The sequence below is a fragment of the Listeria sp. ILCC796 genome (genome assembly GCF_900186175.1).
GTDB lineage: Bacteria > Bacillota > Bacilli > Lactobacillales > Listeriaceae > Listeria > Listeria goaensis.
The window spans coordinates 57,672-113,795 of sequence record NZ_FYBV01000012.1; the positions used below are offsets into that span (position 1 = coordinate 57,672).

The 56,124-nt window shown below is 40.1% G+C and carries 49 protein-coding genes and 1 tRNA gene (1 of these 50 cut by a window edge); 31 read left to right on the forward strand and 19 right to left on the reverse strand.

The window, feature by feature from the left end; all coding sequences use genetic code 11:
* On the reverse strand, nucleotides 1-742 hold the 5' portion of the coding sequence (locus CFS04_RS11785; protein ID WP_088810886.1) for a MurR/RpiR family transcriptional regulator. It extends 11 nt beyond the left edge of the window; 742 of the gene's 753 nt are visible here — the first part of the coding sequence; it begins with the start codon at nucleotides 740-742; its stop codon lies off the left edge, out of view.
* 132 nt (nucleotides 743-874) lie between these two features.
* On the opposite strand from CFS04_RS11785, the gene CFS04_RS11790 reads away from it, so the two are divergent.
* The 4 genes from CFS04_RS11790 (at nucleotide 875) to CFS04_RS11805 (ending at nucleotide 8,341) form a co-directional block, all read left to right on the forward strand.
* Nucleotides 875-2,860, forward strand: a complete 1,986-nt coding sequence (locus CFS04_RS11790) for a fructose-specific PTS transporter subunit EIIC (protein ID WP_088810887.1) — start codon at nucleotides 875-877, stop codon at nucleotides 2,858-2,860.
* A gap of 75 nt (nucleotides 2,861-2,935) precedes the next feature.
* Entirely contained in the window at nucleotides 2,936-5,533 is a 2,598-nt protein-coding gene (locus CFS04_RS11795; protein ID WP_088810888.1) for a glycoside hydrolase family 38 C-terminal domain-containing protein, read from the forward strand.
* Nucleotides 5,526-7,214, forward strand: a complete 1,689-nt coding sequence (locus tag CFS04_RS11800) for a sugar phosphorylase (RefSeq protein ID WP_369821528.1) — start codon at nucleotides 5,526-5,528, stop codon at nucleotides 7,212-7,214. The genes CFS04_RS11795 and CFS04_RS11800 overlap by 8 nt, the downstream gene beginning before the upstream one ends.
* Nucleotides 7,211-8,341, forward strand: coding sequence for a glycerate kinase (locus CFS04_RS11805; protein WP_088810889.1), 1,131 nt, complete (start codon nucleotides 7,211-7,213; stop codon nucleotides 8,339-8,341). The genes CFS04_RS11800 and CFS04_RS11805 overlap by 4 nt, the downstream gene beginning before the upstream one ends.
* A 437-nt stretch (nucleotides 8,342-8,778) precedes the next feature.
* Here CFS04_RS11805 and CFS04_RS11810 read toward each other — a convergent pair whose 3' ends face one another.
* Genes CFS04_RS11810 through CFS04_RS11820 form a run of 3 tightly spaced genes read right to left on the reverse strand, consistent with a single transcriptional unit; the run spans nucleotide 8,779 to nucleotide 11,811 of the window.
* Nucleotides 8,779-9,609, reverse strand: coding sequence for a carbohydrate ABC transporter permease (locus tag CFS04_RS11810; RefSeq protein WP_088810890.1), 831 nt, complete (start codon nucleotides 9,607-9,609; stop codon nucleotides 8,779-8,781).
* A gap of 17 nt (nucleotides 9,610-9,626) precedes the next feature.
* A complete protein-coding gene (locus CFS04_RS11815; RefSeq protein ID WP_088810891.1) occupies nucleotides 9,627-10,514 on the reverse strand; it encodes a carbohydrate ABC transporter permease in 888 nt (295 codons plus the stop codon).
* A gap of 49 nt (nucleotides 10,515-10,563) precedes the next feature.
* Complete coding sequence (locus CFS04_RS11820; RefSeq protein ID WP_088810892.1) at nucleotides 10,564-11,811, reverse strand: sugar ABC transporter substrate-binding protein; 1,248 nt, start codon at nucleotides 11,809-11,811, stop codon at nucleotides 10,564-10,566.
* A 342-nt stretch (nucleotides 11,812-12,153) separates the two neighbouring features.
* Between CFS04_RS11820 and CFS04_RS11825 the strand changes: the two genes are divergently transcribed.
* The 11 genes from CFS04_RS11825 to CFS04_RS13065 all read left to right on the forward strand — a co-directional run bounded on the left by CFS04_RS11825 (nucleotide 12,154) and on the right by CFS04_RS13065 (nucleotide 27,539).
* Nucleotides 12,154-14,310 (forward strand): glycoside hydrolase family 3 N-terminal domain-containing protein, encoded by a 2,157-nt coding sequence (locus CFS04_RS11825; protein WP_088810893.1) that lies wholly within the window; start codon nucleotides 12,154-12,156, stop codon nucleotides 14,308-14,310.
* The gene (locus CFS04_RS11830; protein ID WP_179946392.1) at nucleotides 14,307-17,513 is read left to right on the forward strand and encodes a GH36-type glycosyl hydrolase domain-containing protein; all 3,207 of its coding nucleotides are present in this window, start codon (nucleotides 14,307-14,309) and stop codon (nucleotides 17,511-17,513) included. The genes CFS04_RS11825 and CFS04_RS11830 overlap by 4 nt, the downstream gene beginning before the upstream one ends.
* 46 nt (nucleotides 17,514-17,559) lie before the next feature.
* The gene (locus CFS04_RS11835) at nucleotides 17,560-18,519 is read left to right on the forward strand and encodes a LacI family DNA-binding transcriptional regulator (RefSeq protein WP_088810894.1); all 960 of its coding nucleotides are present in this window, start codon (nucleotides 17,560-17,562) and stop codon (nucleotides 18,517-18,519) included.
* 138 nt (nucleotides 18,520-18,657) lie between these two features.
* Entirely contained in the window at nucleotides 18,658-19,773 is a 1,116-nt protein-coding gene (locus CFS04_RS11840) for a DEAD/DEAH box helicase (RefSeq protein WP_088810895.1), read from the forward strand.
* An 80-nt stretch (nucleotides 19,774-19,853) separates the two neighbouring features.
* Nucleotides 19,854-22,532: a sigma 54-interacting transcriptional regulator gene (locus CFS04_RS11845; protein WP_088810896.1), complete on the forward strand. Its 2,679-nt coding sequence runs from the start codon at nucleotides 19,854-19,856 to the stop codon at nucleotides 22,530-22,532.
* A gap of 149 nt (nucleotides 22,533-22,681) precedes the next feature.
* Nucleotides 22,682-22,996 (forward strand): PTS sugar transporter subunit IIB, encoded by a 315-nt coding sequence (locus CFS04_RS11850; protein WP_088810897.1) that lies wholly within the window; start codon nucleotides 22,682-22,684, stop codon nucleotides 22,994-22,996.
* Nucleotides 22,997-23,015: 19 nt separating this feature from the next.
* Nucleotides 23,016-23,318, forward strand: coding sequence for a PTS lactose/cellobiose transporter subunit IIA (locus CFS04_RS11855; RefSeq protein WP_088810898.1), 303 nt, complete (start codon nucleotides 23,016-23,018; stop codon nucleotides 23,316-23,318).
* A 21-nt stretch (nucleotides 23,319-23,339) separates the two neighbouring features.
* A complete protein-coding gene (locus CFS04_RS11860; RefSeq protein WP_088810899.1) occupies nucleotides 23,340-24,422 on the forward strand; it encodes a DUF871 domain-containing protein in 1,083 nt (360 codons plus the stop codon).
* Nucleotides 24,423-24,800: 378 nt separating this feature from the next.
* Nucleotides 24,801-26,393 carry a hypothetical protein gene (locus CFS04_RS11865; RefSeq protein WP_088810900.1) on the forward strand — a complete coding sequence of 531 codons (1,593 nt, stop codon included), beginning with the start codon at nucleotides 24,801-24,803 and terminating at the stop codon, nucleotides 26,391-26,393.
* Nucleotides 26,394-26,404: 11 nt separating this feature from the next.
* Nucleotides 26,405-27,154, forward strand: a complete 750-nt coding sequence (locus tag CFS04_RS11870) for a hypothetical protein (protein WP_088810901.1) — start codon at nucleotides 26,405-26,407, stop codon at nucleotides 27,152-27,154.
* Between the two features lie 175 nt (nucleotides 27,155-27,329).
* Entirely contained in the window at nucleotides 27,330-27,539 is a 210-nt protein-coding gene (locus tag CFS04_RS13065; RefSeq protein ID WP_205408914.1) for a hypothetical protein, read from the forward strand.
* A gap of 296 nt (nucleotides 27,540-27,835) precedes the next feature.
* Here the strand turns inward: CFS04_RS13065 and CFS04_RS11880 are convergent.
* From CFS04_RS11880 to CFS04_RS11900, 5 genes are all read right to left on the reverse strand, one after another.
* Nucleotides 27,836-27,909, reverse strand: a tRNA-Arg gene (locus CFS04_RS11880).
* 201 nt (nucleotides 27,910-28,110) lie between these two features.
* The gene (gene mreBH, locus CFS04_RS11885) at nucleotides 28,111-29,118 is read right to left on the reverse strand and encodes a rod-share determining protein MreBH (RefSeq protein ID WP_088810902.1); all 1,008 of its coding nucleotides are present in this window, start codon (nucleotides 29,116-29,118) and stop codon (nucleotides 28,111-28,113) included.
* Between the two features lie 217 nt (nucleotides 29,119-29,335).
* Nucleotides 29,336-30,589 (reverse strand): MFS transporter, encoded by a 1,254-nt coding sequence (locus tag CFS04_RS11890; RefSeq protein WP_088810903.1) that lies wholly within the window; start codon nucleotides 30,587-30,589, stop codon nucleotides 29,336-29,338.
* Between the two features lie 97 nt (nucleotides 30,590-30,686).
* Nucleotides 30,687-31,919: an aminopeptidase gene (locus tag CFS04_RS11895; protein ID WP_088810904.1), complete on the reverse strand. Its 1,233-nt coding sequence runs from the start codon at nucleotides 31,917-31,919 to the stop codon at nucleotides 30,687-30,689.
* A gap of 112 nt (nucleotides 31,920-32,031) precedes the next feature.
* Nucleotides 32,032-32,271 carry a lipopolysaccharide assembly LapA domain-containing protein gene (locus CFS04_RS11900; protein WP_088810905.1) on the reverse strand — a complete coding sequence of 80 codons (240 nt, stop codon included), beginning with the start codon at nucleotides 32,269-32,271 and terminating at the stop codon, nucleotides 32,032-32,034.
* Between the two features lie 153 nt (nucleotides 32,272-32,424).
* Between CFS04_RS11900 and CFS04_RS11905 the strand changes: the two genes are divergently transcribed.
* The gene (locus CFS04_RS11905; protein WP_088810906.1) at nucleotides 32,425-32,793 is read left to right on the forward strand and encodes a hypothetical protein; all 369 of its coding nucleotides are present in this window, start codon (nucleotides 32,425-32,427) and stop codon (nucleotides 32,791-32,793) included.
* 61 nt (nucleotides 32,794-32,854) lie between these two features.
* Here the strand turns inward: CFS04_RS11905 and CFS04_RS11910 are convergent, their stop codons facing one another.
* Nucleotides 32,855-33,301 carry a flavodoxin gene (locus CFS04_RS11910; RefSeq protein WP_088810907.1) on the reverse strand — a complete coding sequence of 149 codons (447 nt, stop codon included), beginning with the start codon at nucleotides 33,299-33,301 and terminating at the stop codon, nucleotides 32,855-32,857.
* A gap of 203 nt (nucleotides 33,302-33,504) precedes the next feature.
* On the opposite strand from CFS04_RS11910, the gene map reads away from it, so the two are divergent.
* Nucleotides 33,505-34,263, forward strand: a complete 759-nt coding sequence (map, locus tag CFS04_RS11915; protein ID WP_088810935.1) for a type I methionyl aminopeptidase — start codon at nucleotides 33,505-33,507, stop codon at nucleotides 34,261-34,263.
* A 53-nt stretch (nucleotides 34,264-34,316) separates the two neighbouring features.
* Entirely contained in the window at nucleotides 34,317-35,126 is an 810-nt protein-coding gene (locus CFS04_RS11920) for an aminoglycoside N(3)-acetyltransferase (protein ID WP_088810908.1), read from the forward strand.
* On the opposite strand, the gene CFS04_RS11925 is transcribed toward CFS04_RS11920, so the two are convergent.
* On the reverse strand, nucleotides 35,106-35,327 hold the full coding sequence (locus tag CFS04_RS11925) for a DUF1128 family protein (protein ID WP_088810909.1): 222 nt from the start codon (nucleotides 35,325-35,327) through the stop codon (nucleotides 35,106-35,108). The two genes, CFS04_RS11920 and CFS04_RS11925, sit on opposite strands and share 21 nt — an antisense overlap.
* Nucleotides 35,328-35,433: 106 nt before the next feature.
* Here CFS04_RS11925 and CFS04_RS11930 point away from each other — a divergent pair, with 106 nt between their 5' ends.
* The gene (locus CFS04_RS11930; RefSeq protein WP_088810910.1) at nucleotides 35,434-36,291 is read left to right on the forward strand and encodes a YihY/virulence factor BrkB family protein; all 858 of its coding nucleotides are present in this window, start codon (nucleotides 35,434-35,436) and stop codon (nucleotides 36,289-36,291) included.
* 33 nt (nucleotides 36,292-36,324) lie between these two features.
* Here CFS04_RS11930 and CFS04_RS11935 read toward each other — a convergent pair whose 3' ends face one another.
* The gene (locus CFS04_RS11935) at nucleotides 36,325-36,969 is read right to left on the reverse strand and encodes a deoxynucleoside kinase (protein ID WP_088810911.1); all 645 of its coding nucleotides are present in this window, start codon (nucleotides 36,967-36,969) and stop codon (nucleotides 36,325-36,327) included.
* 133 nt (nucleotides 36,970-37,102) lie between these two features.
* Here CFS04_RS11935 and rlmD point away from each other — a divergent pair, with 133 nt between their 5' ends.
* Nucleotides 37,103-38,503: a 23S rRNA (uracil(1939)-C(5))-methyltransferase RlmD gene (rlmD, locus tag CFS04_RS11940; RefSeq protein ID WP_088810936.1), complete on the forward strand. Its 1,401-nt coding sequence runs from the start codon at nucleotides 37,103-37,105 to the stop codon at nucleotides 38,501-38,503.
* Between the two features lie 80 nt (nucleotides 38,504-38,583).
* Nucleotides 38,584-38,901 carry a phage repressor protein gene (locus CFS04_RS11945; RefSeq protein WP_088810912.1) on the forward strand — a complete coding sequence of 106 codons (318 nt, stop codon included), beginning with the start codon at nucleotides 38,584-38,586 and terminating at the stop codon, nucleotides 38,899-38,901.
* 16 nt (nucleotides 38,902-38,917) lie between these two features.
* On the opposite strand, the gene CFS04_RS11950 is transcribed toward CFS04_RS11945, so the two are convergent.
* From CFS04_RS11950 to CFS04_RS11960, 3 genes are all read right to left on the reverse strand, one after another.
* Complete coding sequence (locus tag CFS04_RS11950) at nucleotides 38,918-40,369, reverse strand: sodium:solute symporter (protein ID WP_088810913.1); 1,452 nt, start codon at nucleotides 40,367-40,369, stop codon at nucleotides 38,918-38,920.
* Complete coding sequence (locus CFS04_RS11955) at nucleotides 40,366-40,557, reverse strand: DUF3311 domain-containing protein (RefSeq protein WP_088810914.1); 192 nt, start codon at nucleotides 40,555-40,557, stop codon at nucleotides 40,366-40,368. Before CFS04_RS11955 ends, CFS04_RS11950 begins: the two co-directional genes overlap by 4 nt.
* A gap of 220 nt (nucleotides 40,558-40,777) precedes the next feature.
* The gene (locus tag CFS04_RS11960) at nucleotides 40,778-41,521 is read right to left on the reverse strand and encodes a MerR family transcriptional regulator (protein WP_088810915.1); all 744 of its coding nucleotides are present in this window, start codon (nucleotides 41,519-41,521) and stop codon (nucleotides 40,778-40,780) included.
* Between the two features lie 182 nt (nucleotides 41,522-41,703).
* Here CFS04_RS11960 and CFS04_RS11965 point away from each other — a divergent pair, with 182 nt between their 5' ends.
* The gene (locus tag CFS04_RS11965) at nucleotides 41,704-42,381 is read left to right on the forward strand and encodes a VanZ family protein (RefSeq protein WP_088810916.1); all 678 of its coding nucleotides are present in this window, start codon (nucleotides 41,704-41,706) and stop codon (nucleotides 42,379-42,381) included.
* Between the two features lie 27 nt (nucleotides 42,382-42,408).
* On the forward strand, nucleotides 42,409-44,991 hold the full coding sequence (gene mprF / locus CFS04_RS11970; RefSeq protein WP_088810917.1) for a bifunctional lysylphosphatidylglycerol flippase/synthetase MprF: 2,583 nt from the start codon (nucleotides 42,409-42,411) through the stop codon (nucleotides 44,989-44,991).
* Nucleotides 44,992-45,011: 20 nt separating this feature from the next.
* Here the strand turns inward: mprF and CFS04_RS11975 are convergent, their stop codons facing one another.
* Nucleotides 45,012-45,926 carry a TIGR01777 family oxidoreductase gene (locus CFS04_RS11975; RefSeq protein WP_088810918.1) on the reverse strand — a complete coding sequence of 305 codons (915 nt, stop codon included), beginning with the start codon at nucleotides 45,924-45,926 and terminating at the stop codon, nucleotides 45,012-45,014.
* Nucleotides 45,927-46,007: 81 nt separating this feature from the next.
* On the opposite strand from CFS04_RS11975, the gene recX reads away from it, so the two are divergent.
* The 3 genes from recX to CFS04_RS11990 are packed head-to-tail and all read left to right on the forward strand — an operon-like array spanning nucleotide 46,008 to nucleotide 47,518.
* Nucleotides 46,008-46,823 carry a recombination regulator RecX gene (gene recX, locus CFS04_RS11980; RefSeq protein WP_088810919.1) on the forward strand — a complete coding sequence of 272 codons (816 nt, stop codon included), beginning with the start codon at nucleotides 46,008-46,010 and terminating at the stop codon, nucleotides 46,821-46,823.
* Complete coding sequence (locus CFS04_RS11985; RefSeq protein WP_088810920.1) at nucleotides 46,820-47,044, forward strand: YfhJ family protein; 225 nt, start codon at nucleotides 46,820-46,822, stop codon at nucleotides 47,042-47,044. The genes recX and CFS04_RS11985 overlap by 4 nt, the downstream gene beginning before the upstream one ends.
* A gap of 12 nt (nucleotides 47,045-47,056) precedes the next feature.
* Complete coding sequence (locus tag CFS04_RS11990) at nucleotides 47,057-47,518, forward strand: dUTPase (protein WP_088810921.1); 462 nt, start codon at nucleotides 47,057-47,059, stop codon at nucleotides 47,516-47,518.
* 60 nt (nucleotides 47,519-47,578) lie between these two features.
* Here CFS04_RS11990 and CFS04_RS11995 read toward each other — a convergent pair whose 3' ends face one another.
* Nucleotides 47,579-48,559: a metal-dependent hydrolase gene (locus CFS04_RS11995; RefSeq protein WP_088810922.1), complete on the reverse strand. Its 981-nt coding sequence runs from the start codon at nucleotides 48,557-48,559 to the stop codon at nucleotides 47,579-47,581.
* A 249-nt stretch (nucleotides 48,560-48,808) separates the two neighbouring features.
* Between CFS04_RS11995 and mutY the strand changes: the two genes are divergently transcribed.
* The 3 genes from mutY to CFS04_RS12010 all read left to right on the forward strand — a co-directional run bounded on the left by mutY (nucleotide 48,809) and on the right by CFS04_RS12010 (nucleotide 51,339).
* Nucleotides 48,809-49,897: an A/G-specific adenine glycosylase gene (gene mutY, locus CFS04_RS12000; RefSeq protein ID WP_088810937.1), complete on the forward strand. Its 1,089-nt coding sequence runs from the start codon at nucleotides 48,809-48,811 to the stop codon at nucleotides 49,895-49,897.
* Entirely contained in the window at nucleotides 49,894-50,640 is a 747-nt protein-coding gene (fabL, locus tag CFS04_RS12005) for an enoyl-[acyl-carrier-protein] reductase FabL (RefSeq protein WP_088810923.1), read from the forward strand. The genes mutY and fabL overlap by 4 nt, the downstream gene beginning before the upstream one ends.
* Before the next feature lie 171 nt (nucleotides 50,641-50,811).
* Nucleotides 50,812-51,339, forward strand: coding sequence for a DUF402 domain-containing protein (locus tag CFS04_RS12010; protein WP_088810924.1), 528 nt, complete (start codon nucleotides 50,812-50,814; stop codon nucleotides 51,337-51,339).
* A gap of 194 nt (nucleotides 51,340-51,533) precedes the next feature.
* Here CFS04_RS12010 and CFS04_RS12015 read toward each other — a convergent pair whose 3' ends face one another.
* Complete coding sequence (locus CFS04_RS12015; protein ID WP_088810925.1) at nucleotides 51,534-52,613, reverse strand: aromatic acid exporter family protein; 1,080 nt, start codon at nucleotides 52,611-52,613, stop codon at nucleotides 51,534-51,536.
* 83 nt (nucleotides 52,614-52,696) lie between these two features.
* Nucleotides 52,697-53,995 (reverse strand): glutamate-1-semialdehyde 2,1-aminomutase, encoded by a 1,299-nt coding sequence (locus tag CFS04_RS12020; RefSeq protein ID WP_088810926.1) that lies wholly within the window; start codon nucleotides 53,993-53,995, stop codon nucleotides 52,697-52,699.
* Nucleotides 53,996-54,143: 148 nt separating this feature from the next.
* Here CFS04_RS12020 and CFS04_RS12025 point away from each other — a divergent pair, with 148 nt between their 5' ends.
* Both CFS04_RS12025 and perR read left to right on the forward strand, forming a co-directional pair.
* Nucleotides 54,144-55,088: an NAD(P)-dependent oxidoreductase gene (locus CFS04_RS12025; RefSeq protein ID WP_088810927.1), complete on the forward strand. Its 945-nt coding sequence runs from the start codon at nucleotides 54,144-54,146 to the stop codon at nucleotides 55,086-55,088.
* Nucleotides 55,089-55,159: 71 nt separating this feature from the next.
* On the forward strand, nucleotides 55,160-55,603 hold the full coding sequence (perR, locus tag CFS04_RS12030; RefSeq protein WP_088810928.1) for a peroxide-responsive transcriptional repressor PerR: 444 nt from the start codon (nucleotides 55,160-55,162) through the stop codon (nucleotides 55,601-55,603).
* Nucleotides 55,604-56,124 lie beyond the last annotated feature (521 nt).

Here is a 56,124-nt window from a genome sequence, read left to right on the forward strand (position 1 = left end):
CATACTTTTTCAAAAACAGTTCAAGAATCAAATCGATTTGAATCATTAAAAACGAGCGTGAAGTAATATCATAGTTATGAAAAGCATTTGTTGGAATTCCCGCACTAATACTACTAAGCACCAAATTATTTAGTGAATTATTCTTTGCATTTGTCATTGAAAGAATCGGACAGCCAGTTTGTTTTACTTTTTTAGCCGAGGCAAGTAAACTACTCGTTTCACCGCTCATACTGATAAAAATAACCAAATCGTTTCGCTTACAAAGTTGTGGAAGTAAATCAAGCATATGCGATTCATATATATACATGGAAGGACGATTCAGTTGGTACAAGTATTTACTCATATATTCAGCAAGAGGTTTGGTTAAGCCTACTCCGACTATAAACAGACTTTCTGCTTCATAAATGTGCTTTGCAAAATAGTCAATCGATTCTAAAGTTAAAGTTTGCAAAGATTGCTCAAAAAAGCGATGATATTGCGCCACTAAATCCTTCTCTTGAATTTGTACCATTTGCGCAAGCAGCTGATTAATTTCGTATTTAAACTGCGAATATCCTTGAAAGCCAAGTCGCTGAGCTAATCGAATAACTGTAGAATTAGAAGAAGCAATTCGTTTTGCTAAATCCGTCAAATTCATCTGATTCACAAGCTCTGGATGGTTATCAAGGTTAAAAAAAACCGACTTTTCAGATTCACTCAATTCATCGAGATGATTTCCGTAGTAAGCCATTAAAACACCCATTTGTCTTCCCCTTCCTGATTCGTTTCACAGCCCTATTGTAACCTATTCTGGATAATTATCCAAATTCTGAATGAAAATGTTTGCATTTTAGTGATATATTATTTTTATCAAAAGAGCAAAGGAGAAAGTTAAATGAATATTGGAGCGCTAATAGCACCGAATTTAGTTCTTGCGAAGCAACACGTTTCCACAAGAGAAGAAGCGTTGTCGAAACTCGCTCGGCTACTTTTTGAAAACGAATACATCGCAAGCATTGACGAATTTTTAGCCGATGTATATAAACGAGAAGAACATTCCGAAACTGGAATGGAAAATGGTTTAGCTATTCCACATGGAAAAAGTAAAGCTGTTAACAAAGCTGGATTTGCAGTCATGACTCTTGATGAACCAATGAAAAAGGGAGCTTGGCCATCTTTAAATCCTGAAAATAAAGTAGATGTAATCTTTCTTTTAGCCATTCCAGAGAGCGAAGCAGGAACGACACATTTAAAATTGTTGGCTGAGCTAAGCAGTCGATTAGTAGATGAAAATTATCTAAATGCAATCAAGGCAGCAAACTCGTCAGAAGAAATTGTAGCTTTATTATCTGAAGAAAAAGAAGAAAAGACTTCCGAAAAGGTGAATTCGGATAAGTTTCTTTTAGCCATTACTTCTTGTGCAACAGGAATCGCGCATACGTATATGGCAGCTGAAACTTTAGAGAAGAAAGCAACTGAAATGGGCATTAAAATCCATGTTGAAAAACAAGGTGCTAACGGTCTAGAAGATAAAATTACGCCTGAAATGGTGAAAAAAGCTTCAGGCATTATTTTTGCAGTCGATACAAAAGTTAAAGAACGTGAACGCTTTGCAGGTCTGCCTTATGTACAAGTGAAAGTAGCGGAACCTTTAAAACGAAGTGAAGAAATTATTAATCAAGCCTTGAATTCTCCCCAAGGAATTGTAGAGGGGACAGTTGAAGAAATATCAACTAATTCTGGCACGGAAAAGAAAGGAATTAAAAATGAAATCATTACGGCTGTAATGACAGGGATTTCATACATGATTCCACTTCTCGTTGCCGCAGGGTTAATGCTAGGAATTGCGAAACTTGTTTGGAGCTTAGCGCTTGGAATGGATCCAGCCGTTATTGGTGAAGCCGCTTACCGTGATACGGGTGGTCTAGTCACCTTCTTGCATTATCTAGATGCATTCGGAAACTTACTCTTCAAATTTATTTATCCAGTATTTGCAATGTTTGCGGCTTATTCCATTGCAGACCGCCTTGGTTTAGTAGCAGGTTTTGCAGGTGGACTTTTTGCAGGCGGGTTACATTACACATTCTGGGGAATTGATGGCGGAATTCCAAGTGGGTTCTTAGGAGCATTAGTCTTAGGTATTGCGGCAGGTTACTTTTCTCGTTTCTTAAACAACAAGATTAAATTAAGTAAAAATTTAAGCGCTATGAAGCCAATGTTCTTGGTTCCAGGCTTATCGGTACTTTTCATCTTTGTACTCAATATGTATTTCGTGGATCCAGTATTTGGAGCTTTAAATAAATGGATTGCCGATGTGATTACAAATATGAGTGGGGCAGGAGAGATTGGTCTATCAGCAGTTATTGCAGCTGCAACAGCATTCGACTTAGGTGGACCAGTCAATAAAGCAGCCGGTGCAATTGCAATCGGTTTAGCAGCAGATGGCATTTTTCCACTAACTGCCCGTGTACTTGCAATTGTCATTCCGCCACTTGGACTTGGCTTATCTACGATGATCGATCGATTTGTTGTTGGACGACGTGTGTATTCACAAGAGCTACGTGTTGTTGGAGGCACTTCATTCCTACTAGGATTTCTAGCCATTTCAGAAGGTGCAATTCCGTTTATGCTAAGAAATCCGCTGATTACGATTCCTATCAATGTGATTGGGGCTATCGTAGGTTCCTGTACAGCAGTTGCCTTAGGCGCAGTGCAGTGGCTACCACTCCCAGCAGTTTGGGGCTGGCCACTTGTTGAGCATTTACCAGCTTATTTAATTGGCTTGCTTGCAGGGGTTCTTGTAATAGCGTTTGGAAACATCTTTGTAAGATACGCGATTATTAAACGCAAAGAAGCTAAAGGTAAGAAAGTTGATATGTAAAAATCAGAAATGGGGCAAATATTTGTTTGTCCCATTCTCTTTAGAAATAAAAAATTTAGAATAGGTGATTGATCCGTGAAAAGGCAAGTTTTTGTTGTACCACATAGTCATTGGGATCGTGAGTGGTACTTTTCAATAGAAGATTCCAATACATTATTAAGTGAAAATCTTTCCCAGTTGTTGCACTTTTTGGAGAGGCAACCTGAATTTAAAACATATACCTTTGATGGACAGATGTCTGTTGTTGAGGATTATCTTAAATATACGCCTGAAGATGGCCAGCGTATCAAAAAACTTGTTCAAGAAAATAGGCTACATGTAGGCCCTTGGTACACACAAGGGGATACTTTACTTGTTCAAACCGAATCGACCATTCGTAATTTATTAATTGGAAAATTAGGAGCTGAAGCGCTGGGACATTCGATGGATATTGGTTATTTGCCAGATGTTTTTGGGCAAAATGCTTATTTACCAAGCATATTTAGACGATTTGGCCTGTCCTATAGCGTGCTACAAAGAGGTGTGTATAACGAACAAGTTAGCGAAGATTTAAATTTCAACTGGATTGCACCAAATGGAGAGGGGATTAAAACCAATAATCTCTTTTTTGGATATGGTCCGGGAAAATTCTTATCAAATGAAGAGGACTATGTAGAAAAAACATTGCTTCCGATTTTAGAGGCGCTAGAAGCTAAGAATCCAGCGCACGTGCCTTTGTTACTACCAGCTGGGGGAGATCAGGTTTTTGTTCGAAAACACTTCCCACAAGTGGTTGAAGAACTCAATAAACGGGATTGGCATTATGAATTTATTTTGTCAGATTATGAAAGTTTTATGGAAAAAGCATGGGAGCGCCCGCACGCTACTGAAATTTCTGGGGAACTAATTGCTTGTCAAAAATCACGTATTCATAATACAATACGTTCGCAAAGAGTGGATATTAAAATTTTAAACGCAAAAGTAGAAGAAAAACTGTATCAACAGTTGGAACCTTTGGCAGTGCTTAGCAAGGATCTTGGTGGAAATTATCCGCAAAACTGGATTAATCATTGTCTAAAACTTCTTTTTGACGTGCATGCGCATGATTCGATTGGCGGGTGTAACTCAGATGAAACTAATCGGGAAATTATGAATCGTTTATTTAAAGTAGAACGAATTATTGACGATCAGATTAATATTTTGAAAAAGCAAATTAGCAGGGCTGTCTTGGGAGAAGAATCGGGTGTACTTGCATTCCATTTAAGTCCTAAAAGTGTAGAAAAGCAAGTGGACTTCGTTGTGTTTACTCACTCAAAGCAAGTTCGACTAACAGATATTGTAGGAAATATTTTAAACCAAGTGATTCGCAAACAAGAATATATTTCTGGCGGAACCCAGGTGAAGGTGACGGCGGACGGCGAAGTGCAAGTTGAACTTCCGGGGTATTACCGTACGGAAATTACAGCAAGAGTCCATTTTGAAGGATTTGGCTATCGTAAGCTGCAGCTTGATGAAACCTCTGCTGAAGTGTTAGCGTTAACGGAAGCAACAAGTATCCGTAATGAATTTTATGAGATTTGTGTTGCTGGCGGACAAATTGAATTAAGAAGAGCAGATGGAACGGTTCGAAAAAACTTTTTTGATTTTGAAAATTGCGCGGATGGTGGGGATTCTTATGATTTTTCACCTATCGAAGGAAACGAAGCCAATTTTTCAAACGGATTTCATATTCTCGAAGTGAAAGAGTCAGCAGAAGAAAGTCAGATGGTTGTAGAAACGGAAGTGGCAGTGGCAAAAAATCTTGAGCAGGCGAATGCATTAACCGAACAGATGAAAATCCAGACAACGATTCGTCTCACGAAGAACTCTGATTTAATTCATTTAGCGCACAAGCTTGATAATCAAACTAAAGATCACCGAATTCGAATGCGGTTTGCCAGTGAAAATAAAGCGGGTATGAGTTTCGCAGATCAAGGCTATAGTTTGCTAGAACGTCAAAATAATAACCCTTATTTATCAAATTGGAAAGAACTTGGGTTTGCGGAATCCCCGCAAGCAATTTATCCGCTTGAACGTTTGGTTGTAACGCCAGATGAGGCAGGACACTTGGCGGTTTATCCAAAAGGATTAAAAGAATATGAGGCAACAAATCAACACCTTTTTATCACTCTATTTAGAAGTGTTGGCCTACTTGGACGCGATGACCTTGCTTGGCGGCCGGGGCGAGCGTCTGGAATTAATAATAAAGTGGTGGAAACGCCTGATGCTCAGATGCAAGGTGAATGGATATTTGAACTGAGTTGCCGTTTTACGGCAGGAGAGCCAGAACCCGTTCATTTATATGGGAGCGCAGAAGAAGTTTCTCGTAATGTACTGAGCTATCAATTACAAAATTTGAATAGCTTTGAAGAGCGTCTAGATCGTTTTGAATTACCGCAACCTGAAAACTTACAAGGTTTACCAGTAGAAAAAACCATGCTTACCGTGCCGAATGATATTTTTGTAAGTAGTATGAAAAAAGCAGAAAAAAGCAACCAAATCATTTTGCGGGTATTTAATCCACAAGAAAAACCAATTATATTACCAGAAACACTTCGCAAGAGTTGCACATTAGATGAAAAAGCGGATAAAAGCGTAATAGAAATTGGCGGAAAAGATTTTGCAAGTCTAGTCTTGAATCAAGTAGGTGAATAAATTGGAAATCAAACAAGCAATTTCAGAAAAAATAAACCAAATATATCGTGATAAAGCAGATGCAGTGATGGCGGAGCTTGAACCCGTCATTCAAAAATTTGAACAACTTTCCTTTCCTAAACATGAAGTTATCGGGGAAAACAATGTCTATTTGATTACTTACGGTGATAGTATTCAGTCTGCAGGCAAGGCACCTTTACTTGCGCTTAAAGAAACGCTTGATGAAGTGGCGCGAGAAACTATTTCGGATGTACATTTACTCCCCATGTTTCCTTATACGTCAGATGATGGATTTTCCGTGACCGACTATTATCAAATCAATCCTTCACTTGGAGACTGGTCGGATATTCATCATCTCGGACAAGATTATCGGTTAATGTTTGATTTTGTTGCAAATCACATGTCAAAATCAAGCGACTGGTTCAAAAGATTTTTAGCAGAAGATCCAGAATTTCGAGAAGCCTTTATAAAAGAAAATCCTAATTTTGATGTTTCAAACGTTGTAAGGCCTCGGACATCACCACTCTTCCATACCTATGAAGGAAAAAATGGTTCTGTTTCAGCATGGTCAACCTTTAGCGAAGACCAAGTCGATGTGAACATTCAAGACGGAAAAATGCTCGCGCGGCTGACAGATGTTATTTTAACCTATGCACGAGAAGGGGCTTCTTCCATTCGACTGGATGCAATTGGTTTTTTGTGGAAAAAATCGGGAACAAGCTCGATTCATTTAACGGAAACGCACGAATTAATTCAGCTTTGGCGAATTTTGTTGGAATATTTCGCACCCAACACCCAAATCATCACTGAAACGAATGTACCGCATGAAGAAAATATCAGCTACTTTGGCAACAAACGGAATGAAGCACAGATGGTTTACCAGTTTCCGCTTCCGCCGCTTGTCTTACATGCTTTTACAAAAAACAGCAGCGAAATTCTAAGCGGTTGGGCTAAAAATATTGATCGTGTTTCAAGTACATCGACCTATTTTAATTTTCTAGCCTCTCATGACGGAATTGGAATGCGCCCAACAGAAGGCATTTTACCTGAAGAAGAACGTGGATTTTTAGTCGAAAAAGTGCTGGCAAATGGCGGAAAGGTATCTTATAAATCGAATCTAGATGGTAGTGAGACAGTTTATGAGCTAAACATTAATTATTCAGAAGCATTACGGAATGAGGGAGAAGATGATGAACAGACAACTCAGAAAATGATAGCGGCACATCATATTTTACTCTCGATGGTCGGTGTCCCAGCCATTTACTACCATTCTCTTTTTGGTTCTAAAAATGATTTTAAAGGTGTGAATGAATCTGGTATTAATCGGCGTATCAACCGTGAAAAATTGGATAAAGAAGTTTTGCTTAACGAGTTAGAAACGAATCATTATCGCAAGACGATTTTTAACGGCATTTCTAAGTTAATCAAAACTCGAAAAAACTACGAGCAATTTAGCCCTTATGCGAGCCAAAGTGTGTTAGATTATGGAGCAAAAATCTTTGCGTTAAAACGAAATCTTGGAGATGGACAAAAGAGTATTCTGGCTTTTACAAACGTAAGTAATGAAACTGTATCAATCGAAGGCGTAAGTGGATTTGACATTATTAACGAAGCTCTCGTTACAAATACGCTCTCTCTTAACGCTTACGGATTTGCATGGATTGAGGTTGAAGAAAAATGAAAATCGCAATCGCGGTGGATTCCTTTAAAGGAAGTCTAACAAGTTTAGAAGCTGGAGAAGCCATTCAAAAAGGAATTCATCAAATCGATGCTTCAACAGACATCCAAGTTTATGAAGTTTCAGACGGCGGTGAAGGGAGCATGAGTGCCTTAAAACATGGCCTAGAGCACGTGGAAAGTGTGACGATGATAGCGACAGATACACTGAACCGGGCAAGAGAAGTCAGCTACCTCATCACAACTTGGGAAAATAAAAAAACAGCTATCATCGAAAGTGCATCGATTATCGGAATTGAAGCCATCAAACCAAGCGAAGAAACGACAAAACAAGGGAGTAGTTTTGGTGTTGGCGAAATGATTCTAGATGCCAAAGCAAGGAATTGTAAGCAAATCGTTATCTTTTTAGGCGGAACAGCAACATCAGACGGCGGATTAGGCTTGCTTACTGCTCTTACAAAAGGAAATAAACATGAAGGAAACTTACTTTTGCAAGAGGCGAAATTTGATATTGATTTACACGCGCTAAAAGAAACCTTCGCAGAACTTGAAATCTTCATTGGAAGTGATGTGAGTAATCCTTTCTCAGGTGAGCTTGGTTTTGCACATGTGTTTGCACCACAAAAAGGAGCAAGTTTGGAGCAAGTGAAGCGACTAGATGCACGGGCAAAAGACTGGGCAAACTTTATTTTTGAACAAGTAGGAACAGATTTAAATGAGCTAGCAGGAACAGGAGCGGCTGGGGGGATAGCAGGAAGTCTGGTCTGTATTGGTGGGAAAATCGAATCTGGATTTGATCTAATTGCAGCAATGACCAACTTAGAAGCTGCTCTAAAAACAGCAGATTTAATCTATACTGGAGAAGGCAGTATAGATCAACAATCCGCACAAGGAAAATTACCAATGAAAATTGCTGAAATTGCTCGGAAATATGCAATTCCAGTGATTGGGCTTGCTGGTAGGAGAAGCGCAAACTTAGGTGATTTGGAAGCACTCCTTCTGGGCGTTTTTTCAATTCAACAAGAGCCGATTTCTTTAGACTCGGCCTTGAAAAAAGAAGTGGCAGCTAAGAATCTCGCTTTGACAGCTAGAGAAAGTTATCAGCTATTTAAATACATTCCTAAAAATTAAAAGAAGCCTGAAGCGCTCATTGGAAAGTTTTGTGTAGTGAAAATTTGCTACGAAGATAAAAATAAGATAACTGAAGTAGGGGTGGCAGTATTTATAAGACCATCCCTAGCAATTGTTTGAGTTCTAAACGGACGGAAAGCTGAAGAGACAACTTATCTCTCGGCTTTTTTTATAGGCCGATGTAAGGTGTAAATTCTAACTTAATCAAAAAAATGGGTAGAAAATCTTTTTAGAGGTTGCAACATTTATATTTTACGAAAGCTAATCCCAAAACATAATAAGTTTCTATAGTAATAAGATTGTATCATCGTCAATATATCAAATTAAAATTGGCTGGCCGAAGTCAGATAGAATACTGTCTTCAGACCAGCCAAAAAATTTAATTACATGTGCTCTAACTTTTGGATTGTAGCACCGTTTTTTGTCTTTTTAATTCATCATTTCATTCCTGAAACATTGAAGCCTTTTAAAATATATTTCTGGAACATCATGAAAATCAAGATAACGGGGATAACCATGAAGGTAGAACCTGCCATTTGCAAAGCGTAATTACTGCTATATTGCCCTTTTAGTAGTTGCAAGCCAACGGAAAGTGTATAGTACTTCTCGTCGTTGGCAATAATGAGTGGCCATAGGAATGAGTTCCAGCCTGCGATAAATGTCAAAATCCCTTGAACAGCTAATACTGGGCGCGAAATCGGGATGATAATTCGCCAAAAGATATAAAATTCACTGGCTCCGTCTAGTCGTGCCGCTTCAAGCAAGTCATCGGAAATGGTGGACATAAATTGCCGGAATAGGAAAATCCCAAAGGCGCCAACTAGGCCGGGGAGGATAATACCTGTCATTGTATTGGTGAGTCCCATCGCATTTAAAATTAAGTAGACCGGAATCATAGTTACTTGTCCGGGAATCATCATTGTAGCTAACACTAAATAAAATAGTTTGTTTTTCCCTTTAAATTTAAATTTAGCAAAACCATAGCCGGCCATTGCGTTGAAAAATAGGCCAATGAAAGAGAATAGCACGATAATAAGTGTATTTTTTAAATACACACTGAAGTTCATTTCAACAAACAACATTTTGAAATTTTCCCAAGTGAATGTTTCAGGCCAAATGGTTGGAGGAATTTTTAAAATTTCTGCATCCGTTTTAAAGGAGGAGAGAACCATCCAAATGAACGGCAAAATCATAAAAAATCCGCCAATCGTTAAAATAAGAATAACAATTAGTTTTGACATGCGAGATTTCTCTGTATATGGATTCATTTTTTTCTCCTCTCAAATTACATCGTATTATTTTTTCTTTGTAAACGGAATTGAATCAGAGTCACGATAATAATCGCGATAAACAGAATAAATGACCCAGCCGCCGCGTAACCGAATTTACTAAATTGGAAACCGTTTTGGTAGATGAAAAGGGCAACTGAATTTGTACTGTCTAGCGGCCCGCCTTTTGTCATAACAAACGGCTCTTCGAAGAATTGCAACCAGCCAATTAATGTTGTTACACTGACAAAGAAAATCGCAAAACTAAGAAGCGGTACGGTAATTTTAAAGAGCTGTTGGAAATTGCCGGCACCATCTAGTTGCGCTGCTTCGTAGTATTCTTTTGGAATACCTTGCAGGGCCGCTAAAAAAATGATCATATTGACACCAATGGCCCGCCATACAGCAAGAATAATTAAAGAGATTTTAGCAATCGTAGGATCTTGTAACCACGGAACTGGCGGCAAGTCAATGAGCGACAGCAAGTAGTTAAAAAGCCCAAATTGCGGGTTGTATAAATAGCTCCAAACAACGGCCACCGCGACAACGTTTGTGATGGAAGGTGTGTAAAAGATTAAGCGGAAAAATTGGAAAATCTTCGCTTGCGAAAAGTTAATCATAATCGCAATAGCAAGCGAACAAACGATGACAAGTGGAACACCGACAATAACATAAAATAGTGTGTTTCCAATGGATTTCAAGAAAACCGGATCCTGTAAAATATTGATATAGTTTTCAAATCCGATAAAATTAATTTTCGAAAAGTCCGCCAGTCCCGTTAAGTTGATGTCGGTGAAGCTAATAACAAAAGCGACGACAATCGGTATAAGGGAAAAAAGAATAAGTAAAATTAGCGCTGGCGAAATAAAGAAATAGGGTGTATGACGATTTAAAAACTGTTTCATGGCGCTCCTTTCTTATGAAAAAACGGGGCAAAGTGCGCCCCGCGGTATTTTATTTCTTGAGTATATCGATGACTTGCTGATTATATGAGTCCATTTGTTCTTGTGGATCAGCACCGCCGCGATAAATTTGTTCCCAGTTTTTGAGGTACGTTTGTGCAATTTCTTCAAATTCTGGAATAAGTGGCATTGGTTCAGCGTCTTTCATTTGCTCACCAAACACTTGATAGAATTGGTCTTCTTTTAGTGTTTTATCTTCCCATGCTGCTTTACTTGCTGGCATTGAGTTTGTGTCTTTGAGCCATTTCAACTGAATATCTGGTTGGCTCATAAATTCCATAAATTTAAGTGCTTCTTTTTGTTTCTTAGAATATTTGAAGACAGTCAAGTTCGCGCCACCTAGGCTGGAGATGTTATTTTCCTTTTTAGGAAGAACAGCAGTTGCCCATTTTCCTTCGATATCAGGAATCGTTGTTTTAATGGTGTTAACCATCCACGGTCCACTGATGAACATCGGTACAATTCCGTCTCCACCAAATGTTTGGGCAGCATCCATGCCTAAATCAGTGTCAGGAGCAGAACCATTTTTTACGAAGGAATCTAAATATTTCACTGCATCTACAAATTCTTTTTGATTAAAAACGGGTTTTGTATTGTCATCTGTAAGAAGCTCAGAGCCGTTTTGACGACCGAACATAAAGCCTAGTGTTTGTTCGTTCGCGTCAACGTTAAGGCCATACATGTCTTTGCCACGTTTAGAAAGTTTTAAAGCAGCGTCGGAAAGCTCATCCCATGTTTTAGGGGCTTCGTTGTAGCCTACTTTTTTAAGTAAGTCGGTACGGTAGAATAAGACGCGCGTTTCTGCGTACCACGGAACACCGTAGTATTTGCCGTCAAATTCGGTTGTTTTTACTGAACCCGGGAAAAATTTGTCGGGATTCATGTTTTCACTCGCTTTAACTTCCTTCGAAATATCTTGAATAGCGCCAGCTTCTACAAATTCAGGCATCCAAGTCGTTCCCATTTGCAGAACATCTGGACCTTCTTTTGATGCGACAGCAGTTAGTAATTTGTCATGTGCATTTGCCCAAGGAATAACTTGTACTTTGACATCAATGCCACTTTCTTTCGTAAAGTCTTTGGCTAAGTCTTTCAGGGATTTTGCTTCATCACCCATTGCCCATACTGTTAAAGTATCTTTATCGCTAGACTCACTCCCACTTCCTGAACCACAAGCTGCTAACACTAAACTTAAGGATAAAACTAAAACAGACAAAACAATACTCATTTTCTTCTTCATTATTTTTACCTCCGTTTTTTATGACGCATTTTCACAAACTTGAAATTTTATAGAAACGTTTCGATAGGGTTATTATAATATGAAATGTAATCGGTTTCAACTATTTTTTTCTAAAAAAATCAAAAAAGGTATTTAAATGGCTCTATATAACGTTTTTTTGATATTGCGTTTGCCATGCTAATCAAATTCGGTTTTCGCCCATTTAATAGTAAGAAAAGTGATAATCGATGATAAAATCTTGTGAAACAATAAAAATGATTGACTATAAAAAAGAAAGCGCTTATACTGTTGTTATATTTAGATAGAAACGTTTCGATTTCAAAAGAAATTTAGGAGGCCGTTATGGATAAGAATCAGTTGGAAGATTTACTTGGAAAAATGACACTTGATGAAAAAATTAGTCAGATGATGCAACTTTCACCGATATTCTTCAAAGGAACCGAAATGCAGGGCGAAATTACTGGACCGATGGAAGAGCTCAATTTGACGGAAAGCATTATTCAAAATGCGGGTTCGGTTTTAGGGTCGAGCTCGAAAAAAGATATGTTACAAATTCAGGAAGAACATATGAAAACAAATCGCTTAGGAATTCCGCTTGTTTTTATGGCGGACATCATTCATGGGCATAAAACGATTTTTCCTATTCCGCTAGCACTAGGCGCATCTTTTAGTGAAGAGGTGGCAAGTGAAATGGCTCGAGTTTCGGCACTTGAAGCGACAGCAAGTGGGCATCATGTGACATTTTCTCCGATGGTGGATTTAGTTCGGGACCCGCGCTGGGGACGTGTCATGGAATCTACAGGCGAAGATCCACATTTGAATAGTCGCTTAGGTGCGGCGATGGTTCGCGGATACCAAGGCGGAAATTTGCAGGAAGATTACACGCGCTTAGCTGCTTGCGTGAAACATTTCGCGGCATACGGAGCCCCGCAAGGAGGACGTGAATATCATACAGTTGATATGAGTAAACGCGAGTTTTATCAAAATTATTTACCAGCTTATCAGGCGGCGCTTGAAGCGGGTGCGAAAATGGTGATGACGTCTTTCAATGTACTAGAAGGCGTTCCGGCGACTATGAATAAATGGCTAAATCGAGACGTTTTACGGCAAGAACTTGGTTTCTCAGGCGTGCTGATTTCAGATTGGGGCGCAGTGAAAGAAGTTATTAATCACGGGACGGCAGCTGATACGAAAGAAGCCGCAAAAGGCGCGCTCCTAGCGGGTGTTGACCTTGAAATGATGACGGAATGCTTTATTACAAATCTAAAAGAGCTCGTTGAAACGGGCGAGGTCTCGGAGGGGTTATTAGACGAAGCGGTGATGCGTATGCTCGTATTAAAAGAGGAGCTAGGGCTCTTTAAAGATCCTTATCGGGGATTAAAACGGGATTCGCGTAGCGGAGATATTTTGTCTGATGAGAACCGCCAAGTAGCAAGAAATGTCGCGCATGAATCAGCCGTGCTGTTGAAAAACAATGCAAACATTTTACCCCTTGCTTTCAACCAAAAAATCGCGTTGATTGGACCGCTTGCGGATAGTCAAGATGTTTTGGGCGGTTGGGTTGTGTACGGCGAACAGAAAGATGCGGTGTCGATGGCGGACGCCTTCTCGGGCAAATTCAGCGCCACAGAAATTGTGTCCACTGACTACGAGCAAATCTCGGAAAACGTGTTGCAGGAAGCGGAAACGGCAGCCAAAAATGCGGACGTCGTCGTTTTATGTGTTGGCGAAAAAAGCGAGTGGAGTGGTGAGGCGGCAAGTCTTGCGACAATTCGCTTACCGGAGGCGCAATATGAGCTCGCTAAACGTGTTGCAAAGGCAAATTCGGCAGTCGTGACGGTTCTATTCAACGGTCGCCCGCTTGATATCCACGATTTAGTTGACCATTCTGAAGCGGTTTTAGATGTCTTTTTCCCAGGAACAGAAGCTGGAAATGCCATTTTTGATTTGCTGACGGGAGAAGTAAATCCTTCTGGGAAGCTATCGATGACCATTCCGCAAACAACTGGACAAATTCCAATTTTCTATAATGAGCTGCGCACGGGTCGCCCAAAAACGGCGCAAAACGCGGGTGAGAAATATTTGTCGCAGTATTTGGATATTCCAAATGAACCGCTGTTTCCGTTTGGTTTTGGGTTAAGCTATACGAATTTTGTGCTTAGTGAAATGGAAGTGGCGGACGAAATCGCGCTAGCGGATACGCTTCATGTAAAAGTGACGGTTCAAAATACGGGCGAATGCGCCGGCAGCGAAGTCATTCAAGTATATCTGCAAGATATTACAGCGAGTGTTTCCAGGCCGCTAAAAGAGCTTAAGACGTTTCAAAAAGTGCGCCTAGAACCGGGTGAGAAAACGACACTTTCTTTCGCTTTAACAAAAGAAGATTTTTCGTTTTATTTACCGGATTTGACTGTGGCGCAGGAAGCTGGGCTTCACCGGGTGTTTATTGGAACGAGTAGTGTGGATGTGAAAAGTTTTGAGGTTAGGGTGGTTAGATGATTACAATTGGAAAAGGTCAATTTGAGGCGAAATTTTTTGAAACGGGGCACTTGCATGCGCTTTTGTATGACGGGGTGCTTGTGAATCAAGTATTGCAAAACCCGCTTGAAACGCGGTTAGGACAAATTTTCTTACGGGCGGACGGGAAAAGTTATCCGCTATTAAATGAAGACGCGACGTTTTCCTATCATGCGAGTGCGGTTAGCTATGCGGGTACTTTACCTGTTGGAAGCTATTTGGTAACTTTTCATATCCATGCAGATGGTTGGTTTTATGAGGTGGCAGCGGATATTCAAGGAAGTTATGATTTAATTTATATTCAGGATTTAGGGCTTGCTGATGTTTCGGCTGTTAGAACGAACGAGGCGTACATGGCGCAGTACCTTGATTATAATGTGCTTGATACGGAGCGTGGGAAGGTTATTTTGACGCGGCAAAACCAGCCGCAAGCGGGGAATCAATTTCCGGGCGCTGAATTTGGTGCTTTAAGTAAAATTACACGGTTTGTGACAGACGGATTCGATTTTTACGGGACGGGCGTTAAACTTTCCGAAGCACCGGAAGGACTTCTAGGCGACGGACTTAAAAATCGCAAATGGCAATATGAAATGGCGCTGGTCGGTTTACAAACGGAACTTTTGCAAGGGAAGGAAAAAACGTGTTTTTATGGGCTGCTCACGCGAAATCAAATGGAAGCGACTACATCTGTAACTTCTACCGCGAAACTAAACGCGCTTTTTGATAGTTTGGAAGAAAGCGATTTTCAATTGGGCGAAAAAATGGTGCGACAACACGGGCATGCGGCAGAAATTAGGGGCGAAACGGCATCTGCAAAATGGCTTCAGGCGCACTATCCAGCACGCCTGTTTGAAGAGCAGTCGGCAAACAAGACGCTAAGTTTTTTCACCCCAGAAAAAGCGCATGTTGTTTTAAAGGAAAAAGAACGCCTGGTGGAGCGTGCGCACGGCACGATTTTGCTTGATCAAGTTGACTTGCTCTCGCCGGAAAACACACTGGCGACAACGGTTTATATGGCGGGCGTATTCCAAACGCATGTGACGCTTGGGAACACGAACATGAATAAATTTAGTTCGCATCAGCGAAACGCGCTTAATTTGCTTCAAACGAGTGGCCTCCGAATTTATTTGCGCAAAACTGACGGGCTTCATCTGCTCACGATGCCGAGTGTATTCGAGATGCAGACGAACCGCGCGAAATGGATTTATCTGTTGGCTGATGACACACTTACAGTGGAAACAAAGCTTTCCAGTGGGAGCAAAAAAGTGCTTGTTACGATTCGTTCTGAGCAAAACAAAACGTATGATTTTATCATGACTAATCAAGTTAGCATGGGGCCAAATGAATACGAAAATGAGTTTTCACGGACGGAAACGGACGGCACGCTTATTTACAAGCCAAAAAACAACGTGCGCTATCCCAATTTGGCGTACCATATTTCCGGCAATTTTGACGAAGTAACAGATGAGCGTTTTATTGCGCATGCAGCGATTAACACGGCTGATTTAGATTGCTTTATCTACTCGAAGAAGGAAAGCGCGCATTTTGAAGTTCAAGCTACGTTAGACGGTCGTTTTTTTGCCGAAAAAGAAGCGGATTTTGAGCAGTTTTATGATAAGCTACTTGGACAGTTCAAGCTTTCGCATGACTCCACTTTTGCTGAAAAGTACAATTTGACGGCTTACTGGTATGCGCACCAAATGTTGATTCACTATGCTTCGCCGCACGGTCTTGAACAAGGTAGTGGCGCCGCTTGGGGGACGCGTGATGTGTCGCAAGGGCCATTTGAATTTTTCCTTGCAACGGGACAAAAAGAAGTGCTTCGCAAACTTATTTTGAAAGTGTTTGCGCATCAATACGCCGAAACGGGCGACTGGCCGCAGTGGTTTATGTTCGATGAATACGTCGACATTCAGCAAGAAGAAAGCCACGGAGACGTCATCGTTTGGCCGCTCAAAATGGTCGGCGATTATCTGGCGCTTTCAGGGGATAAAACGATTTTGGAAGAAAGCATTCCGTTTATTTCGGCGAGAACAAAAGGATACACCGACTCGAAAGAAACTTTAAAGGCACACATCGAAAAAGCTGTTGCGACAATTGAAAGTCGCTTTATGAAAGGGACTTCGCTTTCCAATTATGGTGACGGCGACTGGGACGACACTTTGCAGCCGGCAAACAGTGAACTTAAAAAACGGATGGTTTCCAGTTGGACGGTCGCGCTGACGTACCAAGTGATGCAGCATTTGGGGGACGAAATGCCAGAGGGCAAACATTATGCGGAGCTTGCGGATGCAATTAAGCGTGATTTTAACAACTATATGCTTGGCACTACAGATGTCATTCCTGGGTTTGTGTATATGAAAGATGAAAAAACAGCGGAATTTATGATTCATCCGCAAGATAGAGAAACGAAAATTGATTACCGTCTAATTCCGTTAACAAGAAGCGTCATCGCCGAACTTGTGAGCGATGAGCAGCGCAAGAAAAATTTTGATATTATCGAAGAGCATTTGCTCCACCCTGATGGCGTCCGTCTGATGAGCGCACCGGCGCATTACGCGGGTGGTGTGAGCAAGCACTTTAAACGGGCGGAGCAAGCAGCAAACTTTGGTCGTGAGGTCGGTTTGCAATACGTTCACGCACACATTCGCTATATTGAATCGCTTGCGAAAATTGGGGACGGTCGCGCAGTGCACATGCTAGATGTGATTAACCCAATTCAAATTAGTGAGGTTGTACCAAACGCAGCTACGCGTCAAAGCAATACGTACTTTAGTAGTTCAGATGCGGCTTTCCTTGACCGCTACGCCGCGCAAGATGATTTCGCTGCTGTCGAAAAAGGAAGTATTCCCGTGAAAGGCGGCTGGCGCATTTATTCAAGCGGACCTGGCATTTACTTAAACCAATTGATTCGCTCCGTTTTAGGCATTCGCGAAACGGCAAATCATTTTGAGTTTGATCCTGTTTTACCGCGGGATTTAGACGGCCTTAAAGTGACGATGGAACTTTCTGGACGCACGCTAAATCTAACTTTCAAGTTGAGCACGGAAAAAGGGATTACTTTCGCAGGGGAAACGCGGCGTGAGCTTTTGCGTAATCCATACAGAGAGGGCGCTCTTTTTATCCCAAAAGCGGAACTTGAAAAAGGGGAGCATGCACTTGAAATTTTGTTTACCAGCATTTAAGAAAATGTGTATAATATAATAAAATAGCGAAAAGGAAGCGATTTATTTGGTAGGAATTAAAGATATTGCAAAACAAGCTGGCGTTTCCATATCCACCGTTTCCTATGCGCTTAACGGAAGTTCGAAGGTGACGGAGAAGACACGGAAACGCATTCTAGCCATTGCGAATGAGCTAAACTATGTTCCAAACATGGCCGCACGCACTTTGAAAACACGCGAAACAAAAATTATCGGCGCCTATTTGGCGAACTACGGCGGCGCTTTTTACGGACCACTTCTTGATGGACTCACGGAAACGCTGCGCAAATTAGATTATGAACTTATTGCCCTCAGCGGGGAAAAATCGCAGCGTTTTTTACCGGAAAAAATGATTGACGGTGCCATCATATTGGATGCTACGTTTAAAACGGAAGATATTTTAAAATACGCTGATCGCGGCCACAAAATGGTTGTGCTTGACCGCGAACTGACGCACCCTAACATCCGCCAAGTCTTGCTAGATAACAAAGGAGGCGCCACTCTCGCTGTCGATTTCCTAAAAGAAGGGTTTAGCGGCGACTTTTATGTCATCAAAGGACCAAAAGATTCGTTCGACGGCAACGTCCGTTTTGACACCGCTCTCACGGAACTGGCGCGTTTTGATAGCGAAAAAGTCCACGTCATCGAAGGCGATTTTGAAGAAGCTTCTGGTGAGCTTGCCGCCGCCCAAATTGTTCGCGAATGGAAGCATCCCGTTTCGGTGCTTTCGCTAAACGACAACATGGCGATAGGAATGTACCGCTATTTCGCGAAACAAAATTTTGTCATTGGCCGCGATGTTCGCATTATCGGCTTCGATAACCGCGATGTCGGCGCCTATCTAAACCCGCGCCTAGCGACCATCGACTATTCCAAGTACAAATGGGGCGCTGTCGCCGCTGAAAAGCTCGTGAAATTGCTGCAACAAGAAGAAACTGAAAACGAAATCATTTACACGTCGCTCATTCGAGGCGGCTCAGTCGGGTAAATTAAGGTGACAAGCAAAACGTACAGCACGAAATCAGATTGCAATTTGTCATCACTCTAGGGTAAAGCCATATGGTTTTACCTTTTTTTTTATGATATGATGAGCTTACTTAATGAATGAAAAAAGAGGAGATTTAATATGCAAAAAATTTGGCAGGAAAAATGGTTGGAACATGCATACGGTGAACCGACAGATATTCAAAACGCAATTTATGAGCCGCTTCAAAACGGGGACGATGTGATTGCGATTTCTCCGACCGGGACCGGAAAAACGGTTGCCTACACGCTACCAATTCTCGAAAAAATAGAAGCAAAACCACATACGCAGTGGCTCGTTTTGGCCCCAAGCCATGAACTTGTCATGCAAATTTCAGATACCATTAAAACGTGGGTGAAAGACGGTATCACTGTGCTCCCGATTATCGGCGGGGCGAACGTCAAACGTCAAATTGAAAAACTAAAAAAGAAACCGCAAATCATTGTGGCATCGCCTGGGCGCGCACTCGAACTCATCAAGCTAAAGAAAATTAAGATGCATGAAGTCAAGACGATTACGCTTGATGAGGCCGACCAATTGCTGCTGGCAGAAAATTTTAAAGCGACCATGGAGATTTTAGCTAGTAGTATGCGCGACAGACAACTGGTCCTCGTTTCGGCAACGAAACTAGATGATTCCGAACAATTTTTTAGACAAACCGAAAAAAAACCACTGTTCATTGAAGCGACACCAGTTGAGCGTGCGAATGAGAATGTGACCCACCTTTATATGGAAGTCGAAAATCGTGATAAGGCCACGCTCATACGCAGACTCGAACACGTTCCGGGCATGCGCGCGCTTGTATTTGTTCGCGATAAACCGAGAATGGATATTCTGTTAGAAAAACTCGCGTATGACGGGGTGAAGGCAGCTGGAATTCATGGCGACATACGCCGAGATGTGCGTAAAAAAACATTGCAAGCCTTCAAAAAAGCGGAATTAAATTTCCTTATCGTGACCGACGTCGCAGCCCGCGGCCTAGACATCCCAGATCTCCCGTACGTCATTCATTATGATCTTCCGAAAACAGAAAAAGAATATGTGCATCGTTCGGGACGAACAGGTCGAATGGGAAAAGCCGGAACGGTTATTAGTTTCGTCAATGAAAGAGAAACAAGAACGCTCAAGCAATATTTAACAGGCATAAATCAAACGGGAGAGCTTGTTCGTTTCTATAAAGGAAAACTTATGTCTGGTGCAGCACCGAAGAAAAAGTAAACGTCTTTTTTAACAACTTGAAAGGCGCTTACAAAAACGAGTATAATAAAGATGAATGAGTTTTTAAAGGAGCGAAGGGCATGTCGAGTAGAAAAGATGAAGTATTACAACACTTAAATGCGATGAATCAAAAAGTTTCAGCTGGAGATGTAGCAAATGCGCTAGGTATGGACCGGGCTAACGCCAGCAGGTACTTGAATGACCTATTTAAAGAAAACAAAATTGAAAAACTACCTGGGAAACCAGTTTTTTATCAAGCTTTAAAGATAGAAAGTGAAGTTGATGCTACCTCGAATGAAACAAGCGCTTTTGATCGTTTAATTGGTTCTAGTGACAGTTTAAAGGTTAGTATTCAACAAGCTAAAGCAGCGATTCTATATCCACCGCACGGTCTTCATACGCTTATTTTAGGGAAAACGGGTACTGGGAAATCGCTTTTTGCGGAATGTATGTATCATTTTGCGAAAGAGTCTACCATGATTTCGAAAACCGCTCCATTTGTATCGTTTAACTGCGCTGACTACGCACAAAATCCGCAGCTTTTATTTGGTCAAATTTTTGGCGTTATAAAAGGCGCATATACAGGCGCAGAGGAAACACGTTCGGGTTTGTTAGCAAAAGCAGATGGAGGTGTTCTCTTCCTAGATGAAATTCATCGCTTGCCGCCAGAAGGTCAGGAAATGCTCTTTACTTTTATCGATAAGGGGGAGTATCGTCCGCTTGGTGAAAGTTCAAAAGTGCATACCGCACAGGTGCAAATTATTGGAGCGACAACGGAATCGCCAGATAATTTTCTCCTTGAAACGTTTACTAGACGGATTCCGATGACGATTACGCTACCGGCACTTTCAGAACGCAATTTGGAAGAGCGCTATCAATTGATTGAATTTTTCTTGAAGCAGGAAGCGCGCCGGTTAAACCAGCCGATTCGCGTACATCGCCAAGCTCTAATCGCCTTTTTACTTTATCATGCAAGCGCCAATGTGGGACAATTGCAACGTGACTTAAAATTGGCGTGTGCGAAAGCGTTCTTACATTATAAAACGAAGGCGACAAACTACATTTTAATCGAACAGGACGATTTGCCCATCCATGTTCAAAAAGGTCTACTGCACATGAAAGACGAGCCTGAAAAGCTTAATCGCCTTATTGACGTGAATAAAACGATTTTTAAATTTGCCGATTCGAGCGAGGAAAGTGCGGCCAAATATACGAACGTAAATGATGTCTACCAAGCCATTCAAGATCGTGCTGACGAATTGATTAAAGAGGGGAAAAATCAGACAGAGCTCGAAGCTGCACTTTATGTGGACGTGGACCAATATTTCCACGATTATATGGTGCAACTTCCGACGCAACAAACGGCGAAGGAAATCATTGTCCCAGAAATTTGGCGGCTTACGGAGCGCGTATATGAAGTGGCGACAAACCGCCTAGAACGGCAGTATAATGACAAGATGCGCTTTGCTTTTGCACTTCATTTACAAAGCACAATTGAACGGATTCGCGAACAAAAACATATTATTCACCCCGATTTAAACAATGTTCGCAAAAAATATCCGAAGGAGTTCCAAGTTGCTATTGATATTTCTTCTTTAATTGAGCAGGAACTAGGCATTGAAATCCCATTTGATGAAATTGGCTTCTTAACGATGTTTTTAACAGCAGAAGTGGTTGAATCGATGTTTGTGAGTGAAGCGCAAGTGGAAGTTTTAGTCCTCATGCATGGCCGCTCGACTGCAACGAGCATGGTGGAAACGGTGCAGGAACTTTTAAGCATTGAAAGTGGTACGGCAATCGACATGCCGCTTTCGATGGAAGTGAAGACGATGTATGAAAAAGTTAAAAAACTGGTCGTCAAGTTAGATCCACAAAAAGGTGTGCTAATTCTTTCAGATATGGGCTCGCTCGCTTCGTTTGGGAACATGCTGACAGAAGAGCTCGGTATTCGGACGAAAACGGTGACTATGGCTAGCACGCCGGTTGTGCTTGAGGCAATTCGAAAGGCTTCGCTTGGCAGGGGACTTGAAGACATCTACCAAAGTTGTCAGCAATTGTTTGAAAACAAATATAAAGCACAAATTTTACGGGCGAAACCTGCTAAAAATGTTGTTATTTTTACTTGCTTCACTGGAGAAGGCGTTGCCGAACAGCTTCGGGCTCGTGTGGAACCGCTTATTGACCAAACGAAAGTGGAAATTATTGTTCTGCAATTTCTGCACAAAGAGGCGTTTCGTGAGCGCATTGATCAGTTGATGGAGGAATACAATATTTTAGCAATTATGGGTTCTGTTGAATTCCAGTATCGTGATATTCCATTTTTCAGTGCGCTTGAAGTCTTTTCAGATGGCGGCATCGACATTATCAAACGAATTTTAAATGACGAAGTACCTTATGAAAAATTAATTGCTTCTTTAAACGGAAATTTAACAGCTGTCGAGTCAGCGGAAGAGCTAGTTTATTTCTTGCGGAAAATCATTTCCGAGTTGCAAATTCAACTTAACTTAATTTTAGAACCGGGCGTTGACATCGGCATGATTTTACATTTAGCATTCCTAATTGAACGCATGCGCCTGGGTGCTGTTGACCGTGAGTTCCCAGATTTTAATGAGTTTGCGAAAAATCATTTAGTTGAGATGCAAGTCACCCAGCAAATGATGGAAAATGTGGAGCGCGAGTATAATATTACAGTGCCGCAATCCGAAATTGCTTATCTCACGCAAATGATGCTCGCGAATCGAATTGGTGCGGCAGACTAAAATATGTAGAAGTGTGTAGAAAGCTACACACTTCTACTGATTTTGTGTAAAAGAAAAAGAGGATACAGCAGGCATTTGAAAATAACGAAGTTGGCATGAAACTTGCATTCTAATAGTTTGTTGCTAAATTTCGATTTCGGAGGGTCAAAATGAAAAAAATTATGCTCATTTGTTCGGCAGGAATGTCAAGTAGCCTACTTGTAAAAAGAATGACTGAGGTAAGCTCTGAACGCGGGATTGAAACGGAAGTACTCGCTGTTGCTGAGGCTGATGTTCATAAACATATCCAGAATACGGACGCCGTTTTACTCGCACCGCAAGTTCGTTTTTTAGCTAAAAATTTAAGGAAAAAATTAGATCCACTTGGAATACCGGTTGAGATTATTGACAGCATAGACTTTGGCACCATGGATGGAAACAAAGTATTAGATCAAGCATTTCGAATGATGCAAGCGGATAATTAAAGAAAAGGACGTGTATAAAATGGAATTAGAACAAACTATTATGGGACTTATCGTTTTTGGAGGCAACGCAAAAAGCGATGCTATGCTCGCTATTGATGCAGCAAAAAAAGGTGATTTTGAAAAAGCCGACGAACAAATCAAATTAGCGGAGGAAGCTTTACTCGAAGCACATCATTCGCAAACGGCTTTAATCCAAGGAGAAGCTCGTGGTGAAAAAACAGAAGTGTCGCTTTTACTTGTGCATGCACAAGACCACTTGATGAATGCCATCACGTTTAAAGATTTAGCGAAAGAAATTGTTGAACTATATCGCACGAAATAAGAGAAGAGAGGGTTTTTGACTATGAGAAAATTAGGTATTTCGGTTTTCCCGCAACATGTTGCCTTAGAAGAATCACTACAATATATTGAAACTGCTGCAAAATATGGCTTCAGTCGTATTTTTACATGTTTAATTTCGGCAAACGATAAAGAAGAATTCGCGAAACTCGAAACGATTTGTAAACGCGCGAATGAGCTCGGTTATGAAGTTATTGCCGACGTTGATCCGACTGTTTTTGAATCGCTTAATGTTACTTATCAAGAACTTGACCGTTTTAAAGAAATCGGCTTATCTGGTTTACGCCTTGATTTAGGTTTTTCGGGCGCGGAAGAAGCGGCAATGAGCTTTGATGACAACGATTTAATGATTGAATTAAACATTAGTAACGGCACACGTTATGTTGAAAATATTTTATCTTATAAAGCAAATGTGGCAAACATTATCGGTTGCCATAACTTTTATCCAAGACGCTACACGGCGCTTTCACGCGAGCACTTCTTACGTACGAGCAAGCAATTTAAAGATTTAAACTTAAGAACGGCTGCTTTTGTTTCTTCAAACAGCGGCGAATATGGTCCGTGGTTCGTTGTAGACGGGGGACTTCCAACGCTTGAGGAACATCGCGGCGTGGATATTACTGTTCAAGCGAAAGATTTGTGGAATACCGGTTTAATTGACGATGTTATTGTGGGGAACATGTTCGCATCTGAGGCGGAGCTAAAGGCACTCGGTGAACTGAACCGCAACGAATTACAAATCGCAGTTGAATTTTTACCAGGAACAACTGCTGTTGAAAAAGAAATCGTGTTGACGCAAAAACACTTCAACCGTGGCGACGTTTCCGCTTATGTTATCCGTTCAACGATGACGCGCGTAAACTTTAAAACGCATGATTTCCCAGCTCATGATACGGAAAAACTTGCTTTAGGTGATGTGACAATCGATAACAACGGCTACGAGCGTTACAAAGGCGAAATGCAAATTGCTCTCCGTGATATGGAAAACTCTGGCAACACAAATATCGTGGCCCGTGTCGTTCCAGAAGAATGCTATTTGCTTGAAAATATTCTTCCGTGGCAACATTTTAGATTGGTGGAGAAATAAGATTAAGAAAAAGTGGTCGCGGAAGCGACCATTTTTTAGTAGAATGATTTATACAACCTTAATTGTTTAAAATAAAAGAGTTTAGGACATAAATAAACAAAAATCCAGTGAAATCCATTTCGAAAGATGGGATTATTACTGGATTTTTGTTTACCTATGTTTCTTTTTATAGATGTCCTCGGAGGGAATCGAACCCACGACCTACAGCTTAGGAGTTCTCTATGTATGATTTACTCTCATGATATTATCTCAAAACGAAATACCAAGAAAATAAATAACGAAGATAAATAATTAGTTAAAAAGAAGTAATCACGAATTTTGTTGAGCTATATAACTATTGCAAGTATAATTAAATAAAAATGATGGAGGTGAATAAATGTGGAAATGAGTGATTATATAAATTGGTGGGAGTCGAATAAGGAAACTGGATTAGAAGATGTAAAAGAAACATTTTTAGAACTATTCCCTAAGGCAGATTTCTTACCATCAATTTATCACCCAATTTTATATAAATATCTTAAAAACGACCAAATAAAGCATTGGAATAACGATATATTTTCTTTTTCTAAACATAAAATTGAGGAGCTAGAAAATTGTCTGGGAAAAGATGTTATATTGGCAGCCTTGCAAAGTAACTTCCACTTCCTAGTTTATGCTTATGAATGTATGTTGGATATTGAAGAAAGAATAATGCTCATGAATAGATTTAAGGGCAGTGAGGAACTTAAGGCTAAAATATTCAGCATTAATATATATAATGATTTGTTGAATGCTGGATTTAGTAATGTTTTAAAAATATTTATTGAATTTCAAAGTGTTGTCGAAAAGAAAAATCTTTATCAGAAAACTTTGCGACCTCAAATAGAATGTCTTAATAAAAGAGGTTATTCACAAATAACTGATTTAGCAGATTCAAATATTAGGAATGCAATATCTCATGGTGGTGTAAAAGCCAATGGTTCAAAAATGATATTCTCATATCGTGAAGGTGCGGAACATCTAACACAAGAATCTACAGTATATGAATTTAAAGATTCTTTGCTACAACTCTATGATGGAGTTTCAGCCATAGTATTAAGTTGGATTGGTTATCTATGCGAGGAGAATATAACTTACAATGAGGTGTATCAAAATCCGACAGTTCATGAAGATACTTCGCTATTTTTTGAAAGTCTCTCAATGTCTACCTTATTAACGTCTTGTGACAAAGTATATCAGTTAGACATAAATAATGACACTGGAAAAAGAGAGCACGTAAATATTGAATATACGGGTGTTGATTTAGATATTAACTCACGGGTTTTTCTAGGATTAAATTCAGCAGAAAGAGTATTTCAATTAAGAGGATTGTCTCCGAATGATACTGTCATGGTTTCGTTCCATTCACCGAGAGTTGTTACTTCTTTTTTTACCGTTAAGGGTATTGTGCTTAACGATTTAACAAATGGGACAATAGAATTAGATGAAGCTTGGAAACGTGTGGTTGACGATAAGAACGTGATGATGTTTCCAATTAATGATGAAGATAGAAACGAATTTGAAGATTCGTTTCGTTACTATCCAGACATAGAAACACAAGATTATCGAATAACTGAAATTGAAGATATTAGTCATGAGGATACAAAACGATTTAAGGCTGTTGTGTATCTCAAAAGAGCTAAAAGACTCAACCATGTGAAATCAGCAGTAGCGGAAATTATAAACCAGCTTAAAGTTTTGGAAAACTATGGATTCAGTTCAAATAAAGTAAAACACGGTACTATGGAAGCCGACATTCTTTACATGGTTTTATACAAAAAGGAGTTGCGCCGTGGAAAAGACAGGGCTTTATTTCCTGACAATAATAATTTCATTGCACAAGTTCAGTATGATGTAGAAATGAAATTTTCAATCCGAAATAGTTTTGTAGACCCTCACCTAAAATTAAGACGCGAAAAAAATATAGAGTATAATTGGAATCCGAATTTTTAGGAGGCTATGTCATGGCAATGTATGTATATAAGGATAGTCGAAGAACGATAGAATTTCTTGCAAAAGATGCTTTAAAACAAGATATGGATATACGTTATTATTGTCCAAATCCTAATTGTGATGCACATATGTACCTATGTGGTGTTGATGGATTATCAACTGCTCATTTTAGTGCAAATAGACAAGCGTTTCCTCATATAGAAAAATGTGATTATGGTTCATCTAATGGTTTCAAACCAGATAATTCTGACGAAAATTTATTTGATTTTGAGATGGCACTTGAAGATATGCTGAATCCAACCAACACTACAAAAAAGGACAAACTCTCTAATGCTCACAAGACTGGTGAATCTAATTTGAAACCTTTACGAACTATTCGTCAAATTTATGATATGTGCATAGCCCATTCCTGTACTCAGACATATAACAATAAAGTGATTGGGCAAATGCTTTTAGATGATAGAAGCGAGTATATGTATCCCAAAGGTGTTTTTGGATATAGAATTATTAAATCAAAACCCAAAACAGGTAGGTTTTACAATGCTAACGAAAAAGAAATTCATTTAGTCGTTCCGGGTTCAGAAAAATATGAATTTATTTTGAAAGTTTCAAGTGATGAACTATTTCGCTTTTTTAGAGATATTGTATACAATAATCGAGATAAATTCATAATCGTAGCTGGTGATTGGAAGTCTTCGGGTACATACAATGTTTTTCAAACAAAAGTAACTAGCAAACGGCAAATCAAAATAATAAAATAAATGTTTTTTAGGCAGTGCTATAACGATTATGACTTAGTTATTGCCCTAGACAATGGCAATCCTTTAGAAAGTAGAATCGTTTGTGACAGATTTCAAACACTCTGTGAGCAGAATAACTTTGAGGTAGTAGTATATTCATAGCTTACGTCATTTAAGCCCTGGATATAAGCTGAAAATGACGAATGACGATATTAAATCCGTTCAAGGTGATACAGGTCATGCCGAAGCTGAAATGGTAATGGACGTTTATACTAGAGTGATTGTTGAAGATAGACGGTTGAATGCTGAAAAGCTGGAAGAACAGTTTTATGGTACACTTGAAGAATCAGATCAAAGAACTGCAGAAAAACTCCATCTGAAAATGATGAGTTTCTTAATAACTTGATGAAATTCATGTCTGATGAACAGAGCCGGCAACAGATTCAAGTTATGCTAAGTCTTGCTAACAATTAGTGGGTTGCGATTCCTTGCTAACAAAAAGTGTTAGCAAACAGAGAAAAAGCAAAGAATTTTTAGCTTCAAAAAATGAGAGTTAACAAATTTTCAGCTAACAATTCAAATAAAAATTTATCCATTGTACTTATTAACCAAAAAGAGAATAAATCTGTAATAAATAACATCATGATAGATTACAAAAAAGCCGAAAACCTTATTTTAAAGGCTTTCAGCATTATCTTCTAGCGTCCCCGACTGGAATCGAACCAGCGACGTTTCGCTTAGGAGGCGAACCCTCTATCCTACTGAGGTACGGGGACGTAAGCGTGTATATGGCTAGATATACACTATATTAATAGTTAAATGGCGATTGTTCCAACGCTCGCTTAGGAGGCTGTCGCTCTATCCTACTGAGCTACCAGGACAAAAGCCTAACGAATTAATTTTATCAAACTAAGAGCGACTTTTCAAGGAAATAAAAAGCGCGTGATCCTTATTTTAACAAGGTTCACACGCTTTTTTTATTTTCCAGCTAGCTTATCTAATTTTTCGATATACTCCAGTGATTTTCCTGTGCCAATCGCAACCGATTCCATCGGACTTGGCGCCATATGTACTGGCACATCAATTTGTTTTACAAGCCATTCTTGTAAGCCTTGAATGAGGGCACCGCCACCAGTTAAAACAATGCCGCGGTCAACAATATCGCCACTTAATTCCGCAGGGCATTTTTCAAGCGTCAGGCGAATTGCTTCCAAAACGCGATTTAATAGTTCAGAAATCGCATGTTGGATTTCATTCGAGGAAATTTCCACCACTTTCGGAAGACCAGTGAGTAAATCGCGTCCGCGAACTTCCATTGTTTTTTCCGCATGCGGGATAGGTGCGTAGCCGAGTTCCATTTTGACGCGTTCAGCTGTGGATTCGCCAATTAAAACGTTATAATTTTTCCGAATGTACGCGATGATTTCTTCATCGATATGATCGCCGCCAGTTCGAATCGAGGTACTAGATACAACCCCTCCATAAGAAATAATCGCAATTTCAGTCGTTCCACCACCAATGTCGACAATGGTGTTCGCCAGTGGCTCGTCAACCGGAAGATCGGCTCCAATTGCGGCGGCTACAGGTTCCTCAATTAGAACGACAGAGCGCGCCCCCATGCTGCTAACCGCATCGGTAATCGCGCGACGTTCAACGGAAGTTGCTCCCGTAGGCGTACAAACGATTACTTTTGGTTTCTTAAAGCCTCCGCCTGCTGCGTTAATCCGTCGCATAATTTCCTGAAGAAGGCCGCTAGTAATATCAAAATCTGCAATAACTCCATCTCGCATTGGCCGTATCGCCACGATAGACGCAGGTGTTTTTCCAATCATATTTTTAGCTTCTGTTCCAATCGCTAAAACTTGTTTCGTGTGTGTGTCTAAAGCTACTACAGAAGGTTCGTTTAAAATGATACCTTTTGATTTGCTGTAGACGAGGATGTTCGCCGTACCTAAATCAATCCCAATTGTTGAACTCCCAAACATTTTAACACCTAACTTTCTTTAACAATAAAATACTCGGCACAAAAGGCCTTATGGAACAGTATAAAGCTTTTTCGCGCGTTAAGCACCAGATTTAGCTTCATGATAAGAAATGTTAATCAGAACCTTTTCTTTTTTTGAAGAAAGTAAATTCACCGTAATCTCTGTAATAAAAAAACATGTCGCGACCATCGTTTAAAATGCGATTGCCGCGACACGTTTAATGATGTGCTTTTTCATATTGAATGTACATAACGTAATAAATCAGTCCACTAATGACCGCCAAACTGGCAATAATCGCAAAAGTATAAAAATACCCAATGAATGTCGCAAGCGTAATGGCAAGTGGAGCAATGACTTTCCCGAGCGTATACCGAAGGCCCGCCGCCGAGAAATACATCGCCCGCTTATCTTCCGGTGCTAGTTTGGAAACGAAATTTTGCTGTATACCTACAGTCATCAGTTCAGCAAAACTAAATAAAATGATAGCGAAAATGGCACCAAGTGCGCCTGTTGAAATGGCAAAACACATAATAGCGATGCCGTATAAGAACGAGGAATTCATAAAGACAAATTTTTCCTTGTAACGTGTCATCCAGCGTGTCATAAACACAGTGAGTAACGCAACACAAAAGCCGTTGATGGAAACGACGACGCCAAATAGTTTTTCGCCGCTAAGCGGGATACCAAACAAGCTTGATGCGCCAATGACTTCTTTAATATAAAGCGGGAATAGAAGGTCAAGTTGCATGAAAGATTGCGAAATAATGACGCCAGCTAAAATGTAGAGGAAAAATATTTTATCTTTGAAAATTAATTGGTAATTTTTAATTTGCTCCATTAAAACGGTTAAAATATTTTTGCTCGCTTGTTCCTTTCTTAAGACTGGGTTTAGCGCGAGCGGCGCCGTTTCATGACCAAATTTTTGCAAAAGAAAAAGAAGAACAATATCAAAAAATGTAATCGCGAGTAGCGTCTGAACGGTGAAGCTGTTAAAGACGACCGCCCCAATAATTGGGCCAATCACAACGGCGATGTTAATCATCATGTAGAAAACCGAATAAACATGGCTACGATGTTCTGGCTTCACAACGTCAGCAATCATCGCCTGGCTCGCCGGCTGATAAAACGCCATAAAAATACTCGCAATCGTGAATCCAAAAAAGCTCAGGTACGGTGAGTCAACAAACGAAAGCGCCCCAATGGCAAAGATTAAAAAACCAATTCCTTCACCAACAACGGAAATGCTCATCATCCGTTTTCGTCCGTAAACATCAGCGAAATAGCCACCGAGTAACGCAGTAATAACGGCCAAAAGTTGCGAAACAATCAGGAGCAAGCTCGTTGTTTGCCGCCCAATCGCTTCTGAAAAATATAAAGTCAAAAAAGGGAACACCGTCCAAAAAGAAATATCAAGCAGTGCCTCCCCAAAAAGGCGCACTTTTAAATTAATATCCCATGTAGAAAATCTCATCATATACCTTCTTTCTCTGTTTAAAATAAAAGAAGCCCCTCCCGAAATTGCAAGCAGGAGGGAGCTTTCACGCGGTATATGTTAAACGCAAAGGATTTTAAAATGCCCAGTCGCCATTACGGAATACAGGAATCGTTTCACCTGATTTCGTGATGCCATCAATGTTCATCTTATCTGAACCAATCATAAAGTCAACATGCGTTAAACTCGTGTTAACACCGCGCGCGTCAAGTTCCTCACGACTCATGTTTTCACCGTTTTTAATGTTAAACGCATAAGCGCTTCCGATTGCTAAATGGTTTGAAGCATTTTCATCAAATAGCGTGTTGTAGAATAAAATACCGCTTTGTGAAATCGGGGACGGATCTGGAACGAGCGCCACTTCGCCTAAATAGTGAGAGCCTTCATCTGTATTCACTAAATCTTGTAAAATATCCTGTCCTTTTTCAGCTTCAACGCCTACAATACGACCATCTTCAAAAGTAAGTTTAAAGTTATCGATAACGTTTCCAGAGTAACTTAACGGTTTTGTACTAGAAACGTAACCTTTCACGCTCGTTTTTTCCGCGCAACAGAAAACTTCTTCCGTCGGCATATTTGCCATAAATTCATGCCCTTTTGCATTATAACTACCAGCACCCACCCAAACGTGGTCTTCCGGTAAACCAATATAAAGGTCAGTTCCCGGAGCTGTGTAATGTAATGTTTTAAATTGTTTTTCGTTTAATTCATTTGCTTTAGCATTTAAAGTAGTATCGTGGTTTTTCCAAGTTTCAACGGGATTATCCGTATTGACGCGCGTTGTTTCAAAAATGGTTTCCCAAAGTGTTGGAACTTGTTTTTCGAGTGGTAAATCAGGAAATACTTTCTCTGCCCAGCCAGCAGAAGCAGCCGCCACAACAGTCCAGCTTACAACATTCGCCATTGAGAGTTCACGGAATTCACTAAGTGCTTCTCCCATTGTTTTTTGGTTAGCAGAAATTTTTTCACTTGCTACGTCTTTAAGTAAATCAGGATTTTCTGATACGATGGAAATAAAACAAGCACCTTCTTTAGCGAGTTCAGTTCGTTCTTTCACGCGATGTTCAGGAGCTGTTTCAAAAACGGACAGCGGGGCGCTGTGATAGCGCTCAAGTGTTACCGCTTCATCATTCCAATTTACAATCACATCTAAAGCACCTGCTTCAAATGCATACTTGGTAATTAAACGCGTAAGAGGCGCCGATTCGATGCTAGAAGCAATCACAACTTTTTGATTTGGCTGAACATTCACACCAACTTTAACGATTAGTTCAGCGTATTTGTTTAACTTTTCATTAAATTTTGTCACAATATATCACACCTATCTTTTTCGATAAGATAATAGTAGCTTAAAATTACTGGGAAAGCAACGATTGAGCAAGAAAAAACCTGCACATTTTTATATTGTACAGGTCAATTCATTATTTTTTTCTAAAATAACTAAAACCAAACATGATTAAAGCACCAATTAATGTGGAAAATAAAATCACGAGAACTAAAGGCATTTCAACATGCATGAAAATGAAGTTTACACGAACCTTTTCGGCATTCACAGCTGCAAAAATAATAATAAAAACAACTAAAATTGCACTAACGATTAGTTTAACAGGAACTGGTTTCTTCGTACTGTTTTTTTTAGGTGTTGCTTGATCATTGGCCATCTCGATTCCTCCTTTTCAATTATCATAAGGAATAATCGGAGAAAAAACAAACGATAAGAATAAATTTGACAATATTTCGAACTTTTTATAAAACGTATTTTTTTTGCATAAAAATTGATATAATGTATTTAAAAAAAAGAAGATGGGGAATTTATGAGAATTTTTATTGCGTTATTGTCATTTACAGTTGCTGTTACGGGTTTTATTTTTCAGATAAATACTCAAAACGTTGTGTTGGTCAATATTTTTAGTGTTTCTGCAGAAGAAATGGGACGATTTGGTTACATATGTTCAAGCCTAATGGTTACGGCAAGTATTTTATACTTAGTGGGGAAAAATAACCGTTATTTTAGCTTAACCGCTGTGGCTACTTGGGGAATGCTTGCATTAGTTGGTTTCTTTATTGAACCAGGTTATCAGTCGATTTTATTTATCCGTCCCATTACATGCGCGCTATGCATCATTTTAGCATTATTCGTATTCATTCCATCATTTAAAAATCAAAATCAAAATCAAGATTAAATAAAAGAACTAAGCCAGTCACTGGCTTAGTTCTTTAATTTTGTAGAAAACTATAATTTTCTTAGCCTAAAAGCACGTCCACATATGTTTTAGCATAAGCTTCTGCACGCTCAACGTCCTCTTCGTCAGGGTCTAAATCTACTTTTAGCCCAGCAACAGGGACTGTCGCACCTTGTTCTTTTAAGCGGGTTTCAACAAGGTCTACTGTTAAGCAGAACTCATCATAAAATGTATCGCCCGACCCGAACGATGCACAAACTTTTCCAGAAAAGTCTACATCAGCCATATCCTCATAAAAATCAACAAATTCATCTGGAAGTTGACCATCGTCATACGTGTAACCACCGATAAGCGCTCCGTCGTAGTCAAGTAAATCTTCCGGTTCAACATTGATACACTCTTCGATTTCAACTTCAATATCGTATTTCTCTAATTCTTCACCTAAGATGTCCGCAATTTCTTGAGTGTTTCCAGTCATACTTGCATAAACAATCATCACTTTTGCCATCTTCTAACCACCATTTTCTAAGAATTTTGTGAACAGCTATTCATAATGTAAAAAAATGGATAGCTTGATAAAGTCTTCACCAATAACTCTATTATAAATGTTCGAAAAAATTGTGCAACCTTTTTTATAGAATACTTTATTTTATGCTAGTAGAAGGTTATAATAAAGAATAGTGGAATTTTTTAGGGAGGATGAAAAACGAAATGATCACACTTAAATCACGCCGCGAAATTGACGAAATGAAACGTGCTGGCGATATTTTAGTTGCAACACACCAAGAAATCGCAAAATTAATTCAACCAGGCATTACAACTTGGGATATTGAAGTGTTTACAGAAAAGTTTTTAAAAAGCCAAGGAGCTACTCCGGAACAAAAAGGCTTTGAAGGATATGAGTATGCGACATGTGCAAGCATTAATGATGAAATTTGCCATGGTTTTCCGCGCAAAACCCCTTTAAAAGAAGGCGATATAGTGACGGTTGATATGGTCGTGAATTATCACGGAGCGCTTGCAGATTCAGCTTGGACTTATGCTGTCGGTGAAGTGAGCGACGAAGTGAAGCACTTAATGGAAGTAACGCGCAAATCACTTTATCTTGGAATTGAACAAGCTCAAGTCGGAAATCGAATTGGCGACATCGGTCATGCCATTCAAACGTATGTCGAAAACGAAAAGTTAAGTGTCGTACGTGATTTCATCGGTCACGGTGTTGGCCCAACATTACATGAAAAACCAGAAGTCCCACATTACGGACAACCCGGTAAAGGACCTCGCTTAAAAGAAGGCATGGTAATTACAATTGAACCAATGGTAAATATTGGTGATTGGCGTGCTAAAATGGACGATAATGGCTGGACAGCTCGAACTGTTGATGGCTCACTTTCTGCGCAATATGAACATACGATTGCGATTACAAAAAATGGTCCAGAAATTTTGACTTATCAAGGTGAAAACGACTAAAGACAAAACTGCAACATACACATGTTGCAGTTTTTTAAGAAAGAAGGGATAAAATGGGGGAGAAGCTTACAATACAAAGAACAAAAGTCCCATTCACTAAAGAACGTTTGCTCACTGAATTTAGAGAAGCCGGCTTAAAAGAAGGGGACACGATTATTTTTCACGCCTCCATGTCACAAGCTGGCTGGATTTGTGGCGGTGCTATTACACTTATTGATGCACTGCAAACGGTTATAACGAAAAGTGGAACGATTGTCATGCCTGCTCAAACAGGAGGCTTGTCCGACCCGGAAAATTGGGAAAACCCTCCAGTACCAAAAGAATGGTGGGAAGAAATCAGAGAAACAATGCCAGTCTTTGATCCAAACCGAACACCGAGCTATAAAATGGGTGTTATCGCAGAAACTTTCCGAGCACTTCCAGAAGTGTCAAGGAGCAATCACCCCTTTTATTCCTTCACAGCTTGGGGGAAACACGCGGCAGAAATCCTCGAAAATCACTCTTTAGAACATGGTTTTGGGGAAAATTCTCCTTTAGGGAAGCTGTATCAAATAACAGGTAGTAAAATCGTTTTGTTCGGTGTTGATAATGATTCAAACACATCGCTTCATTTGGCAGAAGAACGGTCAAACAAAGTCGCAAATAAAATGAATAGAGCGACACTGCTTAAAAACAATGCGCGGGTTATCCAAATGTTTGAAGAAAAGAATTACAACAGCGAAGTGTTCTTAAAAATCGGCGAAGTTTTTGAAAAAGAAAAGGGGAGCCACAAAAAAGAAATTGCGCTCGCCCCGTCTAAAATATTCGATTTAAAAGAATTTGTTGATTTTGCGGAAAACTACTTAAATACGAATGAAGCTTAATTCTTCAGCAAATAATTGCATTTCCCTAGGGCTAATCAATTTTTTGCGGTGAATTAACGTATATAAATCGAGCAATCTATCATAATGAATGTTTTCGAGTTTTAAATTTTCAAATACACCGCTGTTTACCATTTTTAGTTTGGAAGTAATCTCTTTTAACATAAAATCCACATTTTCTTGAGAGGGATTTTCTAAATTCATACGGTTTGGCCCCTTTTTATTCGTAATAAAAAGCATTTTATCATAAAATAACATGGTGCGCGAATTTTAAAGGACTAGAAAAAATGGTTGGAAGGAGGAATTTTTTATGCTAAAAATGCTAACGAGGCACCCGCTATATCGTTTTATCCGCATTATTATCGAGCGTTTTGGAAAGAATGATGTTTCTGGAAGTGCCGCACAGCTAGCCTATTATATGCTTTTTTCAATCTTTCCGATGCTTTTAATTGCGGCGACATTACTCGCCTATTTAAATATAGATAAAGATGCTGTTTTTAATTTAATTCAAGAGTTCGCTCCAAAAGAAATTATTAACTTTTTAGAAAGCAATTTAGATTCGTTGCTCTCAAACCGAAACGGTGGGTTGCTATCGATTGGGATTATTGGGACACTTTGGTCAGCTTCAAATGGTATGAATGCTGTCACAAAAGCACTTAACAAAGCATACAGTGTAAGCGACAGACGTAATTATTTCATCAAGCGTTTTGTATCGATGGTTTTTACACTCGCGATGTTAGCAACGGTTGCAATCACGTTAATTTTACTTGTATTCGGTCAACAAATTGGCTTGTTCGTTTTTGACCATCTGCATGTTTCACCTGAGGTCATAGATTTCTGGAATAATATTCGCTGGTTAGTAACAGTCATTGTTATTTTTGTTGTTTTTACATTTTTATATTGGGTTGCACCAGCGAAGCGCAATCATTTGTTTAAAATCTTACCAGGTGCGCTTTTTTCAACAGTCGGATGGTCGCTTACATCAATGGGTTTTGCATTTTACGTCAATAATTTTGGCAACTATTCAGCGACATACGGCAGTATCGGTGTCATCATTATTTTAATGTTATGGTTTTATCTGACAGGCATTATTTTAATGATTGGCGGCGAAATCAATGCGACACTTCTCATTTTAAAACAGAGAAGAGCAGTCGGCGAAATCAATTAAAAAGGACTGGCGATTTTATCGCCAGTCCTTTTTTTATGACCGAATTTCATTTAGCTTAGCGCGAATTAAGTCCATAAAATAAACCGCATCCGCTTCATTGTGGATATCAATTTCGTCAATGTTGACAACAAGCGTGTCACTATGATCGTAAGCGTCAAACCAGTCATCATAACGCGCATGCAAGGTGGTGTAATAGTCCAGCAAGGCGGGATTAAGCTCAATTTGCTCATAAGGACGTCCGCGCAGTTTAATGCGTTTTAAAACCGTTTCTAAACTTCCGCGCAAATAAATGAGCAGATCAGGCGACTTTTTCGGAAGCGTACTAATCTCTTCCATCATGTTGTCCAGTAAATCCAAATACGTATCCATTTCCGGCTCCGAAATATTCCCGTCCTCAAAATTAATTTTCGTGAAAAGCGCATCCTCATAAATGCTGCGATCTAAAACATTATTTTGATCTAAAAGGGCGCGTTTAATGCTACGAAAACGCGTATTTAAAAAATAAATTTGTAGCGCAAAAGCCCAGCGTTTCGGGTCGCTATAAAACATTTCAAGAATACGATTATCTTGAATACTCTCATAAAATGCCTTTGAACCAAGTTCCTTTGCAATCAGCTCCGTATAGCTGCTTTTACCAGCGCCAATCATTCCAGCAAGTACAATCACGTTTTTTTCCATCCTTTCAAAAAGCCTCCTTCGTTCAGTAAAACCAAGGCTGATATGGCTATTGTACCAAATTTTAGCTAAAAACAGCCATGACAAAACTCGCAATTTTTGGTAGTATAAGAAAGAATGAATGGAGGAGAGCATGTTGAGCGAAGCGCAAATCAAGGTCGGACAAGAATTCCCACTCACCATCAAAAAAATGGGAATTAACGGCGAAGGAATCGGATATTTTAAAAGAACTATTATTTTTGTTAAAGGCGCACTGACGGATGAAGAGGTCGTCGTAAAAGTGACTAAAACAGCGCCAAAATACAGTGAAGCCGTGGTGCGTAAAATCAGAAAACCATCACCCAATCGGGTTGTCGCGCCTTGTCCCGTATACGAAGCATGTGGGGGCTGTCAGTTGCAACACGTATCCTATTCGGCGCAACTACAGTTTAAAAAAGATATTTTAATTCAAGCGCTGAAGAAACATACAACGTTCAATACCGACAAAATGAAAATTCGCGATACAATTGGTATGGAAGACCCGTTCCGGTCCCGCAATAAAAGCCAATTTCAAGCGCGAACTAATCAAGACGGCGCTATCGTGACAGGTCTTTTTGGTGCGGATTCACACGAACTTGTGCCAACAAGTGATTGTCTCGTACAAGATGAGCGGACGGTTGAAATCACGAATTCGGTGCGCGATTTGCTTACGAAATACGGGATATCCGCGTATGACGAAGCAACCGGCCGAGGATTCATCCGCACAATTGTTGTCCGCGTGGGCGTTGAAACGGATGAGGTGCAACTTGTTTTTGTGACGACAAGCGAAAAATTTGCGAAAAAACAAGAAATCCTAACAGAAATTAAGGCGTGCCACCCAGAAATTGTATCAATCATGCAAAACATCAATTCTGATAAGACGTCTCTAATTTTTGGAGATAAGACGCTTCTTTTAGATGGAAAGGCAAGCATTGAAGAGGCGCTTAAAGAGCTTCATTTTGATTTATCGGCACGTGCCTTTTTCCAGCTCAATCCGAAGCAAACGAATCGTTTATACGAGGAAGTTTCAGAAGCGCTTACGCTAACTGGCGATGAAAAAATTGTCGATGCGTATTGCGGCGTGGGCACAATTGGGCTTTCGCTCGCTCAAAAAGTACAAGAAGTACGCGGCATGGACGTGGTCCGTGAAGCCGTTTTAGATGCGCAAAACAATGCGGTGAAAAACGGAATTACAAACGCACATTATGTGACTGGAACGGCAGAAGAAGTCTTCCAAAATTGGCGAAGTGAAGGCTACGCGCCTGACGCAATCATTGTTGACCCGCCGCGAACTGGACTTGATGCAAGTTTAACGCAAGCCATTTTAAGCGCTCGTCCGAAGCAACTTGTCTATGTGTCATGCAATCCTTCTACGTTAGCCCGCGACTTAGCTTTATTCGAAAAACGCTATCGCATTCGGTATTTGCAGCCGGTCGACATGTTCCCGATGACAAGCCACGTGGAGTGTGTCGTGAAGCTGTCGCTAAAATCAAATCAAAAGAAAAAAGTAAAAAGCTGATCCCCCGCGGAATCAGCTTTTTTTTGTTTACAAACTGTAGGCTATGTGTTACATTTAGACATGAAAAGGAGGGAGAATCTATGTCCAAGGCAAGCTACATCGCTTCCTTACTTCAAAATGGCCAGTTCATCGAGAAGTACAAAGAAGCGGGTAATTCTATGTTGCCCATCATTAAGTCAAATCAGCCAGTTAGTTTAGAACCGGTGAATGAACACACTTTATTAGAACCGAAAACAATCGTTTTTTGTAAAGTAAAAGGGAACTACTATACGCACCTGATTTCTGCCGTGCGTTCGCGCAATAATGAAATGGAATTTCAAATTTCGAATAACCATGGCTTTGTAAATGGTTGGGTCAAACGTAGAAATATTTTTGGAAAAGTAGTCAAAATTTGGTAATCATGCCAAGTTTTTTTTAATGCCGAAAATTCTCCTTTTTCGTGAATGCGCTAACTATAAAAGTGACGAGAATATTTGCCAGTAGTGGCAGGAAGCCAATGTTAATATCGCTAATTGTGCGCGGCAAGTCAGGGAAAATCGTCGCAAGCGTCATGCTGTAATTGCTGACAAAAATGGTAATTAAAATCCCCGTTGCAATTCCTGAAATGGCGCCGGCCGTTGTCACTGGATTGCGCTTCATCAAACTTGCAAAGAGCGCCGGACAAAGCTGCACAATGAGACTGTAGCCCACTTGAAGAATCGCTGCAAGCGCATTGCCACCTTGGAAAACGAACACGCAAGAAAGGGCGCCAAGAAGCGGCACGAAAAGTTTGGACAGCCTTGCGACACGCGCCTCGTTGTAGCTTCCTTTTAACCCAAAGACAATGTTTTTAGAAAATAAGGTACTCGCTGTCATTAAGAGCATCGAACCCGGCACAAGTGCGGTGAGCATGCCCGCCGCCCCAATGATACCCACGAAAAACGGGTTAAAGCTTTGAATGGCGAGCTGAATGAGTGCAAGATCGCTTTCGTCACCTTGCAAGCCGGGCACTTTAATGACGGCTGTAAATCCGATGAAAATGACAAATAATAGCATGAGCGTGTAAATTGGGCTGATTATCGCATTTTTACGGAAAGTATTTGCGTTTTTTGCGGTAAACGTAGACGCGAAAACTTGCGGCCACATATAAAAACCGAGCACATAAAAGAGAACAGTACTAATAAACCAAGTTACCGTGTAAGTGGTTTCTGGAAATGTTAGCAGTTCTGGCTTAATTGCAGCTACTTGTGTGAAAAGTTCGCCGTAACTGCCAAAATAGTGAAGTGGCAAATAAATTCCCATAAACACAATGACAAATAAAATCATAAAATCTTTTAAAACGGAAATCCAAGCAACGCCGCGAATTCCTGAAAGAACGGAATATAAAATGATGCCGAGCGTTCCGATTATTATCGCAGCATTCATTGGGATTTTTCCATATGATGTGAGCGAAACTATGATGCCAAGCCCTTTTAGCTGAATGACGATAATGGGAATAATCGCGATAACGCCCACGATAGCCACGATAACGCCAAGCCATTTGCTATCATATTTTTTAGCAAAAAAGTCAGACTGTGAAACAAGGCGATGCTCATGCGCATAAGACCAAATAAGCGGAAGTAAGAAATAAGACGAAACATAAGAAAGCGCAATGTAAACCATCACATAAACCGCTGAAATCCCCTTCGAATACGTCCAGCCGCTCCCACCTAAAAACGAGAACGTCGTATACACTTCACCCGCCGTTAAAAGAAAGACAAATACAGTATTAAAGCTTCGGTTCCCGACCGCCCAATTTTCAAGTGTCATTTTTTGTTTTTGCTTCGCGCGAATTGCTAAAATAATCGTTAAAATAAAAAAGGCCGAAATAATAAAAAGCGCCGTCATGATAAATTATCCTCCCCGTTTTGTTCCCATTTATACAAAAGAAACAAAATGATAGAGGACAGAATAACACCCGCCGCAATATAAGCTAAAACAAATGGAATTCCAAAGATAAGTGGGTAAATTCGATTTGCAAATGGAATCCCACCTAAAATAAATAAAAAGGGGATAATGAGCAACCACTTTTTCATATTTTTCCTCCTAAAATTTACTGCATTAATGCCCAAATAATAATCGCATCAAAAGCTAAAAGTCCGAGCACAACTGCCACCGAAATTTTAATGAGCAGTTTTTTATCCGTTGATTTTTTTGCCATATAAAATCCTCCATAAAGTTTACTATACAAAAGATACCATAAAAAGCGTTAAGACACCAAAAATCCCACTTTCAAACTGAAAGTGGGATTTTTTCCTAAAGTGAAGCCATGACAGCATCGCGAAGTCGTTCGGCAGTTCCAGCTCCGCCGCGGTTGTCATAGTAAGCTTTAAAGCGATCGTCGTCCACATACATGTTCACAAGACCAATGTGTGCTTCTTCCGAATAATCTGGCCAAGAGAAGGAGAGCCATTCTTTATGAGCCAAATAGATGTCTTCCTGCAAGGTCGCATCCGTTTTTACGCGTTCCAACAAGTCAAATAGCTTGTCATTTAACGCCTCCATCTTCGCAAAATCATCTTCCGAAAGGTTCATCATTTTCGCATTGCTCGCATCGACCGTTTCGTCGCCGTATTTTTCACGAATTTCATCGCCGTACTTTGCTTCATTTTTTTCAATTAAATCTTTCTTAAATCCTTCAAATTTTTCTTTGTCAGACATGTTCACCATTCCTTCCATGTTTTCAAGCGTTTTCTCGACATTTCGAATCAACGCATCAAGTCGTTCTTTTTTACGAAGGAGTTCCTGCCGGTGACTTTTTAGAGCCTCTTTTGGCTGAAAAGTAGGGTCCGTGACGAGCGCTTTAATTTCAGGAAGAGCCAGATCCATCTCACGATAGAACAAAATTTGTTGTAGCAAATCAAGCTCCCGTTGCCCGTATATTCGGTAGCCACTTGTCGAGAGCCTTGCCGGTTTTAAAAGCCCAATCTCGTCATAATAGCGTAGTGTACGTGCACTTACACCAGCTAGTTTCGCCACCTTTTGAATTGTGTATTCCAATTCCAACCACCTCCGTATTCATATTGTAAACCTTAACGTTACGTCAAGGTCAACTAGATTTTTTAATTAATTTTAGGCTTGCAAAAATGTAAGCTAGAATATACGTGGGAACGCTTTTCAAGAAGGGACCTATCTGCTACACTAGACGTATAGAAAAAATTTGGAAGGCGTGAACCTTTTTAATGCAAGCACGAAATTTAAAATATCTTGTCCTTTGCCTTCCGATTTTATATCTCGGGTACGGGATTACACTAGCGCTCCAATTTGGGAGCAGACCCGAGCTCATTAATTCAGCCGCAAATGGATTGTTTTTACTTATCATTACTTTTATTTTAACAAAAAAAGCTGTTTTAAAGACGAGTATTGATTTTGTTTGGTTTATTGTTTTTATTTTATACGTGTTTGTATTACACCATCTTGTTATGTACATTGCTTTGGGGGATTTTGTTAGCAGTACTTACATAGGGAATTTTTACATTCAAACGGATATGATTAACCTCAAGCCTTTTACAACAATCGAAAATACGGTTAGACAAACTTTACCGACAATGCCGACAATCATTCAAATTGTAGGAAATGCTTTGCTTCTTGCACCACTTTCTTTCTTTTTACTTTATTTTAAAATTTGTAAAAGGGCAAGCATGGCCATTTTAGTTGTATTTCTTACATCTTGTACGGTTGAGCTCGTTCAATTTGCACAAACAACACTGATTACCGGTTTTGATGGTATTATGCTACCAACTGGTCGTTCAACGGATATAGACGATGTGATTTTAAACACCTTAAGTGGTTGTTTGGGCGTTATTGTGATGTATAGCGTACCAACGCTTCGAAAACGAATTGGGAAAAGAAAGCGTTAATTCTTTGACAAGCGAAGGAGAATGGAAATGAAAGAAAAATTACTACAAGCCTATGATTTTTTCCAGAGAAATAGTAAGATTGTCAAAATCGTCTTTGTTTCTCTTATTATGTTATTCGTCATTTACGAGGTCATCAACATTTTAACGACCGTCGATTATAGCTCACTCAAGCAAAATTTAACTTCACAAAGCCCGGAGAGTATTTTTATTATGGTCATTGTCGGGCTAGTTGCCGTAACGCCGATGCTTATTTATGATTTTGTCATCGTCAAACTTTTACCGGGGAAATTTTCAGCGATGCACGTTGTCTCCTCAGGCTGGATTACAAATACATTCACCAATATTGGTGGTTTTGGCGGCGTTTTGGGCGCTTCTTTACGCGCTAGTTTTTACGGGAAAAATGCATCACACAAAGAAATTTTACTTGCGATTTCAAAAATAGCATTATTTTTAGTTTCTGGACTATCCATTTACTGTTTAATTGGCCTTACAACACTGGCCATTCCAAATTTTGCGAATCATTTTATCAGCTACTGGCCGTGGCTTCTTGGCGGCGGACTTTATTTTCCGATTTTATTTACAGTCACCAAATGGAAAAGCAAGTCGCTGTTTGAAGACTTGCCGCTAAAACGTGAGTTGACATTAATTTCTGCATCGCTTTTAGAATGGGGCTTTGCATTTGGTTGTTTTGTCATCATTGGCTTTTTAATGAATGAACCAGTCGATTTGATGAAAGTATTTCCACTTTTCGTCATCGCTTCTGTTATTGGGATTATTTCAATGGTTCCAGGCGGTGTCGGCACATTTGATTTAGTCATGCTTTACGGCCTCGGGCAGCTAGGCGTTTCAGAAGAACTGGCACTCGTGTGGTTGTTGTTTTACCGAATCTTTTACTACATTGTCCCATTTATCGCAGGCTTATTTTTCTTCGTACAAAAAGCCGGCAAACGATTTAACGATTATTTAGAAAATTTACCCTTTCTATTTTTACAAAAACTAGCGCATCGTTTCCTTATTATTTTCGTTTATTTCAGCGGTTTACTGCTCGTTATTTCTTCTGTTGCACCATTTGCGATCTACCACGTCCCATTTTTGTATAAACTCATGCCTTTTGGTTTTCTGTTCATCTCCCAGGTTACAAACGTCGCGTTTGGTTTTCTGCTGCTTGGCCTAGGTCGAGCTATTGAAAGCAAAACGAAAAAAGCCTACATCACAACGATTATCATACTAGGCTGCGCGATTTTCAACACCTTGGCGCGTGTATTTTCCATCAAACAAGCGATTTTCCTTGGCATCATTTTGCTGTGCGTGTATTTAGCGAGAAAAGAATTTTACCGTGAAAAATTTGTGTACACGTGGAGTAAAATCATCATGGATGCGGTCATCTTTATTGCCTGCCTAGCCGGATATGTTATCATCGGTATTTACAATTCGCCGAACATCCAACATAAAAAGCAAATTCCGGAATACTTGGAAATTGCGTCTGAACACGTGTGGGTAACCGGCTTCATCGGCATGCTCATCGCGGTCATCTGCCTAGTAGCCATCTACATTTATTTCTCGCAATCCGAGGAAAAATTTGGCAGCCCTTTTGAAGCCGAAAAAGTGCGCGCCCATTTAGAGAAGTGGGGCGGCAATGAAGTAAGCCACACCATGTTTCTGCGCGACAAATTGCTATTTTGGGCACAAGATGGCGACGTCCTTTTTGGCTTCCGAATTATCGCCGATAAAATGGTGATTATGGGCGAACCTACGGGGGATCCAAATCGGCGTGATGCGGCCATTTTAGAACTGCTTGAGAAAGCGGATTTGTTCGGCTATCGCCCCGTATTTTATGAAGTCCGCGGGGACATGTTGCCATACTTACACGAAATTGGTTTTGACTTTATTAAACTAGGCGAGGAAGGTTACGTTGATGTCACCAACTTCTCTCTTTCTGGGAAAAAGAAAAAGGGGGAGCGCGCTTTAATGAACAAATTTGAACGCGAAGGCTATCAATTTGAGATTCTCGAAGCGCCGTTTAGCTCTGATGTTTGGAATACGCTGCGTAAAATATCCAATGAATGGCTAGACGGTCGTACGGAAAAAGGTTTTTCTCTAGGCTTTTTCGACACCTATTATTTAGAACAAGCGGGGGTTGCGGTTGCTAGAAATGAAGCTGGAAAAATCATCGCCTTTGCGTCCATGATGCCTGCTTATAACGATGAACTTTCCTCGATTGATTTAATGCGCTACGGCAAAGAAGCACCATCAGGTATTATGGATTTCCTCTTCATCAATTTGTTTGAAGATGCGAAAGAAAATGGCTATCAAGTTTTCAATATGGGGATGGCGCCACTCGCCAATGTCGGCGAATCCAAATACGCGTTTCTCGGCGAACGTATGGCGGGACTTGTTTACCGCTACAGTCAAGGTTTCTACGGATTTAAAGGGCTTAGAAACTACAAGGCAAAATACGTCAACGTCTGGGTGCAAAAATTTGTCGCCTACCGAAAACGGAGTTCCATTGCCTTTACAATGTTACAACTCATGCTTCTAGTAGGGAAAAAACGCCAATTATCCCACAATCAAATAATTTTAGAAGTCCCGCTTTCTGAGTTCGAAGAATAATAAAGAGGCGTAGCAAAGCGCTACGCCTCTTCATTTATTAAATCGTCCAAAGCTTCTTCTAGCGTGTTAAATGTGAACTCGAAATGATGGGCGAGTAGTTTATCTGGATACACGCGTTGACTATCTAAAATCATCGCAGCTTTATCCGCAAGTGCGAGTCTAATGGCTCTTTTAGGAACGGGAGTTTTGTACGGACGATGTAATTTCTTCCCAAGTAGCTCGGCGAATTTTTTCTCTTGGACGGGGTGCGGAGCGACCAAATTGATGGCGCCATCTAGTTCTTCCTTTTGAATGATGAAGCGGATAGCAGAGATAACGTCGTCAATGTGGATCCAAGAATACCATTGTTTTCCGCTGCCGAAGCGTCCACCGAAGAAATTTCGGAAGGCTTTTTCGAAAATCGGAAACGCACCGCCGTCTGTTCCTAAAATGAGGCCAAAGCGGGCGAATGCAACACGAATGCCGTATTGTTCGGCTTTTATCGCCGTTTCTTCCCACTCGTGAACAGTGCGTGCTAAAAAGGTACGGCTCATAGGTGTTTCTTCGGAATCGCTATAAATGGCAGTTTTAGAAGAAGGATAGACGCCAATTGCGCTCGCATTAATCCATACTTTTGGTCGGACATTCATTTTGCGAACAATTGCTAGGAGTGCGGCTGTTGCTTCCACGCGACTCGAAACAATGGCGCGTTTTCGTTCTTCCGTGTAGCGCCCGTCGGCTAAACTAACACCAGCTAAATTGATAACCGCATCAAAAACGTGTTCTTTTAAATCAGGAAGCGGGGTTTCATCTGTTAGCCAGTTAATAAAATGGACATTCGCATAATCGGCTTGGTTGCCGCGCGTCAAAATATAAATATCATCCATCGTCTTTTCAAAGTCATGCGTTAAATGGCGCCCGACGAAACCAGTTCCGCCGGCAATTAAAATTTTCATAATCGGCTCACCTCTTTACTTAGTTCTATTCCCACTTTCTTCAAATAAAAACTGTGATACAATGGAAGAGGAGGTTTTTTGATGAAAATAACTGCGATTCAAGCCCAACAAAAAAACAAAGAACGTTACAACATTTTTGTAGATGAAAACTATTTATTCAGTGTAGACGAAGCCGTATTAGTGAAATTTCAACTAAAAAAAGAAATGCCGCTAACCAATGAATTAATAGATAAAATCGTCGAGGAAGATGAAGTCCGTAAAGGCTTAAATAAAGCCATTCAATTTTTAGCGCACCGCGTTCGGTCAGAAAAAGAAGTGCGTGACTATTTGAAAAAACAGGAAATTTCAGAAGCACATATTTCGAGTGTCATTCAAAAATTGGTGGAAATGAACTATTTAGATGACGCCGAGTTCGCGAAACTGTATATTAGAACGCAAATGAAAACGACAACAAAAGGAAAAGGTAAAATTGAACGCGAACTCATTGAAAAAGGCATCACGCGCGAACTCATTGCCGAAACACTTCCGTTTTATACAAGTGATATGCAATTAGAAAACGCGAATAAAGAAGCAGCAAAAATTGCGCGCCGCGGCAAGCGGACATCACGTAAAATTTTAACACAAAAAATTGTGACCGATTTAATGCAAAAAGGCTATACCGTCGAGCTTGCAAAAGAAGCGGCAGCCATCGCAACAGCGGATTTAGATGAAAATAGTGACGAAGCAATTCTCGGTGCAGAGCTTGAAAAGCTGATGCGGAAAAATAAACGACTTGGTCCGAAGAAGGCGAAACAAAAAACCATTCAGTCACTCATGCAAAAAGGCTTTCAATATGATACAATACAAACTTATCTAGCCGAAAATGAAATTGATTTTGAAGAGGTGGAGCAAGATTGAATGAATATGTAGAAGAACTCGTACAATTGCTTCAAGCGAAAAATCCGAGTTTAGACAAAGAAAAAGCGCTCTTTTGGGTGGAAATGCTTTGGTCGGATTTTGAAAGTTCTTATGCGAAAGCAGGTTATCCGTACCGCGGACCTGAATATGCTTATGAATATGTCAAACAACAAATTGAACGCCACGGAGCTGTGCTTCATCATGTGAGTTCGAGAAAATAAAGGAGAGTTTAAATGAAAATAAGAGGTTTTGAAGTTGTCAAGGATGCTAATCGAGTATTTTTGAATCAAACGATTACACTGCCCGTTCGCTCAGATAAAGGGTCAGCTGGGTATGACTTTTTCTCCAATGAAGAAGTGACACTACACCCGGGGAGCCAGCACGTTTTCTGGACAGACGTGAAGACCTACATGCAAGCTGATGAGGTGTTAAGTGTTTACGTGCGTTCCTCGATTGGAATTAAACGCGGACTTAATTTATCAAATAACACAGGAATCATTGATGCATCTTATTACGGGAATCCTTCGAATGACGGAAACATTGGAATTGCGATGCGAAACATTGGCGAAGCTAGTGTTAAAATTGAACAAGGTGAGCGAATTGCCCAAGGTATTTTCACAAAATATCTCGTTGCTGACGTGGACGATGTGACAAATGAGTCACGCGCTGGTGGTGTTGGGAGTACTGGTAAATAAATTTTAAATAAAAATCCCAGCTGTTATTGTAACAGCTGGGGTTTGTTTATGAGGTTAAAGTTACACAGCTACTGGGGTGAGTTTCTTCTGAAGTTTTTCATCAGAGAAAATCCAGCCCGTGTAAGATGATAAGATATTCATATCATCGTCTAGACGAACAACGGCAACAAACGGATAGTGCCCGTTGCTACGGTATCTCAAATCCGTAAACGTGACATACGTGGCATCTAACTTTTCTTCGATTCTCCAGTTATACACTTTTGAAAAGGAGACAAAAGCGGCCAAGTTTTTATCTTGTTTCGCAGAACGAATGATTTCATTATTTGGAACGGGTAAGCGATCAAACTTTTCATAAACTGAAATGTTTCGTTTGAAAGCACGTCCCACATAATAATGTTCTTTCGTTGTCACAGCGACACGCCACTGGAAGAAATGAATCGTTGAAGCGATGATGATTTCTTCGGCATCAGGAATTAAATTCTTGACGGCATGTTTAATCATGTGCTGTGTAACTGCGCGTGCGACATAATAAAGCGCGAGGATTCCGTAAAGCGTAAAGAATGTTGGACCAGCAGGAGCACCGAGTAGCCAGATGATAATCGCAACGACATGTGATCCAAAAATAAACCAATCAAATGTGTTGATGAAACCAAATGCGACCCAAGTGTCTTTAAATGGTCGAACCGCTTGCGTCCCGTATGCATTAAAAATATCGACGAAAATGTGTAACCCGACTGCTATAAAGCTCCATAAGAGCAAGTGTAAAAATGTTGCTGCCGGAAAAATAAAGTAAAGTACAGTTGAAATTAAGAGCGGCCAAATCGCGAGCATCGGAAGGGAATGTGTAATCCCCCGGTGATTACGAATATAATCCGCATTGTTTTTAAGTTTTAATACAGTGTCAATATCAGGAATTTGAGAACCAATAATTGTTGCTGCCATGATACCCATTGTAGCATGAGTACTACTTGCAACTACAGGGTCAATTGTTGCGAGAGCCCCAAGTGCAATCCCCATAACAACATGTGTGCCTGTGTCCAAATGCTTTCCTCCTCCAAGAAGTTAGAAAGAGTCACTTAACAAACCAAGCGGCATCTTCCTGCGACTAAAGTGTGTGGGTGAGTAATTACTACTCTGTCAGCTAAGCCTTTACAAGCAGAGTGCTGTTCAAAAAAAGCTAGCTTCTGTATAATAGAAAAAGCTTAACCATTAATCTATTCCCATGTTTTCATTATACTACACATCGAAAGTGCGGAGCATTAGAATTTTATGAGAAATTTAGGTGAACGAATGACAAATACATACTTTGATAAAAAACAAACTGAAGCTTTCAGACAAGCGCTAATCGATTGGTACTTAGCCAATAAACGGATACTTCCCTGGCGTGAGAACACTGACCCGTACCGGATTTGGGTGTCAGAAATCATGCTACAACAAACGCGGGTGGACACGGTTATCCCTTATTTCACGCGATTTATGACGCAATTTGAAACGATGGAAGACTTTGCTTATGCAGATGAAAATGCGATTCTTAAAATTTGGGAGGGGCTCGGTTATTATTCACGTGTCCGCAATTTGCAGGCGGCGATGCGTCAAGTTGTTGAAGAACATGAGGGAATAGTGCCAGACACGTTAAAGGACATTTTAAGTCTAAAAGGGGTTGGCCCATATACTGCCGGCGCAATTTTAAGTATCGCCTATCAGAAAGCGGAACCCGCAATTGATGGGAATGTTATGCGTGTCATGTCGCGCGTATGCGAAATTGATGCGGACATTATGAAACCAAGTACGCGAAAGATTTTTGAAACGGTGCTGTATGATTTAATTGACCCAATTGATCCTGCGTCTTTCAACCAAGGCTTAATGGAAATTGGCGCGTTAGTTTGCACACCGAAAAAGCCAATGTGCCTACTTTGCCCACTGCAACCGTTTTGTTCAGCGCACAAAAATGGGAAGGAACTGGACTATCCAGTTAAAATAAAAAAAGTGAAGTCGAAAAAAATTCATCTGCTGGCAATTGTTGTCCGGCAAAATGACCGCATTTTAGTTGAACAGCGCCCGTCAGAAGGACTGCTAGCCAATTTATGGCAGTTTCCAACTGTGGAAGTAAAAGCAAATGCCAATAGTGAAATGGTAAAACTTGCTTTCCTAAAAAAATATGGTTTAGAAGTTGAACTTCAAGAATCGCTACCGCATGTGAAGCATATTTTTTCGCATTTGGTGTGGGAAGTGGACGTTTTGACGGCTAAACTTACTGGCGGTAAGCCAGAAGACAAGGTGAAATTTGTTTCAGAAGAGGAGATGCAGCGGCTTGCGTTTCCCGTGCCATACCAAAAAATGTGGCAAAGTTTTATTGAGAGAAAAGGGGATTTGGAATGAATAAAGTAGCTTTAGTGACTGGAAGTAGTCGCGGGCTTGGTCGTGAAATCGCGATTCAGCTTGCAAAAGAAGGATATGATGTGGCGGTAAATTTTGCGCGGAGTCGTAAAAAAGCCGAAGAGGTGCAGGCGGAAATTGAAAAACTTGGCAGAAAATGTGAGCTTTTCCGTGCGAATATTGGCGATGTTGAAAAAACGCGCGCGATGTTTGCTGAAATTAAAGCGACGTTTGGACGACTTGACCTTTTTGTGAGCAATGCGGCTAGCGGCGTCTTGAAACCGCTGATGGAGCTTGAACAAACGCACTGGGACTGGACGATGAATATTAATGCGCGTGCCTTTTTGTTCGCTAGTCAAGAAGCGGCTAAGATGATGCAGGAAACTGGCGGCGGGAAAATCATTGGGTTAAGCTCAATTGGTTCGATTCGTTATTTGGATAATTATACGACTGTTGGCGTTTCTAAGGCGGCGGTTGAATCGCTCACGCGTTACTTGGCGGTTGAGCTTGCGCCTTACGGAATAGCAGTTAACACGGTTTCAGGTGGCTTGATTGAAACGGACGCGCTGGAACATTTTCCGAATAAAGCGGAGTTAATCGAAGATGCGATTAGTAGGACTCCGGCGGGGCGCATGGTGGAGCTTCAAGATTTAGTCAGCACAGTCATGTTTCTTGCGAGCAGCCATGCAGATATGATTCGCGGGCAGACGATTGTGGTTGATGGTGGACGGACATTACTCGTATAAGCTCAAATAAAAATGATTTTCCCACTTTAAATGGAACTTTCTGCACGGATTTTACTTTTTTAATCAAAAAAGATGATTTTCCGTAGTTTATTGTTTTTTGCGTTGTTTTGTTATGTTATAATGATTTGTGAATAACAGCTTCTAGTACATGAAGAAAGTAGGAAAGTGTGTATGTACTTGCCAAAAGAGAAAGAAATTATCCAGATTAAGAGCTACAAACACAACGGTAAACTTCATCGTACTTGGAAAAAAACAGTTGTGCTAAAAGCAACGGAAAATGTTATTATCGGGGGAAATGATCATACACTTGTCGTGGAATCTGACGGGCGAAAATGGGTAACGAGAGAGCCATCAATTTGCTATTTTCATAGCGATTATTGGTTTAATGTGATTTCAATGATACGGGAAGATGGCCTGTACCATTATTGTAATCTAGGAACGCCTTTTGCGGTCGATGAGGAAGCGTTAAAGTATATTGATTATGACTTAGATATTAAAGTTTTTCCTGACGGACGTTTCCATTTACTTGATGAAGGTGAATACGAGCAGCATCGTCGCCAAATGAAATATCCTGATGCCATCGACCGAATTTTACGCAATAACGTAGATATTTTGAGTCACTGGATTTTGGATAAAAAAGGACCTTTTTCGAAGGACTATATTGATATTTGGTATGAAAAGTACAAAGAATACCGTTGAAAAAAAGACGCATTTGCCTAAACCTGTTTGTTAATAAGGTTTGGGCAACGTCTTTTTTTTGGCGTCTTTTTGTTCGCTTTACATGGCTAATAAGTATGTGATTCCAAGTAAAATAAAGCGGATAAAAATAAGCATAAATCTAGTAAAGTCCATTACCTAAATGGTAGTGTTACTAGATTTATGCTTTTTATCCATTACTCTTCCGTCACACTAATATCAATTTTATTCTCATCCGTATGGCGGATTTTAAAACTATGAATGAGTTTTTCTAAATAGTCGATTGCTTCCTGATAGGCAAAAACGCAAGCGATAATGCGCATTAAGTGATACTCATCTGTGTTGTTTTCCGGGTCATCCGATTTCATTTCATTTAAAAATAAATCCATTAATTCTTTCGGATCTTGCGCCAAATGGTCTTCCAAGTAATCTGTATCAACGGCAACGCGGTCAATGTATGTGAGTAGAAGTTGTTCATGTTTATCTACTAAAAAGTCAATTTGCTGTCTGATGACCTCTTGTTTTTCAGGATTAAGTTGTAAATAATCATTTTCGTAGCGATTTTGAATTTTTAAAAGTTCATAGCCTTTTTGTGAGCAGAGAATCATTTGCCGGTAGATAGCAATTTTACGCCCTTTAGAAACAGAATTTCGCTTTAAAAAAGTTCTTTCTTCTTTATAAAGCTCATATTGATTACGAATTTGCCCAATTTGTTTCTGCATCCAGTTCATATCTTTTTTTAGTAAAGGAAAATCAGCGGCATGGCGTAAATTTAAGCGGATCCATTTAATAATCTCATTGTTCGTATTGTAAATTTGCTGATACAAAGCCACTTCATATTTTGGTGGAATGAAAATTAAGTTGACGATAAATGCTGCAACAAGCCCTAGCATGATTGTACCAAAACGAATTAAGGCGATTTCAAGGAAGTCATTTCCGGGTGAATCCATGACAATAACAAGTGTTACAAGAGCAAGGCCAATCGTATTTTCTAGTTTTAATTGCAGAAGTAGCGCCACACAAATAACGGAAGCTACGCCAATCAAAATGAAGTCATTTCCAATGTATAGACCAAAAACAATGGCAATGATGGCACCAATCACATTTCCTTGCGCGCGCTCTAAAATAGTTCGGTACGAGCGGTAAATGGACGGTTGAATCGCAAATATGGCGGAAATTCCTGCCAGCGAAGGAGAGGGGGACTGGAAAAGTTCGGCAATAAATAAAGCTAAACTTATAGCAATACCAGTTTTTAATATTCTAGCTCCAAATTTCATGGTAGGTGATTCCTTTCTAATGGGCGATTTTTATCTTTTAATACCTTTATTATAACCATATTTTTCATTTTGTAACATAAAAATCATTTTTCGGAGGCCATAATGGCAAATACACGCTCTGTTGCCGCAATTGTGTCGTCGATATCTGCTTCAGTATGGGCCGTTGTAATAAACCAAGCCTCGTATTTCGATGCCGCCAGTAAGATACCTTCCTCACGCATAAGTTTAAAGAAACGACTAAATTGTTCGCCGTCAGTTTGTTCAGCATCTGCATAGTTCCGCACAGTTTTATCGGTGAAAAATACCGTCAGCGCCCCAACAATTTGGTTAATCGTAATTGTAATGCCGTGTTTTGCAGCAGCATTTAAAATACCATTTTTCAATTTAGATCCGTATTTTTCAAAACGATCATAAAGTCCTTCTTCTTGTAAAACTTCTAGGCAGGCAATGCCAGATAGAATGGAAGCGGGATTTCCAGCGTGTGTGCCAGCTTGATAAGCCGGACCAAGCGGTGCTACAGTTTCCATAATATCCAAGCGCCCGCCATACGCCCCAATCGGCAAGCCGCCGCCAATAATTTTTCCAAGCGCTGTCAAATCCGGTTTCACTTGGAGCAAATCTTGCGCCCCGCCGTACATAAAGCGAAATGCCGTAATCACTTCATCATAAATCACGAGCGCACCCGCCGCATGAGTCAGCTCATTTACTTTTTTCAAAAATCCTGGTTCTGGCCCGACAATCCCGAAATTCCCGACAATCGGCTCCACAAGCACCGCTGCCACCTGATCGCCCCAAACATCAAGAGCTTCTTTAAAAGCTTCGACGTTGTTAAAAGGAACGGTAATGACTTCTTTGGCTGTCGCTTCTGTCACACCAGCAGAATCAGGCGTGCCTAGTGTTGAAGGTCCAGAACCCGCTTCCACCAAAACGAGATCGAAGTGTCCGTGATAAGACCCGCCGAATTTAATAATCTTATCTCGGCCAGTATAGGCGCGAGCAACACGAACCGTTGTCATGACAGCTTCCGTACCAGAATTGGTAAAGCGCACCTTTTCCATAGAAGGAATCGCTTCTTTTAACATTTTCGCAAATGTAATTTCATGCACAGTTGGCGTACCATATAAAACCCCAGTTTCTGCAGCCTTTGTAATCGCCTTTGTAATGTGTGGGTGTGCATGGCCGGTAATAATGGGGCCAAAAGCCGCTAAGTAATCAATATATTTATTCCCGTCCACATCATAAAAATAAGCCCCTTCTGCTCGCTCCATCGTAATCGGCACACCGCCACCAACGCCCTTGTACGAACGACTTGGACTATTAACGCCGCCAACAATATGTTTTTTTGCTTCCTTATGTATAGCATCTGATTTTGAATGATCCATCTAGACATCTCCTTTGAATTTCGCGGAATCCCGCTTATCTAGTCCATTTTATGCGAAATAATTTAAAACAGCAACATGAAAGAACAACTTAATTGCCGTTTTTTCAAAAAAAGCATAAACTAAAAGAGTAGAAAGGGGGCTGGGCTGTTTGAAAATCTTATATACGCTAACGATACCGGAAGATTGGCAAGTAAAACAGCAAGAAGCATATCCAAACGATATATTTTATTACGAAAAAGAAATAAAGAACTTTAAGGAACTTAATGAAGTGGACTGCATCGTGACATATGGCGGTGACATCACAGCAGAAATTATTGAAGCAGCTAGCGCACTAAAGTGGATTATGGTCTTTTCTGCGGGCGTTGACGGCTTACCTAAGCAAGCTATTCTAGAAAAAAATATTTTAGTGTCAAATGTTCGCGGCATTCACGCTGTCCCGATGGCAGAATTTGTGCTGAGCTATTTGTTGCATGACGTGAAGCAATTACAACACTTTTATGAAGCTCAAAAAAAGAAAGAGTGGGCGTTTTCCCACCCTGTCGTTGAGCTCGGCAATAAGAAAATCGTCGTTGCTGGCGCAGGAGCAATCGGCTCACAAATCGCAAAATTCGCCAAAATGTTTGGCATGCAAACGGTAGGACTAAATACAACCGGCCACCCAGTAGAAGGTTTTGACAAAACTTTCGCCATGCGTGACTTAAAACAAGTAATTCGCGCCGCTGACTATTTCGTTTCTGTGCTACCAAAAACAAAAGAAACGACAGGCGTCTATGATGAAGACTTCTTCCATATTTTGCCGAAGAGCGCCGTATTCATCAACATCGGTCGTGGAAACGCTATAGAAAGCGCCATTTTAGAAAAAGTCATCGCTGAAAAAACCATTCGCCATTTCTATCTCGACGTCTACCCCGAGGAACCGCTGGCGACTGAAAGCCCGATTTGGACAGCTACAAATGTCACAATGACCCCACACGTATCTGGACATACCGATCAATATATTAATCGCAGCATGGAAATCTGGCTTGATAGTCTAGAGAAGTTTAAAGCAGGCAAAACCGTGCAGAATGAAATCAACTTAAATAGAGGATATTAAATCGTTGTATTGACAGCTTATGAACATTTCCGTTAAAATATAAGAAAGTTATCATTTAAAGGAAGGAGTGCATGACGGTGTCTAACACTCATTTAAAAGAGTCAATAGATATTCTAAAACAGTCAGGAGTACGAATTACTCCTCAACGTCATGCTATACTTGAGTTCTTAATTAATTCACATATTCATCCAACTGCCGACGAAATATACAAGGCACTTGAAGGTGATTTTCCAAATATGAGTGTTGCAACAGTCTACAATAACTTACGCGTATTTAGAGATGCAGGATTAATTAAGGAATTATCATATGGCGACGCTTCAAGCCGATTTGATTTTTCTACTTCTAACCATTATCATGCTATATGCGATGAATGTGGAAAGATTGTTGATTTCCATTATCCAGGTCTAGATGAAGTCGAGCATTTTGCCTCCCATGTTACAGGGTATGAAATTAACAAACATCGTTTAGAAGTTTATGGGTTATGTCCTGAATGTAAAGCGAAAAATAAAAAATAAAATCACCTATTTTAAAAATAGGTGATTTTTGTTTTGCATAAAATGATTAATTTTTATGCGGAAAAGGGGATTTTAAAGCCTAGTTTGCCTTAGAAATGGTGAAAAAAATATTTTCTCGCATTTTTATGCATAAACTTGTTGACATCTTCATTTAAAATTGATATATTAGTTTTCGGCGCTACTAATCAATTGTTTTTGAAATTAAATTAATTCAAAAAAATGTTGACAGGCAAGCGTTTAGATGATATGATTTAAAAGTCGCAAAAAGCCAGTTGCTTTTCAAAAATGCGGCAAATTATGACCTTTGAAAACTGAACAAAACGAAGATGAAAAAGCGATGAAACAGATGTTTCACCAATCAATTCATAGGACAGGAAACAAAAAGATGTTTCCAAAAAAAGTAAGAAACAAGCTAGCAAAGTCAATTTGTGACGCTAAGGAAACTTATTCACGGTGTTGAATAAGTATTCAAATTCGATTTATTTTAAAGAGAGTTTGATCCTGGCTCAGGACGAACGCTG

Coding starts and splice junctions, on each gene's coding strand:
- CFS04_RS11905 (WP_088810906.1), top strand. CDS start 32,425: ATGAGAATTTTTATTGCGTTATTGTCATTTACAGTTGCTGTTACGGGT.
- CFS04_RS11830 (WP_179946392.1), top strand. CDS start 14,307: ATGATTACAATTGGAAAAGGTCAATTTGAGGCGAAATTTTTTGAAACG.
- CFS04_RS11955 (WP_088810914.1), bottom strand. CDS start 40,557: ATGAAAAAGTGGTTGCTCATTATCCCCTTTTTATTTATTTTAGGTGGG.
- CFS04_RS11845 (WP_088810896.1), top strand. CDS start 19,854: ATGTCGAGTAGAAAAGATGAAGTATTACAACACTTAAATGCGATGAAT.
- CFS04_RS11910 (WP_088810907.1), bottom strand. CDS start 33,301: ATGGCAAAAGTGATGATTGTTTATGCAAGTATGACTGGAAACACTCAA.
- fabL (WP_088810923.1), top strand. CDS start 49,894: ATGAATAAAGTAGCTTTAGTGACTGGAAGTAGTCGCGGGCTTGGTCGT.
- CFS04_RS11805 (WP_088810889.1), top strand. CDS start 7,211: ATGAAAATCGCAATCGCGGTGGATTCCTTTAAAGGAAGTCTAACAAGT.
- CFS04_RS11975 (WP_088810918.1), bottom strand. CDS start 45,926: ATGAAAATTTTAATTGCCGGCGGAACTGGTTTCGTCGGGCGCCATTTA.
- CFS04_RS11850 (WP_088810897.1), top strand. CDS start 22,682: ATGAAAAAAATTATGCTCATTTGTTCGGCAGGAATGTCAAGTAGCCTA.
- mprF (WP_088810917.1), top strand. CDS start 42,409: ATGAAAGAAAAATTACTACAAGCCTATGATTTTTTCCAGAGAAATAGT.
- mreBH (WP_088810902.1), bottom strand. CDS start 29,118: ATGTTTGGGAGTTCAACAATTGGGATTGATTTAGGTACGGCGAACATC.
- CFS04_RS11920 (WP_088810908.1), top strand. CDS start 34,317: ATGGGGGAGAAGCTTACAATACAAAGAACAAAAGTCCCATTCACTAAA.
- map (WP_088810935.1), top strand. CDS start 33,505: ATGATCACACTTAAATCACGCCGCGAAATTGACGAAATGAAACGTGCT.
- CFS04_RS11990 (WP_088810921.1), top strand. CDS start 47,057: ATGAAAATAAGAGGTTTTGAAGTTGTCAAGGATGCTAATCGAGTATTT.
- CFS04_RS11840 (WP_088810895.1), top strand. CDS start 18,658: ATGCAAAAAATTTGGCAGGAAAAATGGTTGGAACATGCATACGGTGAA.
- CFS04_RS11890 (WP_088810903.1), bottom strand. CDS start 30,589: ATGAGATTTTCTACATGGGATATTAATTTAAAAGTGCGCCTTTTTGGG.
- CFS04_RS11935 (WP_088810911.1), bottom strand. CDS start 36,969: ATGGAAAAAAACGTGATTGTACTTGCTGGAATGATTGGCGCTGGTAAA.
- CFS04_RS11900 (WP_088810905.1), bottom strand. CDS start 32,271: ATGGCCAATGATCAAGCAACACCTAAAAAAAACAGTACGAAGAAACCA.
- CFS04_RS11855 (WP_088810898.1), top strand. CDS start 23,016: ATGGAATTAGAACAAACTATTATGGGACTTATCGTTTTTGGAGGCAAC.
- recX (WP_088810919.1), top strand. CDS start 46,008: ATGAAAATAACTGCGATTCAAGCCCAACAAAAAAACAAAGAACGTTAC.
- CFS04_RS12020 (WP_088810926.1), bottom strand. CDS start 53,995: ATGGATCATTCAAAATCAGATGCTATACATAAGGAAGCAAAAAAACAT.
- perR (WP_088810928.1), top strand. CDS start 55,160: ATGACGGTGTCTAACACTCATTTAAAAGAGTCAATAGATATTCTAAAA.
- mutY (WP_088810937.1), top strand. CDS start 48,809: ATGACAAATACATACTTTGATAAAAAACAAACTGAAGCTTTCAGACAA.
- CFS04_RS11860 (WP_088810899.1), top strand. CDS start 23,340: ATGAGAAAATTAGGTATTTCGGTTTTCCCGCAACATGTTGCCTTAGAA.
- CFS04_RS11815 (WP_088810891.1), bottom strand. CDS start 10,514: ATGAAACAGTTTTTAAATCGTCATACACCCTATTTCTTTATTTCGCCA.
- CFS04_RS11810 (WP_088810890.1), bottom strand. CDS start 9,609: ATGAATCCATATACAGAGAAATCTCGCATGTCAAAACTAATTGTTATT.
- CFS04_RS11870 (WP_088810901.1), top strand. CDS start 26,405: ATGGCAATGTATGTATATAAGGATAGTCGAAGAACGATAGAATTTCTT.
- CFS04_RS13065 (WP_205408914.1), top strand. CDS start 27,330: ATGACGAATGACGATATTAAATCCGTTCAAGGTGATACAGGTCATGCC.
- CFS04_RS11965 (WP_088810916.1), top strand. CDS start 41,704: ATGCAAGCACGAAATTTAAAATATCTTGTCCTTTGCCTTCCGATTTTA.
- CFS04_RS11930 (WP_088810910.1), top strand. CDS start 35,434: ATGCTAAAAATGCTAACGAGGCACCCGCTATATCGTTTTATCCGCATT.
- CFS04_RS11945 (WP_088810912.1), top strand. CDS start 38,584: ATGTCCAAGGCAAGCTACATCGCTTCCTTACTTCAAAATGGCCAGTTC.
- CFS04_RS11925 (WP_088810909.1), bottom strand. CDS start 35,327: ATGAATTTAGAAAATCCCTCTCAAGAAAATGTGGATTTTATGTTAAAA.
- CFS04_RS11825 (WP_088810893.1), top strand. CDS start 12,154: ATGGATAAGAATCAGTTGGAAGATTTACTTGGAAAAATGACACTTGAT.
- CFS04_RS11950 (WP_088810913.1), bottom strand. CDS start 40,369: ATGACGGCGCTTTTTATTATTTCGGCCTTTTTTATTTTAACGATTATT.
- CFS04_RS12015 (WP_088810925.1), bottom strand. CDS start 52,613: ATGAAATTTGGAGCTAGAATATTAAAAACTGGTATTGCTATAAGTTTA.
- CFS04_RS11790 (WP_088810887.1), top strand. CDS start 875: ATGAATATTGGAGCGCTAATAGCACCGAATTTAGTTCTTGCGAAGCAA.
- CFS04_RS12010 (WP_088810924.1), top strand. CDS start 50,812: ATGTACTTGCCAAAAGAGAAAGAAATTATCCAGATTAAGAGCTACAAA.
- CFS04_RS11820 (WP_088810892.1), bottom strand. CDS start 11,811: ATGAAGAAGAAAATGAGTATTGTTTTGTCTGTTTTAGTTTTATCCTTA.